53 protein-coding genes, 2 tRNA genes and 1 other RNA gene (1 of these 56 running past the window's edge) are annotated in these 57,671 nt (G+C 32.3%); 34 read left to right on the forward strand and 22 right to left on the reverse strand.

The window, feature by feature from the left end; all coding sequences use genetic code 11:
* Position 1: 1 nt before the first annotated feature.
* From Q4487_RS04805 to proS, 3 genes are all read right to left on the reverse strand, one after another.
* Positions 2 to 73 (reverse strand) — tRNA-Glu (locus Q4487_RS04805).
* Between the two features lie 80 nt (positions 74 to 153).
* Positions 154 to 225: transfer RNA gene (locus Q4487_RS04810), tRNA-Glu, on the reverse strand.
* Positions 226 to 305: 80 nt separating this feature from the next.
* Positions 306 to 1,784: a proline--tRNA ligase gene (proS, locus tag Q4487_RS04815; protein ID WP_303541275.1), complete on the reverse strand. Its 1,479-nt coding sequence runs from the start codon at positions 1,782 to 1,784 to the stop codon at positions 306 to 308.
* 98 nt (positions 1,785 to 1,882) lie between these two features.
* On the opposite strand from proS, the gene Q4487_RS04820 reads away from it, so the two are divergent.
* Positions 1,883 to 3,109, forward strand: coding sequence for a hypothetical protein (locus tag Q4487_RS04820; RefSeq protein WP_303541273.1), 1,227 nt, complete (start codon positions 1,883 to 1,885; stop codon positions 3,107 to 3,109).
* Positions 3,110 to 3,154: 45 nt separating this feature from the next.
* Positions 3,155 to 4,654, forward strand: a complete 1,500-nt coding sequence (locus Q4487_RS04825; protein ID WP_303541271.1) for an OmpP1/FadL family transporter — start codon at positions 3,155 to 3,157, stop codon at positions 4,652 to 4,654.
* Between the two features lie 66 nt (positions 4,655 to 4,720).
* Here the strand turns inward: Q4487_RS04825 and Q4487_RS04830 are convergent, their stop codons facing one another.
* Both Q4487_RS04830 and Q4487_RS04835 read right to left on the reverse strand, forming a co-directional pair.
* Positions 4,721 to 6,103, reverse strand: coding sequence for a T9SS type B sorting domain-containing protein (locus tag Q4487_RS04830; protein WP_100896580.1), 1,383 nt, complete (start codon positions 6,101 to 6,103; stop codon positions 4,721 to 4,723).
* A 126-nt stretch (positions 6,104 to 6,229) separates the two neighbouring features.
* Positions 6,230 to 8,029, reverse strand: coding sequence for a T9SS type B sorting domain-containing protein (locus Q4487_RS04835; RefSeq protein ID WP_303541268.1), 1,800 nt, complete (start codon positions 8,027 to 8,029; stop codon positions 6,230 to 6,232).
* 137 nt (positions 8,030 to 8,166) lie between these two features.
* Here Q4487_RS04835 and folE point away from each other — a divergent pair, with 137 nt between their 5' ends.
* From folE to Q4487_RS04870, 7 genes are all read left to right on the forward strand, one after another.
* A complete protein-coding gene (gene folE, locus Q4487_RS04840) occupies positions 8,167 to 8,847 on the forward strand; it encodes a GTP cyclohydrolase I FolE (protein WP_100896582.1) in 681 nt (226 codons plus the stop codon).
* 15 nt (positions 8,848 to 8,862) lie between these two features.
* A complete protein-coding gene (gene cysS / locus Q4487_RS04845) occupies positions 8,863 to 10,347 on the forward strand; it encodes a cysteine--tRNA ligase (RefSeq protein WP_303541264.1) in 1,485 nt (494 codons plus the stop codon).
* An 11-nt stretch (positions 10,348 to 10,358) separates the two neighbouring features.
* The gene (gene yidD / locus Q4487_RS04850; protein ID WP_100896584.1) at positions 10,359 to 10,583 is read left to right on the forward strand and encodes a membrane protein insertion efficiency factor YidD; all 225 of its coding nucleotides are present in this window, start codon (positions 10,359 to 10,361) and stop codon (positions 10,581 to 10,583) included.
* Between the two features lie 103 nt (positions 10,584 to 10,686).
* Positions 10,687 to 11,643: a prolipoprotein diacylglyceryl transferase gene (gene lgt / locus Q4487_RS04855; protein WP_303541261.1), complete on the forward strand. Its 957-nt coding sequence runs from the start codon at positions 10,687 to 10,689 to the stop codon at positions 11,641 to 11,643.
* Position 11,644: 1 nt separating this feature from the next.
* The gene (locus tag Q4487_RS04860; protein ID WP_303541259.1) at positions 11,645 to 12,136 is read left to right on the forward strand and encodes a DUF192 domain-containing protein; all 492 of its coding nucleotides are present in this window, start codon (positions 11,645 to 11,647) and stop codon (positions 12,134 to 12,136) included.
* Positions 12,137 to 12,141: 5 nt separating this feature from the next.
* A complete protein-coding gene (locus Q4487_RS04865; RefSeq protein ID WP_303541256.1) occupies positions 12,142 to 12,660 on the forward strand; it encodes a GNAT family N-acetyltransferase in 519 nt (172 codons plus the stop codon).
* 10 nt (positions 12,661 to 12,670) lie between these two features.
* Complete coding sequence (locus Q4487_RS04870) at positions 12,671 to 13,912, forward strand: ATP-binding cassette domain-containing protein (protein ID WP_303541254.1); 1,242 nt, start codon at positions 12,671 to 12,673, stop codon at positions 13,910 to 13,912.
* A gap of 52 nt (positions 13,913 to 13,964) precedes the next feature.
* Here Q4487_RS04870 and secDF read toward each other — a convergent pair whose 3' ends face one another.
* Positions 13,965 to 16,967, reverse strand: coding sequence for a protein translocase subunit SecDF (gene secDF, locus Q4487_RS04875; protein ID WP_303541251.1), 3,003 nt, complete (start codon positions 16,965 to 16,967; stop codon positions 13,965 to 13,967).
* Positions 16,968 to 17,112: 145 nt separating this feature from the next.
* A complete protein-coding gene (locus Q4487_RS04880; RefSeq protein ID WP_100896590.1) occupies positions 17,113 to 18,039 on the reverse strand; it encodes a malate dehydrogenase in 927 nt (308 codons plus the stop codon).
* 255 nt (positions 18,040 to 18,294) lie between these two features.
* Between Q4487_RS04880 and Q4487_RS04885 the strand changes: the two genes are divergently transcribed.
* Positions 18,295 to 18,696 (forward strand): hypothetical protein, encoded by a 402-nt coding sequence (locus Q4487_RS04885; RefSeq protein ID WP_198519452.1) that lies wholly within the window; start codon positions 18,295 to 18,297, stop codon positions 18,694 to 18,696.
* 80 nt (positions 18,697 to 18,776) lie between these two features.
* On the opposite strand, the gene Q4487_RS04890 is transcribed toward Q4487_RS04885, so the two are convergent.
* From Q4487_RS04890 to asnB, 3 genes are all read right to left on the reverse strand, one after another.
* The gene (locus Q4487_RS04890; protein ID WP_303541246.1) at positions 18,777 to 19,778 is read right to left on the reverse strand and encodes a DUF6588 family protein; all 1,002 of its coding nucleotides are present in this window, start codon (positions 19,776 to 19,778) and stop codon (positions 18,777 to 18,779) included.
* Positions 19,779 to 19,850: 72 nt separating this feature from the next.
* Positions 19,851 to 21,791 carry a DNA topoisomerase (ATP-hydrolyzing) subunit B gene (gene gyrB / locus Q4487_RS04895; RefSeq protein WP_100896592.1) on the reverse strand — a complete coding sequence of 647 codons (1,941 nt, stop codon included), beginning with the start codon at positions 21,789 to 21,791 and terminating at the stop codon, positions 19,851 to 19,853.
* A 327-nt stretch (positions 21,792 to 22,118) separates the two neighbouring features.
* The gene (gene asnB, locus Q4487_RS04900; protein ID WP_303541242.1) at positions 22,119 to 23,783 is read right to left on the reverse strand and encodes an asparagine synthase B; all 1,665 of its coding nucleotides are present in this window, start codon (positions 23,781 to 23,783) and stop codon (positions 22,119 to 22,121) included.
* A gap of 243 nt (positions 23,784 to 24,026) precedes the next feature.
* Between asnB and Q4487_RS04905 the strand changes: the two genes are divergently transcribed.
* Positions 24,027 to 24,554 carry a DUF2911 domain-containing protein gene (locus Q4487_RS04905; RefSeq protein WP_303541239.1) on the forward strand — a complete coding sequence of 176 codons (528 nt, stop codon included), beginning with the start codon at positions 24,027 to 24,029 and terminating at the stop codon, positions 24,552 to 24,554.
* A 79-nt stretch (positions 24,555 to 24,633) separates the two neighbouring features.
* Here Q4487_RS04905 and Q4487_RS04910 read toward each other — a convergent pair whose 3' ends face one another.
* From Q4487_RS04910 to Q4487_RS04930, 5 genes are all read right to left on the reverse strand, one after another.
* Complete coding sequence (locus tag Q4487_RS04910; protein WP_303541236.1) at positions 24,634 to 26,253, reverse strand: amidohydrolase; 1,620 nt, start codon at positions 26,251 to 26,253, stop codon at positions 24,634 to 24,636.
* Between the two features lie 80 nt (positions 26,254 to 26,333).
* Positions 26,334 to 26,972: a hypothetical protein gene (locus tag Q4487_RS04915; RefSeq protein WP_303541235.1), complete on the reverse strand. Its 639-nt coding sequence runs from the start codon at positions 26,970 to 26,972 to the stop codon at positions 26,334 to 26,336.
* Positions 26,973 to 26,976: 4 nt separating this feature from the next.
* Positions 26,977 to 27,249: a hypothetical protein gene (locus tag Q4487_RS04920; protein WP_303541233.1), complete on the reverse strand. Its 273-nt coding sequence runs from the start codon at positions 27,247 to 27,249 to the stop codon at positions 26,977 to 26,979.
* 83 nt (positions 27,250 to 27,332) lie between these two features.
* On the reverse strand, positions 27,333 to 29,102 hold the full coding sequence (locus Q4487_RS04925; protein WP_303541231.1) for a TonB-dependent receptor: 1,770 nt from the start codon (positions 29,100 to 29,102) through the stop codon (positions 27,333 to 27,335).
* Positions 29,103 to 29,132: 30 nt separating this feature from the next.
* On the reverse strand, positions 29,133 to 32,156 hold the full coding sequence (locus tag Q4487_RS04930) for a tetratricopeptide repeat protein (protein WP_303541229.1): 3,024 nt from the start codon (positions 32,154 to 32,156) through the stop codon (positions 29,133 to 29,135).
* A gap of 173 nt (positions 32,157 to 32,329) precedes the next feature.
* Between Q4487_RS04930 and Q4487_RS04935 the strand changes: the two genes are divergently transcribed.
* Genes Q4487_RS04935 through Q4487_RS04945 form a run of 3 tightly spaced genes read left to right on the forward strand, consistent with a single transcriptional unit; the run spans position 32,330 to position 34,115 of the window.
* On the forward strand, positions 32,330 to 33,013 hold the full coding sequence (locus tag Q4487_RS04935; protein ID WP_100896600.1) for a cell division ATP-binding protein FtsE: 684 nt from the start codon (positions 32,330 to 32,332) through the stop codon (positions 33,011 to 33,013).
* A gap of 25 nt (positions 33,014 to 33,038) precedes the next feature.
* The gene (locus Q4487_RS04940) at positions 33,039 to 33,914 is read left to right on the forward strand and encodes a cation diffusion facilitator family transporter (RefSeq protein WP_100896601.1); all 876 of its coding nucleotides are present in this window, start codon (positions 33,039 to 33,041) and stop codon (positions 33,912 to 33,914) included.
* Positions 33,915 to 33,929: 15 nt separating this feature from the next.
* Entirely contained in the window at positions 33,930 to 34,115 is a 186-nt protein-coding gene (locus Q4487_RS04945) for a hypothetical protein (protein WP_100896602.1), read from the forward strand.
* A gap of 78 nt (positions 34,116 to 34,193) precedes the next feature.
* Here Q4487_RS04945 and Q4487_RS04950 read toward each other — a convergent pair whose 3' ends face one another.
* Positions 34,194 to 34,622, reverse strand: a complete 429-nt coding sequence (locus Q4487_RS04950; RefSeq protein WP_100896603.1) for a peptidylprolyl isomerase — start codon at positions 34,620 to 34,622, stop codon at positions 34,194 to 34,196.
* A gap of 364 nt (positions 34,623 to 34,986) precedes the next feature.
* Here Q4487_RS04950 and Q4487_RS04955 point away from each other — a divergent pair, with 364 nt between their 5' ends.
* The 11 genes from Q4487_RS04955 (at position 34,987) to Q4487_RS05005 (ending at position 42,755) form a co-directional block, all read left to right on the forward strand.
* The gene (locus Q4487_RS04955) at positions 34,987 to 35,607 is read left to right on the forward strand and encodes a hypothetical protein (protein WP_303541223.1); all 621 of its coding nucleotides are present in this window, start codon (positions 34,987 to 34,989) and stop codon (positions 35,605 to 35,607) included.
* 81 nt (positions 35,608 to 35,688) lie between these two features.
* Positions 35,689 to 36,075 (forward strand): acyl-CoA thioesterase, encoded by a 387-nt coding sequence (locus Q4487_RS04960; RefSeq protein WP_303541221.1) that lies wholly within the window; start codon positions 35,689 to 35,691, stop codon positions 36,073 to 36,075.
* A 167-nt stretch (positions 36,076 to 36,242) separates the two neighbouring features.
* A complete protein-coding gene (locus Q4487_RS04965) occupies positions 36,243 to 36,806 on the forward strand; it encodes a Crp/Fnr family transcriptional regulator (protein WP_303541219.1) in 564 nt (187 codons plus the stop codon).
* Between the two features lie 68 nt (positions 36,807 to 36,874).
* Complete coding sequence (locus Q4487_RS04970; protein WP_303541217.1) at positions 36,875 to 37,201, forward strand: multidrug efflux SMR transporter; 327 nt, start codon at positions 36,875 to 36,877, stop codon at positions 37,199 to 37,201.
* Positions 37,202 to 37,216: 15 nt separating this feature from the next.
* Positions 37,217 to 37,615, forward strand: a complete 399-nt coding sequence (locus Q4487_RS04975; RefSeq protein ID WP_303541215.1) for an ACT domain-containing protein — start codon at positions 37,217 to 37,219, stop codon at positions 37,613 to 37,615.
* Positions 37,616 to 37,732: 117 nt separating this feature from the next.
* Complete coding sequence (locus Q4487_RS04980; protein ID WP_303541213.1) at positions 37,733 to 38,209, forward strand: hypothetical protein; 477 nt, start codon at positions 37,733 to 37,735, stop codon at positions 38,207 to 38,209.
* Positions 38,210 to 38,330: 121 nt separating this feature from the next.
* Entirely contained in the window at positions 38,331 to 38,798 is a 468-nt protein-coding gene (locus Q4487_RS04985; RefSeq protein WP_100896610.1) for a hypothetical protein, read from the forward strand.
* Between the two features lie 57 nt (positions 38,799 to 38,855).
* Positions 38,856 to 40,139 carry an APC family permease gene (locus Q4487_RS04990; RefSeq protein ID WP_303541210.1) on the forward strand — a complete coding sequence of 428 codons (1,284 nt, stop codon included), beginning with the start codon at positions 38,856 to 38,858 and terminating at the stop codon, positions 40,137 to 40,139.
* A 118-nt stretch (positions 40,140 to 40,257) separates the two neighbouring features.
* Positions 40,258 to 41,718, forward strand: a complete 1,461-nt coding sequence (locus Q4487_RS04995; RefSeq protein ID WP_303541208.1) for a potassium/proton antiporter — start codon at positions 40,258 to 40,260, stop codon at positions 41,716 to 41,718.
* 52 nt (positions 41,719 to 41,770) lie between these two features.
* Positions 41,771 to 42,151, forward strand: coding sequence for a hypothetical protein (locus tag Q4487_RS05000; RefSeq protein ID WP_100896613.1), 381 nt, complete (start codon positions 41,771 to 41,773; stop codon positions 42,149 to 42,151).
* A 109-nt stretch (positions 42,152 to 42,260) separates the two neighbouring features.
* Positions 42,261 to 42,755 carry a hypothetical protein gene (locus tag Q4487_RS05005; protein WP_303541204.1) on the forward strand — a complete coding sequence of 165 codons (495 nt, stop codon included), beginning with the start codon at positions 42,261 to 42,263 and terminating at the stop codon, positions 42,753 to 42,755.
* A gap of 55 nt (positions 42,756 to 42,810) precedes the next feature.
* On the opposite strand, the gene Q4487_RS05010 is transcribed toward Q4487_RS05005, so the two are convergent.
* Positions 42,811 to 43,737: a family 16 glycosylhydrolase gene (locus Q4487_RS05010; RefSeq protein WP_303541202.1), complete on the reverse strand. Its 927-nt coding sequence runs from the start codon at positions 43,735 to 43,737 to the stop codon at positions 42,811 to 42,813.
* Between the two features lie 262 nt (positions 43,738 to 43,999).
* On the opposite strand from Q4487_RS05010, the gene ppgK reads away from it, so the two are divergent.
* Entirely contained in the window at positions 44,000 to 44,737 is a 738-nt protein-coding gene (gene ppgK, locus Q4487_RS05015) for a polyphosphate--glucose phosphotransferase (protein WP_100896616.1), read from the forward strand.
* A gap of 62 nt (positions 44,738 to 44,799) precedes the next feature.
* Here ppgK and Q4487_RS05020 read toward each other — a convergent pair whose 3' ends face one another.
* Together Q4487_RS05020 and typA are read right to left on the reverse strand one after the other, a co-directional pair.
* Positions 44,800 to 45,705 carry a DUF6503 family protein gene (locus Q4487_RS05020; RefSeq protein WP_303541198.1) on the reverse strand — a complete coding sequence of 302 codons (906 nt, stop codon included), beginning with the start codon at positions 45,703 to 45,705 and terminating at the stop codon, positions 44,800 to 44,802.
* Between the two features lie 121 nt (positions 45,706 to 45,826).
* The gene (gene typA / locus Q4487_RS05025; RefSeq protein ID WP_100896618.1) at positions 45,827 to 47,626 is read right to left on the reverse strand and encodes a translational GTPase TypA; all 1,800 of its coding nucleotides are present in this window, start codon (positions 47,624 to 47,626) and stop codon (positions 45,827 to 45,829) included.
* 172 nt (positions 47,627 to 47,798) lie between these two features.
* Between typA and kdsA the strand changes: the two genes are divergently transcribed.
* From kdsA to Q4487_RS05040, 3 genes are all read left to right on the forward strand, one after another.
* Positions 47,799 to 48,620, forward strand: a complete 822-nt coding sequence (gene kdsA / locus Q4487_RS05030) for a 3-deoxy-8-phosphooctulonate synthase (protein WP_303541195.1) — start codon at positions 47,799 to 47,801, stop codon at positions 48,618 to 48,620.
* A gap of 45 nt (positions 48,621 to 48,665) precedes the next feature.
* Positions 48,666 to 50,636: a DUF3858 domain-containing protein gene (locus tag Q4487_RS05035; RefSeq protein WP_303541193.1), complete on the forward strand. Its 1,971-nt coding sequence runs from the start codon at positions 48,666 to 48,668 to the stop codon at positions 50,634 to 50,636.
* 104 nt (positions 50,637 to 50,740) lie between these two features.
* Positions 50,741 to 52,657, forward strand: a complete 1,917-nt coding sequence (locus tag Q4487_RS05040; protein WP_303541191.1) for a TlpA disulfide reductase family protein — start codon at positions 50,741 to 50,743, stop codon at positions 52,655 to 52,657.
* A gap of 74 nt (positions 52,658 to 52,731) precedes the next feature.
* On the opposite strand, the gene Q4487_RS05045 is transcribed toward Q4487_RS05040, so the two are convergent.
* Positions 52,732 to 53,085, reverse strand: a complete 354-nt coding sequence (locus Q4487_RS05045; protein ID WP_303541189.1) for a DUF1801 domain-containing protein — start codon at positions 53,083 to 53,085, stop codon at positions 52,732 to 52,734.
* 81 nt (positions 53,086 to 53,166) lie between these two features.
* Here Q4487_RS05045 and Q4487_RS05050 point away from each other — a divergent pair, with 81 nt between their 5' ends.
* The 4 genes from Q4487_RS05050 to Q4487_RS05065 are packed head-to-tail and all read left to right on the forward strand — an operon-like array spanning position 53,167 to position 55,246.
* A complete protein-coding gene (locus Q4487_RS05050; RefSeq protein ID WP_303541187.1) occupies positions 53,167 to 53,790 on the forward strand; it encodes a hypothetical protein in 624 nt (207 codons plus the stop codon).
* Positions 53,791 to 53,792: 2 nt separating this feature from the next.
* Complete coding sequence (locus Q4487_RS05055; protein ID WP_100896624.1) at positions 53,793 to 54,083, forward strand: transcriptional regulator; 291 nt, start codon at positions 53,793 to 53,795, stop codon at positions 54,081 to 54,083.
* A 57-nt stretch (positions 54,084 to 54,140) separates the two neighbouring features.
* On the forward strand, positions 54,141 to 54,596 hold the full coding sequence (locus tag Q4487_RS05060) for a hypothetical protein (RefSeq protein WP_303541183.1): 456 nt from the start codon (positions 54,141 to 54,143) through the stop codon (positions 54,594 to 54,596).
* Between the two features lie 2 nt (positions 54,597 to 54,598).
* Positions 54,599 to 55,246 carry a DUF1361 domain-containing protein gene (locus Q4487_RS05065; protein WP_303541181.1) on the forward strand — a complete coding sequence of 216 codons (648 nt, stop codon included), beginning with the start codon at positions 54,599 to 54,601 and terminating at the stop codon, positions 55,244 to 55,246.
* Between the two features lies 1 nt (position 55,247).
* Here the strand turns inward: Q4487_RS05065 and Q4487_RS05070 are convergent, their stop codons facing one another.
* Positions 55,248 to 56,453, reverse strand: a complete 1,206-nt coding sequence (locus Q4487_RS05070; protein WP_303541178.1) for an NAD(P)-dependent oxidoreductase — start codon at positions 56,451 to 56,453, stop codon at positions 55,248 to 55,250.
* A gap of 213 nt (positions 56,454 to 56,666) precedes the next feature.
* On the opposite strand from Q4487_RS05070, the gene ssrA reads away from it, so the two are divergent.
* Positions 56,667 to 57,062, forward strand: a transfer-messenger RNA (tmRNA) gene (gene ssrA, locus Q4487_RS05075).
* Between the two features lie 80 nt (positions 57,063 to 57,142).
* On the opposite strand, the gene Q4487_RS05080 is transcribed toward ssrA, so the two are convergent.
* Positions 57,143 to 57,671, reverse strand: the end of a protein-coding gene (locus tag Q4487_RS05080; protein WP_303541175.1) for a DNA/RNA non-specific endonuclease. Its footprint extends 887 nt past the window's final position; only the last 529 of its 1,416 coding nucleotides appear in the window; its start codon lies beyond the right edge, outside the window — the gene reads right to left on this strand; the stop codon is at positions 57,143 to 57,145.

Genomic DNA, 57,671 nt, shown 5'->3' on the forward strand with positions numbered 1-57,671 from the left:
GTAGTCCGTAGGGGAATCGAACCCCTGTTACCAGGATGAAAACCTGGCGTCCTAACCCCTAGACGAACGGACCATTATTACCATTTGTATAGTAGCGTACAAAATAAAGAAAACTTTATCTAATTACAAAACTATAACTGCTTTAAGAACTTGTAGTCCGTAGGGGAATCGAACCCCTGTTACCAGGATGAAAACCTGGCGTCCTAACCCCTAGACGAACGGACCATTAACTTTTTGCGTAATGCGGATGCAAAAATACAACTATTTTTAATTATTGCAATACCTAAGTCAATTTTTTTTGAAAATTAATATGCTTTAGCAAATAACACCCTGTGTTTAGAGGGTTTACCTGTTACCATACAACTACCATTTTCTTCTTTTGCATCCATAGGAATACATCTAATAGTGGCTTTTGTCTCATTTTTAACCTTCTCCTCTGTCTCTTCTGTGCCATCCCAATGCGCAGATATAAATCCGCCTTTGCTTTCTAAAACTTCTTTAAACTCATCATAAGAGTTTACTTCTGTTATATGGTTGGTTCTATAATCTGCTGCTTTTTTGTAAATGTTCTTTTGTATATCGTCTAATAAAAATTCAATTTTACCAACAATATCATCCGCATTTACAATTTGTTTTTCTAATGTATCTCTACGAGCTACCTCATAAGTACCATTTTCTAAATCTCTTTTACCTATTGCAATACGTACCGGAACACCTTTTAACTCGTACTCGTTAAATTTAAACCCTGGTTTATGTGTATCTCTATTATCAAACTTAACAGAGATTCCTTTAGCTCTAAGTTCTTTTACTAACGGATTTACTTTTTCCGAAATAGCATCTAATTGATCATCTCCTTTATAAATTGGTACAATAACAACTTGTATTGGTGCTAATTTAGGAGGTAAAACCAATCCGTTATCATCACTGTGCGTCATAACTAAAGCCCCCATTAAACGAGTTGAAACTCCCCAAGATGTAGCCCAAACGTGCTCTTGCTTTCCTTCTTTAGATGCAAACTTAACATCAAAAGCCTTAGCAAAATTTTGTCCTAAAAAGTGAGATGTTCCTGCTTGCAAAGCTTTACCATCTTGCATTAATGCCTCTATACAATATGTTTCTACTGCACCTGCAAAACGCTCACTAGGAGTTTTAAGTCCTTTAATAACTGGTACTGCCATAAAGTCTTCTGCAAAGTCTGCATAAACATTCATCATTTGCTCTGCTTCAGCAATTGCTTCACTTTCTGTAGCGTGTGCTGTATGTCCCTCTTGCCAAAGAAATTCTGCTGTACGTAAAAACAAACGTGTACGCATTTCCCAACGCACTACATTAGCCCATTGGTTAATTAATAAAGGTAAATCTCTGTAAGACTGTATCCAACCTTTATAGGTATTCCATATAATTGCTTCACTAGTTGGGCGTACAACCAACTCTTCCTCTAGCTTTGCATTAGGATCTACTCTTAATTTACCCTCGTTATCAGGATCGTTTTGAAGTCTATAGTGTGTAACTACAGCACACTCTTTAGCAAAGCCTTCTGCATTTTTCTCTTCAGCTTCAAACAAGCTTTTAGGTACAAATAAAGGAAAATAGGCATTCTCATGACCTGTTTCTTTAAACATCCTATCTAGCTCTGCTTGCATTTTTTCCCATATTGCATATCCATACGGCTTAATAACCATACATCCACGAACTGCTGAATTTTCAGCAAGATCTGCTTTTACAACTAGTTCATTATACCATTTGGAATAATCTTCGGCTCTTTTAGTTAACTTCTTGCTCATTATTAGTAGTTTGGCACAAATATTGTGTTTTTATCAATAAATAAATTATAGTTCGACAAAACTAACTATTTTTACATTGTACAACAATTAAATTTAATATGATGATATATTCCCAATCCATCCAAAAAATTAAAAAAGTTGCTTTTAGCCTTTTAGTTGGCTCATTAATTGTTTCTTGCGGTTCTTACCAAGATGCATCTTATTATGACAACGACGGCATATATTCTAGCAGCACTCCGCAAACTGTAGAAACAGCTCCTGTTGACAACACTAATGAATATCAGGACTTTTTTGGCCAGCAAGCTAATGAATATAGCGCTATTTTAGATGGTGAGGTATTTACTGATGTTGATGAATATTATAGTGATGTGCAAGATGAAGATGTTGCAAATAACTACAACGGAAATCCAGGATGGGGAGATAACCCTACGCAGGTAAGCATAAACATTCATGATAACGGATGGAATAATTACGGAGGTTTTTATGACCCTTGGGGTTATGGTTACGGTGGTATTGGCTACTACAATACTTGGGGACGTCCTTGGGGATGGAACAACTGGGGATACAGAGGTTATAACAGTTTTGGCTGGGGCGGATTTGGTTATGGCTACGGATGGGGCAATCCTTATTACGGAAGAAGATACTACAACCCTTACTACAATAACAGATATTACAACAATAGATTTTATAATGGCTACGGCAGAAACTCTTATGCTTACAACAATAGCAGAAGAGGCCGTTACGACAATGTTATATATGCCAATAATAGAAACACATACACACGCTCTAGCAGATCTAACCTAAACACGAGCATATCTAGATCTAATGTTAATTACAGATCTGGGAAGTCTGCAACATCATCTAGAAGTAATAATAGTTACAGATCATCTAACACATACAGTAATAGATCTGGTGTTAGTGCAGACGGTATAAACCGTAATAGAACCTACAGAACAAGTCGTAGTACTAGAACGCAACCTAGATACAGCACTAGCTCTAGAAGCAACACATACAACAGAGGCACTAATACAAGAAGTGGAAACACTTATAGCCGTAGCAGCAACAGCAGCGCTAGACCAACTACTACAAGAACTACTAGATCTAGTTCTACGTACACAAGACCATCTTCTACAACAAGAAGCTCTGGTACATACAGAAGTTCTGGTAACAGCTCTAGAAGCTCAGGAACAACTACAAGAAGCAGTAGTTCTTCTAGGTCTTCGTCCGCAAGAAGTTCTTCTTCAAGCAGCAGATCATCATCTAGCAGTAGATCTTCGTCAAGTGGAAGATCATCTAGCGGAAGATCTTCAGGTAGAGGCAGATAACATAGATACACTTTAAAACAAAAACTAATTATAAAAACTCAAAGGATGAAAAATTATATCGCCTTAGCGTTTGGCTTGGTATGTAGTATTGCCAGTGCACAAAACATAAATGATGCATTGCAATACAACCAACAAAACTTAACAGGTACAGCCCGTTACCAAGGAATGAGTGGTGCTTTTGGTGCTTTAGGTGGAGACTTATCTGCTTTAAACACAAACCCCGCTGGTGCTGCAGTCTTTAACAATCATTTGTTTTCTGCAACATTATCTAACTACAACAAAAAAAATGATGCAAATTATTTTAGAACACACAGACAGGCAACAAGAAACGATCTAGAGATTAACCAAGTTGGTGGTGTGCTTGTTTTTAAATCTAACAACTCCGACTGGAAAAAAATTGCAATTGCAGCCAATTATGATTTGGTTCAAAATTTTGATAACAATTTTGAAATATCAGGAAATAGCAACCAAGGTATAGATAAATATTTTTTAAGTTATGCTAACGGTGTTCCCTTTGGCCCTCTATTAAAAAGAGACGGTGAATATTTAGAAGAAGCTTATTTAGATATTGGAAAAAACCTAGGTTTTGTAGACCAACAAGCATTTTTAGGTTATTATGGAGGACTTATTAATCCGGTTGACGAAACTGATGACAACAATACCGCTTACACTAGTAATGCAAATTACAATACTGTAGATCAAAACTACATAGAAAACACCAATGGTTACAACAGCAAATTTATTTTAGATTTTGCTACACAATACCAAGACAATTTATACTTGGGAGCTTCTTTAAACTTCCATAGTATAATGTATGATAAATACACAGAATTTACTGAAACAGGATACGAGTCTGGTCCTATTACAAGAACTACGTTTGACAATTACTTACACACAGAAGGTAATGGTTTTTCTTTTGCTTTAGGGGCAATTGCTAAGTTAAATGAAGTTGTTAGGGTTGGTGCTAGTTATGAGTCCCCTATTTGGTACAGATTAACAGACGATACATCACAACGTATATCTTCAGATGAAGCAGACGAAGATATTAGTTTTATCAATTTTAATGTTATAAACTTATACGAAAGATACACTATTAAAACACCTAGTAAATTAACAGGTAGTTTAGCACTTGTTTTTGGAAAAGATGGTTTACTTAGTTTAGATTACGGGTACCAAGATATGAGCAATGCAGAAATTAAACCAACAAGTGATTCTGGTTTTGCAGCTGCTAATGATCAAATATCTAATGAGCTAGGAGCTGTTTCTACAGTTAGACTTGGTGGTGAATATAGAATTGAAGACATTAGCTTAAGAGCTGGTTATAGATATGAACAAAGTCCTTATGAAGATGAAAACACTATTGGAGATTTAAACGGGTTTTCATTAGGTTTTGGATATACATTTGGCCCTAACAGAATAGATATTGCTTACAACAGAACAGAACAAGATGTTAACAAGCAATTATTTAATGCCGGCTTAACTACTCCTGCACAAGTAAATATTGCAAATACAAATGTAACTTTAGGATATACTGTAAATTTTTAAAAAATTAACAGTTCTAAATAAAAAAAGCAGCCGTTGGGCTGCTTTTTTTTATTCTTTATACAATTATTATCTTTTTAAAGTAAAATGATTTTGTAACGTTTTTGCAACAATTACACCAGCTTCTGGTTCTGCATATTCCATACGAAACCAATAATCTGACTCGGGCATTTTTTTACCATTAAATGTACCATTCCAAGTTACTCCTGGCGCAAGTTGTTTTAACAATTTACCATACCTATCGTAAATATAAACTTTAGCATCTACTAATTCTTCAATACCAAGCACATTCCAACCATCGTGAACGCCATCTCCATTTGGAGTAAAGAATTTAGGATACCCAATTACCAAAAATGGAATTTCTTCAGATGTACCACAACCAAACTTATCGTTTACAATTAATGTGTTTTGACCTGGAGGAACATCATGAAAAAGTGTTTCATCTTGAAACTCACCGCCATTTATAGCATACTCATAACTACTTGTTCCGTTTACTACAATATCAATTACATTTCTATCTACTAAATAATCTACAACTGTAATTTCTATGTCTGCAGGATTTGGGGGAGCGTGAAAATTTATTAAAACATCATCTGTTACTAAAGGTGGCGTACCAGAAGCTGTAGTTATTTCTACAAAATACCTACCTGTATTAGGACTTGTAACTGTATACTCTGTACCTGTAGCTAAATTTGGATCATCTATAACACCGTCATCATCATAGTCTACAGACCAAACAACACTTGCTACATCTGGCCCTACTGGAGATCTAAAAGCATTTAAAACTATATCTGGATCACCTTCACAAGCATCTACATCTAAGCCCAAAAACTCATCTCTAAAAGTACAATCCAATGCATCTACATCTTCTGTAAAAGTTAAAGTAAAAGGCTCTGGATCACCATCAAAATTAGTATTATAATTATTTATCAAAATATAATAGATTTCACCTTCTGCTATATCTAATAACTCATCATAAGTGTTTTTACTACCTTTTACAAAAGCAAAACCATCTTGCCCAGATTCCGGATTTGTTCCTAAACCTGTAAAAGCAGTATTATTAGCTTCGTAATTACAACGAACCGGTTGTGCTGTACCATCGCTTATACTTGCACAATCTGTATCTGGTCCGTAAACAGCAAAATCCCACTCTGCCGTATCACTATCTGCAGAAATATCAAAACCTATTACACCGTCTTTTAAAGCTCTAAACACGTACCAAGACGTATTATTCTCAATGTTTGCAGAGCTATTACTACCCTTTTCTAAACAACCTGTTTGTCGTATTACATCGGGATCAAAATCATCTATATCCCCTCTTCCATCTGCAATTCCGCTTATTGGTGCATCTCCGCATACTGGTATTGACGATCTACAATCTGGGGTAAATTGCGCGTTACTAAGTAGTGTAAAAAAAAGAAATCCTACAACTAGTTTATATTGTGCTCGCATAAAGTATTTACTTGGTTGGAATGTTACATAACCATATTATAAGCGGCAAATAATAAAATTTATTGCATTACATCGAATATTTTTTTGCATAATCGACGAAATACCAATTTTACTTCTAGTTAAAATTTATCGTTTTAAGGTAAAATGACTACTGATATGTTTTGCAGTGACCATATCTCCTGTAGTATTTATATAATTTAGTTTAAACCAATAATCAGACTCAGGCAATAACTTACCTCCATAAGTCCCATTCCAAGAGTCGTTTCCTCGCAACTCTTTTAATAATTTACCATATCTATCAAAAATATGTACTACTGGCTGTTGCAAAGATTCCATTCCAACTATTTGCCAAGTATCGTTAACACCATCACCATTGGGAGTAAAATAATTATCAAAACCCACTACAACAATATCTTCTGTTACAAAACCACATCCGTTTTTATCTATAATAGACACCGTATGTGCACCCGCAGATACATTTGTAAAAACATTACTGTCTTGCACAAGAGAACCATCAATTTGATACTCAAAATCTCCATCAATATCAGTTTCTACAGTTACTTTATTATTCGCATTAAAATCTTCAATTATTATAGTAGAGATTGATGGTGTTTGACCTACAATAACATCTACAGTTACGCTATTAACACAAGTAATACCCATATTGGTATAACTAATATCTAAAACATAGGTTCCTGCTGAAGATACCTGAATAGTAGGTGTTGTTTCTCCACTTTGCCAATTGTAACTATAATTAGTATTTGGATTAGTTTCCCCTATTGTTTCCGAAGTTGCTCCTTCACACAAAAAAACTTCTGTATCTACTGTAGAAATAGGAGTCTCTACAATTGTAAAATTAAACTCCTCAGACACATCAAAACACTTAGAATTTTTTACTGATGTTGTTCTTACATAAACGGTAGTTGCACCAACCGCAGGACTGTATTGCATTGGCAAACTTAAAGCATTATTAAAAGCATCTGAGGGGGTTGCGTGGTAGCTTATAATAAAATCTGATGCAGACTGGCCACCCAGTGCTTCACTATTTTTAGACGTTAAATTAAATGGCAAATCCTCTTGACACAAAGTAACATCTGAAATAGAATTTGTTATTGGTGCTGTAGAAAAAGCAATTTGAACATCACTTATTAAAACATCTGCAGTATTAGAAATCACTTCTACCCTATACATTGCATCTGTAGTTACATCTAAAGTAGCATTTGTTTCACCTAAAATTTCTGTAAACCCTAAACCTACATCCCTGTACCAAGTATATGATGCTGTATTTGATGTAGTAGCATCTAACCTAACAATATCACCATCACAAGCTGCAATTGGCGGCCCCAATAAATTACTAATAATAGAGCAGTCTAATGCTGTATTTGGGTAGTCTATAAATATTTGTCCAGAAAACTGAATAGAAAAACCAGAGTTTAAATTGCTAAAATTGTTAATTAACAAGTAGTATTCTTCACCGGCTTCAACCGTTAACCAATCTTCATATTGCACATTAGTTGCTCCCGTTGGGTCCTCTCCTACTCCCGTAAAAGCATAACCGTCATCATTATCAAAAAAATTACAACGTACAGGATCTCCTAAACTACTACAATCACTTGCTTTATATAACGCAAAATCCCAATCTTCTGCAGTATCAAAACTAATATTAAAACCTAATTCACCAGCTTCTCCAGTTTTAAACCTATACCAAGCAGAGTTAGATTCTATTGCCCCAGACAAAGTACGCTCTAAACAACCAGTTTCTGCGGCGCCACCAAAATCGTCCACTCCATAACCATCTGTACCACCATTAGTTGGCGTATTATTACAAATAGGTATAGCATTGCTACAATCTGCAGATACTTGCGCACTAACAGACAGCAATCCTAAAGTAAAGAAAAAAAACGCTATTGCGTAAAACCTTTTCATAGATTGGCAAAAGTTTATAATATGTAAAACTAAACCTTAACAAACTTTAGCACTAATTAATGTTGTCAAACACCTTAAACTATAACATTAAGTGCCATAATATGTATATCTTTGCATTTCTAAAAAATTTTAGGCTGATGAAAATAGAAAGCACTATAGAAGGGTTTGATGAAGAAATGGATAACGACCATTTATCTGCAGCTGAAAACACCCCTTTAAGAGAAGACGCTTTTGATCTTAATGACGACCAAAAGATAGAAAAAATACAAGCCAGTGTTAGAGATATATTAACTACACTAGGAATGGATTTAACAGATGACAGTTTAAATGACACTCCTAAGCGTGTGGCAAAAATGTTTGTTAAAGATATTTTTGGAGGCTTAAATCCTGATAAAAAACCAAAATCTTCTTCATTTGATAACAAGTACAAATACGGAGAAATGTTGGTTGAAAAGAATATTACACTTTACTCTACTTGTGAACACCACTTACTACCTATAGTTGGTATTGCACACGTTGCATACATATCTAAAGGTACGGTTGTTGGTTTATCTAAAATGAACCGTATTGTAGATTACTACGCAAAAAGACCACAAGTACAAGAAAGACTAAACATACAAATTGTTAGAGAATTACAAGAGGTTTTAGGAACAGAAGATGTAGCTTGCGTTATAGATGCAAAACACCTTTGCGTAAACTCTAGAGGTATTAGAGACATACAAAGTAGCACTGTTACTGCAGAATATGGCGGTAAATTTAAAGAACAAGCTACCCGTAAAGAATTTTTAGACTATATAAAGCTAGACACCAACTTTTAAACCCCTTTAGCCATAATGCAACTTTACAAAAATCAGACAATAAAAGTTTACAATTCCCTTTCTGGAAAAAAAGAAGAGTTTAAACCTATAAACGACGGACACATTGGTATGTATGTGTGTGGGCCAACTGTTTACAGTAATGTACACTTAGGCAATTGCCGTACGTTTATGTCTTTTGATATGATTTTTAGGTATTTTAAGCATTTAGGGTATAAAGTACGCTATGTACGTAATATTACAGATGCTGGCCATTTGGTTGATGATGCTGATGAAGGTGAAGATAAAATTGCAAAAAAAGCGCGTTTAGAACAAATAGAACCTATGGAAGTAGTACAACGCTACACCGTAGATTTTCACAACACGCTACAAAAATTTAATTTTTTACCTCCAAGTATAGAGCCTACTGCCACAGGACATATTATAGAGCAAATAGAAATTATTAAGGATATTATTGAAAAAGGATTTGCTTACGAGGTTAACGGCTCTGTGTATTTTGATGTTGTTGAGTTTAACAAAACAAACAACTACGGTATTTTAAGCGGCAGAAAACTAGAGGATATGATTGCTAATACTAGAGAATTAGCAGCACAAAGCGACAAGAAAAATCCGCAAGATTTTGCACTTTGGAAAAAAGCAGAACCAGAACATATTATGCGTTGGCCTTCTCCTTGGGGAGATGGTTTTCCTGGTTGGCACTTAGAGTGTACTGCAATGAGTACTAAATATCTAGGTGAAACTTTTGACATTCACGGTGGCGGTATGGATTTAAAATTCCCGCATCATGAATGTGAAATTGCACAAGCACAAGCAAGCAATGGCGCCTCTCCAGTAAATTATTGGTTACACGCAAATATGCTTACATTAAACGGTAAAAAAATGTCTAAATCTACAGACAATAACATTTACCCTAATGAGATTTTTAACGGCGACAACAACATATTAAGCAAGGCATTTTCACCATCTGCCGTTAGGTTTTTTATGATGCAAGCACACTACACAAGTATTTTAGATCTTAGTAATGATGCTTTATTAGCATCTGAAAAAGGATACCTAAAACTAATGGAAGCTATTGCATCTTTAAAAGCAATAGAAACTGGTAATAAAACTGAATTTGACGTAGCAGCTTGGCAACAAAAATGTTATGATGCTATGAATGACGATTTTAATTCACCTATTCTAATTGCTCATTTATTTGAAGCCGTTAAGCACATTAACCTAATAAAAGATGGTAAAAAAACTATTACCAAAGAAGACAAAGAACTATTAGAGAATACTCTTAATGCCTTTGTATTTGATATTTTAGGACTTACTGGTGTTAATGAAGATTCTAACGGAAACTCAGAAAAACTAGAAGAGGTAGTAAACCTGCTAATACAATTACGTAATGATGCACGTAGCAATAAAGATTTTGCATTATCAGATCAAATACGTGACCAATTATTAGCAATGGGTATACAGCTTAAAGACGGTAAAGACGGTACTACTTTTAGTGTATCTTAAAATAAATTAAAATGATAAAAAAAATACTGATAGCACCACTTCTTCTATTAGTAAAAATATATCAAACAGTTATATCTCCTTTAACTCCGGCTAGTTGCAGATACTCTCCTACGTGCTCACAATACACGGTAGAGGCTTTAAAAAAGCATGGTTTATTTAAAGGCGGTTGGTTAGCCACAAAACGTATTTTTAGTTGCCACCCTTGGGGTGGCAGCGGCTACGACCCTGTTCCATAGAACAGCAATAAAATAATAGGATAAAATTAACTTATAATCACAGTTTCTTTTTTAGCCCCTTACTCAAAATACGTATATTAGCCATTCACAAAACGGAAAATAGATGCATTTTTTAAGTATATTATGGAACCCTAACGAAACTTTATTCAACATTGGGGAAATACAAATAAAATACTACAACCTATTATGGATTACCTCTTTTGCTTTAGGATGGGTAATCATAAAAAAGATTTTTACTAACGAGAAGAAACCAATAGAGCAGTTAGATTCTTTATTTCTATACACCGTTATTGCAACAATGTTAGGCGCACGTCTAGGACATGTTTTCTTTTATGACTGGGCTCACTACCAAAACCATTTAATAGAAATATTATTACCAATTAGAGAAAACCCTAGCGGAAGGCTTTTTGGAATAATAACAGGTTATGAGTTTACAGGTTTTGCAGGTCTTGCTAGTCACGGTGCAGCATTGGGTGTAATTATAGGTATGTATTTATACAACAGAAAATACCCTGATTATAAAATATTATGGTTGCTAGACAGACTAGTTGTTCCTGTTTCCTTAGGAGCATTTTTTGTTAGACTAGGCAACTTTTTCAATTCTGAAATTAACGGAAAAATCACAGAGAAAGCATTTATATTCGCCACAAAATTTATAAGAGACTCTGATGATATGCCAGCTTCTAGAGCTATGGCTTTAACAAAAGAAAGAACTGTAAGCGCAGCTTATAAAGCTATAGAAAACAATCCAAAATTTGCTTCAATTTTAGAAAGTATTCCTTTTAGACACCCTGCACAATTGTATGAAGGTGTTTGCTATATATTCGTTTTCATCATATTATCATACTTCTACTGGAAAACAGATAAAAAAGATAAAGCCGGATTTTTGTTTGGTTTATTTTTAATGCTATTATGGACCATCCGTTTCTTTGTAGAGTTTGTAAAGAAAAGTCAAGGTGGATTTGAAGAGTCTTTAGGCACATTATCTACAGGGCAATGGTTAAGTATTCCTTTTATACTAATAGGCGCATATTTTGTATTTAGACCTAAAAAAGCTTAAAATGAAAACATTAAAGAATTATTCTTTTTTATTAATTGCTATTATTTCTTTAGCATCAAGCTGTAAAGAAAACAAAACAGAAGTTATACAAACTCCTGAACCTGCTTTTACAAAAGAAGGTACTTTAACAATTACAAAGAGTACAGATAACACTAAAGCGTTAACTTTAGATATAGAAATTGCCGAAACAGATTACGAAACGCAAACTGGTTTAATGGAAAGAACTAGTATGAAAGAAAAACAAGGAATGTTATTTATTTTCCCTGATTCTAGAGTACATTCTTTTTATATGAAAAATACTAAAATAGCTTTAGATATTATTTATATTGATGAAAACTTACGTATTGCCAGTTTTCAAGAAAACGCAAAGCCATTAGACGAAACTGGCTTATCTAGTAAAGTACCTGTAATGTATGTTTTAGAAATTAATGCAGGATTATCTGAAAAATATCTGTTAGAAGTAGGCGACAAAATAGATTTTACTAAACTATAATTACAATGAAGTATCTTCTAAATGGCGAATCTTCTGAAAGATTATTATTTAGAAAATTAGTGCAATCTGACTTTAAAGATTGGTTGCCTTTTCATCAAGATCCAAGATCTTCAGAGTTTTGGGATGGCATTCCACAAGATGCCAATACAGCTTGCAAACAACAATTTAACAGAGCTTTTGAGCGCTACCAGTTTAATCTTGGTGGTATGAATGCGCTTATTTGTAAAAAAACAAATAAACTCATTGGCTTGTGTGGCTTACTGGTACAAACAGTAGACGATAAAGATGAATTAGAAATTGGCTACTCTATTCTTCCTAAATATTGGAAAAAAGGATACGCTACGGAAGCAGCTATAAAATGCAAAGAATATGCTTTCTCTAATAACTTTGCAGATTCTTTAATATCTATTATTCATATAGATAATATACCCTCACAAAAGGTTGCCATAGCAAACGGAATGCACTTAAGCAAAACTACCAGCTACAGCAACAACCCAGTAGACATATACAGAGTATATAAATAAATTACAACTAATGCCACAGCATTACACCATTTTTACAAGCAACACATCTAATACAAAAGTATTTATTACATCTTTATTTAAAGGAAGCCATAATGCTCAATTTAATTTTTTAAAAGAAAAAAAGGTTGCTTTATTCTCTAAATCAGAAATACATAAATTTATTAGAGAAGAAGAAATTCACGATATAAAAACAATAACAAACAACACCTCTCAACATTTAAAAACAATGTCTAGTGGTGAGCAAAAAAAAGCGTTACTTAACTACATTTTATCCAAAAAGCCCGATTATATTATTTTAAACAATCCTTATGATAATTTAGATGTAGCTTATCAAAAAACATTAAAAGATTTACTAATTAACATAGCTAAAGAAACCAGCTTAATTTTAACAATAAGCAGAATTGAAGATATGTTACCCATTGAGTCTAGCATATATAAATTACAAGAGAGTAATTTAAAAGCGTTTTCGTCATTAGAGACATATATAACATCATTAAGTAATGAGCACACATTAAAACAGCTTAAAATACCTAACAACACTAACGTTATTAACCACAAAAGCAAAGAACTTATTAGCTTTAAAAATGTTTCTGTTTCTTTTGAAAAGAAGCAAGTATTACAAAATATAAATTGGCAAATTAACAAAGGAGATTTTTGGCAGCTTATAGGTAAAAATGGAAGTGGAAAAACTACACTCCTATCTATGATAACCGGTGAGAACAGTAAAGGGTACGGACAAGAGTTGTATTTATTTGGACAAAAAAAAGGAACAGGAGAAAGTATTTGGGATATAAAAAAGAAGATTGGATACTTTACACCATCATTAGTAGACAGTTTTAAAGGAAACCACACAGTTAAAAATATGATTATTGGAGGTTTTACAGACGCTATTGGTCTTTACACAAAACCAACCGAAACTCAAATACAAATTGCTGAAGAATGGTTAAGCATAGCACAACTATTAGATTCAAAAAATAAATTATTTAATGAGATTACTGTGGGACAGCAACGCTTAGTAATGCTATTAAGAGCTATGGTAAAACAGCCATTAGTATTAATTTTAGACGAACCAACAGCTGGCTTAGACGATAAAAGCGCATCATTATTTGTGAATCTTGTAAACCATATTGCCTGTAAAAAACAAACAGCAGTAATATTTGTATCTCACAGAAAAGAAAAAAATCTAGAACCCAGAGGCATATTGGAGTTACAAATTACCCCAAAAGGATCTACAGGAGATATTTTAAAATAAAAAAGCTGCTTACAATTTGTAAGCAGCTTTTTTTATCTTTTACAGATTAAGATTATTCTTTGTCTTCTACAACAACATCTTCTTTACCTGATTGTATTCTTTTCTTTAAAGTATCAAACATAACTGGTGTTGCAATAAATAAAGATGAGTACGTACCTACAATAACACCTATTATCATAGCAAACATAAACCCTCTTAAAGATTCACCACCAAAAATAAAGATAGCAAGTAATACTACTAAAGTTGTTAAAGAAGTATTTAACGTTCTACTTAATGTACTGTTTAATGCTAAACCTACATTATCACCAGAACTCCATCCTCTTTCTCTTACTATTTCTCTAATACGGTCAAAAACAACAACGGTATCATTTAAAGAGTAACCAATTACTGTTAATATTGCCGCAATAAATGCTTGATCTATCTCCATATTAAATGGCATCACCTTACCTAATAAAGAGAATACACCTAATACTACTAATACATCATGGAATACCGCTACAACAGCTCCTAAAGAGAATTGCCATTTACGGAAACGGAATAAGATGTATAAGAAAACTACAAATAACGATCCTAAAATTGCCCAAACAGCATTTTTCTTAATATCATCTGCAATAGTTGGTCCTACTTTTTTAGATTTTAATATACCTATAGACACATCATCTGTACCACCATTATTAAACTCCTCTAGAGTTAAACCACTTGGCAATAAGTTTTGTAATGATGTAAATAATTTTTCTTGAATTTCTTCATCAACAGCTATATCCTCTGCGTCTACTTTGTATGAAGTAGTTATCATTATCTGATTATCTTCACCAAAAGTTTTTACGTTAGTACCACTACCAAATACTTCACTTAGGTTTGAAGAAATTTCAGCTGTATTCACATTCTGATCAAAACGAACCTGGTAAGTTCTACCTCCAACAAAATCTACACCTTGCTGCAAACCATTAGTTGTTAAAGAAAATAATGCTACAATAATTAATAATCCAGAAATGATATAAGCAATCTTTCTTTTCTTAAGGAAATCTATACTTAAGTTCTTGAAAAGGTTTCTTGTTAATCCTGTACAGAATTCTAAAACTTTTCCTTTACTACCTGTATAACCTTCAACAAATAATCTAGTTACAAATATTGCTGTAAATAAAGATGTTGCAATACCTATTAATAAAGTAGTAGCAAAACCTTTAATTGGTCCAGAACCAAATATAAATAAGATAATAGCCGTAAGACCAGTTGTAATGTTTGCATCTAAAATAGAAGACAAAGCATTACTAAAACCATCTGATATAGCTAAAGCCTGACCTTTACCTTTTGCTAACTCTTCTTTTATACGCTCAAAGATAAGTACGTTTGCATCAACAGACATACCTATTGTTAATACAATACCAGCAATACCAGGTAATGTTAATACAGCACCTAAACTTACAAGCACACCAAATATTAATAAGATGTTTAATAACAATGCAATATCTGCAGCTACACCGGCTTTACCGTAATAGAAAACCATCCAAACTAATACCAATGCCATTGCAATTAAGAAAGACATTAAACCACTATTAATAGACTCATGCCCTAATGATGGCCCAACAACTTCTGACTGAATAATATCTGCTCTAGCAGGTAACTTACCAGCTCTTAGAACATTTGCAATATCTTTTGTTTCTGTAATTGTAAAATCTCCAGAGATTTCTGTACTACCACCAGATATACCACCTACAACAGAACAACCTGGAGCAGTATAAACTCTATTATCTAAAACTACAGCAATACCAGTTTGGTTTAAGTTAACCTCACTTGTAAATTTTTGCCATTGTTTAGCCCCTTTAACGTTCATATCCATACCAACTGCTGGTCTGTTAAACTGGTCAAACTGAGCACGTGCAGCACTAACTACATCTCCACTCATTTTAGGAGCATTATCTCTATTACCTTTTAATGCATATAAGCCAACAACCTCAGAACCCTTAGAAGGACGTTCCCAAGCAAATTTAACGTGCTGTATAGCATTTGGTATTAATCTTTTAATTTCTGGCATACTAAGGTACTCATTAACCTTAGCCGTATCTTTTATGGCAAATTCTGCAATAACAAAACCTGCACTAGGAATTCCTTTTATTAAATCTCCTAAAGGATTTATTTGTGTAGCCACATCTAAAGAATCCTGAGTAACATCTGATAATAAAGAATCTATTTCAGATTCTGGTTTAGACTCAGTATCTTCTGCAGTAGCCGTTTTTGTATCTACTAAAGATCTTAACTTTTCATTAGCTGCATTTATAAATTGCATAACGTTAGGATCGTTTTTAGGATACGTTTCCCAAAACTCTAACTGTGCAGTACTAGAAAGTAACTCTTGTGCTCTTGCTTTATCTTTTGCTCCTGGTAATTCTACCAAAATACGACCAGATGTACCTTCTCTTTGTATGTTTGGTTGTGTAACACCAAAACCATCTATACGTTCTCTTAATACTTCAAAAGCAGATTCTACAGACTCATCAATTTTTTTACGAATGATAGATTTCACTTCTTCATCAGAAGCTTCCATAGATTTTATTTCTTCACTTAATGATTTTGTAAAGAAAATATCCGGAGAAGCATATTTTAAATCACCCTTATTAGCATCAAAAGCTTCAAAAAATAAATCTACATATGTTTTATCACTGCTTTTAGAAGCCTCATCAGCATCTTCTAAAGATTTAAGAAAAACAGGGTTTTTAGTATTATTTGCTAAACCAGATAAGATATCTTTTATCTTAATTTGAAGCGTTACATTAATACCACCTTTAAGGTCAAGTCCCTTGTTTAATTCTTTCTTTTTAGCTTCTTCATAGCTAGTATAACCAAATACAGATTCGCCTCCAATAGAGTCTAAATATCTAGTTTCCAATGCTTCTCTTTTGCTTGCAAAATCATTTTCTGATTCAGAAATTTTGCTAGCTGCATAAGTTGCTGCTTCATTTTCAATCTTACTACTTATAAAAGTATAGGATAATTGATAGATACTTACGATCCCAAATAAAAAAGCAAACAGCTTTATAAGTCCTTTATTATACATTAGTTTTTGTTTATTATTGGTAATTTTATATAGCGTGCAAATATATCATTTAAGATAAGAATTGCCAATATATTTACAATATTATATAGAATAAGGGTGTACAAATAAATTTGTCACCCTTATTCTAATCAATTTCTTATAAATATTATAATTCTAAAAGTGCGTTAGTTTTAGAAACTCCTGCTGCACTTTCTTGCATTTTTGCTTTTTCAGCATCACTAAGTTCAATCTCTACTATTTTCTCTATACCGTTTTTACCTAAAATAACTGGCACACCAATACAAAGATCATTTAAACCGTACTCACCCTCTAACAAAGTAGAACATGGGAACATTTTCTTTTGATCACAAGCAATAGCCTGTACCAAACCAGAAACTGCTGCACCTGGAGCATACCAAGCACTTGTTCCTAACAACTTAGTTAATGTAGCACCACCAACTTTAGTATCTGCAGCAACTTGCTCTAATCTTTCTTCAGATAAAAACTCAGAAACCTTTACACTGTTTCTAGTAGCGTGCGCTGTTAATGGAACCATTCCTGTATCACTATGACCACCAATAACCATACCGTCTACATCAGAAATAGGAGCTTCTAAAGCCTCTGCTAATCTGTATTTAAAACGTGCACTATCTAAAGCACCACCCATACCAATAATTCTGTTTTTAGGCAATCCTGTAGTTTTATGTACTAAATATGTCATTGTATCCATTGGGTTACTAACAACAATTATAATTACCTCTGGAGAGTGCTTAATTAAGTTTTCTGAAACTGTTTTTACAATACCAGCATTAATACCAATCAATTCTTCTCTCGTCATTCCTGGTTTACGAGGAATACCAGATGTTATAACAGCAATATTAGAACCTGCAGTTTTAGAGTAATCATTAGTAGAACCAACAATTTTAGTATCAAAACCATTTAAAGATGCTGTTTGCATTAAGTCCATTGCTTTACCTTCTGCATATCCTTCTTTAATATCTAACACAACAACTTCTGATGCAAAATTTTTAATTGCAATGTATTCTGCACAACTAGCGCCTACTGCACCTGCACCTACTACCGTTACTTTCATAAGTATATATTTATTTAATTTTTAATGATTTGTTTACTGACCGTAAAAATAAAGAATTTTAACATTATAAATAAGGTATACAGCAACTTTAATATTCTTTTATAGGTATTAAAATGATTAAAACTTAGTTTAATGTTAAAGAAAGATGTATTTAAACGAAAAACCACAAAAAAAGGTGCTATACATCGATAATAATGAAATACACAACAAAATACTGCGTTAGAACAATATCCAAATTAATAAAAATACCTACTTATGAAAAAACCCCTACATTTTTTCATAGCGACTTTTGTGTACATTACAATATTTAGTTGCTCTGAAATTCCCGAAAACAACGATCCTATTCTTGGAATATGGGCTAAAACAACAACATCAGAATCTGGCGTAGATTCTAAACAAGAATGGATTTTTAACGATGCATACAAAGGAAGGTTTCATAGTTACACTAATGACAACGTGGCTTTTTTAACTGATTTTAGATGGGTAATAGAGGGCGACACCTACACTATTACGTATCCAGAGACTGATATGCCTAGTGACCAAGTAAAGATTAAAACAACAGAAGCAGCCAATAGCACAGAAAGAACCTCTGAAAATGCTTCTGCTACCGTTATATTAGAAGAAACAAACGGAGAAACTTTGGCCTTTAGAGAATAAAGCATAATAAAGTTTTTCTACCCAAAAAAGCCCTAGAAACTAATCTAGGGCTTTTTTATTCTTTTTAATATTATTACTTACTATCTAAAACCAAAATTAACACCAAAAGACAAGTTGTTATACTTTGCCATAGAGTAATCTGCGTGTATTCTAAAAAATCCTAACTTTAGCTTTGCACCAATGTTACCTGTAACACCACTAGCATCTGATTTTATAGAAAAAGGATCTGTATAGGTATCTCCTATAAATGGACCAGACTGAACCCTGTAAGTACCTAACACATCTACAGTAGATTTACCCGTTAAGTATCCTAAACCACCATAAAAGTTAATTATTGGCATTTTAGTAGACACAACTGCCTGAAAAACCCAGGTATTCATTTTCATATCTAATCGTTGGTTTTCACCTGCAATTACACCTTGGTCTGTAAAATCATACATACCTGTTAAATGCGTATACCCAATAACACCAGATATTGCAACAGGTAATATTTTATTTGCTGGTAAGAGCTTAGTAAAATCGTGCTGCAGACCAACACCAAACATACCTACTTCTACATCATCAGTCTTTATTTTTGGTAAAAACCTAGCTTTTATTTCTGTTCCTTTTATTAAACCTACACTGGCTTGTATAAATGCAGACGGCACAAAGTTTATATTTTCTGATGCTAAACCAGATGGAAGTTCAAATTCTTCTCTAAATAATCCGTTTTCATCTTCAACAAAAACATTTATACCTTCTATATCTCCTAAACCTGAAGAAACTTCTTTGGAAATACTACCATCTACAAATTGTAAATTTTCATAATCCTCTGTATTTAATACAAATGATTTTTTATCACTTGGAGACTGCGCCATATTACCAATAATAGAAATCTCAAAACCTCCTAAAGGTTTTGCGTCTGCAGTATTATACCATCCTCCAGAGATACTATAAAGCATACCTTCGGACACAGGTGATAAATAATCATTAATAAACTTATTTGCATCATCTACACCTGCAGCAAAAACTTCATTTGCGCTAGATTGGGCAGATGTATAAGCACTTAACGCCAAGAAAATAACTAAACTAAACTTTTTCATAGAATTGTTTTTTTTATAAAACTAAAAAACTCGCACCAATGGTGCGAGTTTTTGTTGTATAAACTTACTTTATTATGCATCAATGTTTGCATAAACGGCATTTTTCTCTATAAACTCTCTTCTAGGAGGTACTTCATCTCCCATTAACATTGAGAATACACGGTCTGATTCTGAAGCACTTTCAATGGTAATTTGTCTTAATGTTCTAAAATCTGGATTCATTGTAGTATCCCACAATTGCTCCGCATTCATCTCCCCAAGACCTTTATACCTTTGTATACCTACGCTACCATTAAAGCTATCAGCAATTTCATCTCGTTCTTTGTCTGACCAAGCATACCTTTTCTTTGTTCCTTTTTTAACTAAGTATAATGGAGGTGTTGCTATATAAATATGCCCTGCCTCTATTAATTCTCTCATAAAACGGAAGAAAAAAGTAAGAATTAAAGTTTCAATGTGACTACCATCTACATCGGCATCACACATAATAACTACTTTATGGTATCTTAATTTTTCTAAGTTTAGTGCTTTACTATCTTCCTCTGTACCAATAGTTACACCTAGAGCTGTATATATATTTTTAATTTCTTCGTTTTCAAAAACCTTATGTTGCATTGCTTTTTCAACATTTAGGATTTTACCACGAAGCGGTAATATTGCCTGAAAATTTCTGTCTCTACCTTGCTTAGCAGTACCACCCGCCGAATCTCCCTCTACAAGGAACACTTCGCATTTTGTAGCATCTTGCTCAGAACAATCTGATAATTTTCCAGGTAAGCCACCTATACTCATTACCGTTTTACGCTGTACCATTTCACGAGCCTTAGTAGCTGCATGACGTGCTTGCGCTGCCAAAATAACTTTCTGCACAATTACTTTAGCATCATCCGGATTTTCTTCTAAATAATTAGTCAACATTTCTGATACCGCCTGACTTACTGCAGAAGATACTTCTCTGTTTCCTAATTTAGTTTTTGTTTGCCCTTCAAACTGTGGTTCTGCTACCTTTACAGATACAATTGCAGTTAAACCCTCTCTAAAATCATCACCTTGAATTTCAAACTTTAACTTCTCTAACATTCCTGAAGCATCTGCATACTTCTTTAAGGTAGATGTTAAACCTCTTCTAAAACCAGAAAGGTGTGTACCACCTTCATGTGTATTAATGTTATTTACGTAAGAGTGAAGATTTTCTGAATACGATGTGTTATACACCATAGCAACCTCTACAGGAATACCATTTTTTTCACCTTCCATAGAAACAACTTCACGAATAAGTTGCTCTCTGTTACCATCTAAGAATTTTATAAATTCTTTAAGACCTTCTTCAGAAAAGAAAACTTCTGATAAAAACTCTCCTTTTTCATCGGTAACTCTTTTATCTGTAATTGTTATAGTTACACCTTTGTTAAGGTAAGCTAACTCTCGCATTCTACTAGAAAGCGTTTCATAGCTATACTCAGTAGTTTGCGTAAAAATAGTATCATCAGGATAAAAAGTAACTATTGTACCAGTTTCATCTGTATCACCTATACTTTTTACAGGGTATAAAGCTTTACCTTTAGAATACTCTTGTTCCCATATTTTACCTTCTCTAAAAACAGTTGCTTTTAGATGGTTAGATAATGCGTTAACACAAGATACACCTACCCCGTGCAAACCACCAGATACTTTATATGAATCTTTATCAAACTTACCACCTGCACCAATTTTAGTCATTACAACCTGTAATGCAGAAACACCTTCTTTTTTATGAAGACCTACTGGTATACCCCTACCATTATCTTTGGTAGTGATAGAACCATCTTCATTTATTGTTACACTAATAGTATCACAATGACCACCCATTGCCTCATCAATAGAGTTATCTACTACCTCGTAAACTAAGTGGTGCAAACCTCTAACACCAACGTCACCAATATACATTGAAGGACGCATACGTACGTGCTCCATACCCTCTAGGGCCTGAATACTGTCAGCTGAATAATTATTCTTTTTTGCTTCTTCGCTCATTATATATATATTATTGTGCTTAATTTCATCATAAAAAATACAACCTAACAAATATAAAATATTGAGTTCTTAATTTTAAACGGTTTTAAGACTGTTTTAAAATAGTTATTAACATTTTCTTTGCAACAGAGAACACTGCTTAAACACGCTTAAATTGATTTTTAAGATGTATTTGATATAAAACTCAGATTTTACAAATTATAAAATAAAATAAAATGCTCTTAAAAGGCTTTAAACGAAAAGGAGCACCAATACATTGGTGCTCCAAAAAGACTAATTATAATTAAAACCCTAGAATAGGCTATAATTCAAGTTATATTTTACTTTTTAATATGCTTCATCATGTACGTTAGCTATTGCTCTACCAGAAGGGTCGTTCATATTTTTAAACGCTTCATCCCATTCTAAAGCTGTTGCTGTACTACAAGCTACACTTGCCTCTTGCGGTACACTTAATGCTGCTGCATCACTAGGAAAATGTCCTTCAAAAATAGTTCTATAATAATACTCTTCTTTGTTTAATGGTGTATTAATAGGAAAACGAAATGCTGCATTTTCAATTTGCTCATCTGTTATTTCTTTCTCAACCAATTCTTTTAAAGTATCAATCCAGCTATATCCTACACCATCAGAAAACTGTTCTTTTTGTCTCCACGCTACGCTTTCTGGTATCATATCTTCAAACGCCTTACGAACTACCCATTTCTCCATACGTTCCCCGTTAATCATTTTATCTTTAGGGTTAATACGCATAGCAACATCCATAAATTCTTTATCTAAAAATGGTACACGACCTTCAATTCCCCAAGCTGCTAAACTTTTATTAGCCCTTAAACAATCGTACATATGTAACTTATCTAATTTACGTACAGTCTCTTCATGAAACTCTTGTGCATTTGGCGCCTTATGAAAATACAAATAACCACCAAATAGCTCATCTGCGCCTTCACCAGACAATACCATTTTTATACCCATAGACTTAATAACACGTGCCATTAAGTACATTGGTGTAGAAGAACGAATGGTAGTAATATCATACGTTTCTATGTTATAAATAACATCTTTAATAGCATCTAAACCTTCTTGAATTGTAAACTTAATTTCATGGTGTACAGTACCAATATGATCTGCTACTTTTTTTGCAGCAGCCAAATCTGGTGATCCTTCTAATCCAACAGAAAAAGAGTGCAGTTGTGGATACCAAGCATCTGCTGTATCACCACTTTCTATACGTTTTTGTGCATATTTTTTTGCAACAGCAGAAGTTACAGAAGAATCTAAACCACCAGACAATAATACTCCGTATGGTACATCAGACATTAACTGTCTGTGAACCGCTGCTTCTAAAGCTTCTTTTACTTCTTGTATGCTAGTTTCGTTTTCTTTAACAGCATCATACTCCATCCAATCACGAGAGTACCATTTTTTTAACTCACCATCTTTACTATGTAAATAATGACCAGGAGGAAATAATTCTATTTTTGTACAAGTACCTTCTAATGCTTTTAATTCTGATGCAACATAGAACGTACCGTTTTTATCCCAACCCATATACAAAGGAATAATTCCCATATGGTCACGAGCAACAAAATATTCATCTTTATCGGCATCATAAATAGTGAAACCAAAAATACCATTTAACTCATCTAAAAAATCGACTCCCTTTTCTTGATACAAAGCCAAAATAACCTCGCAATCAGATTCTGTCTGAAAATCATATGTATCTTTAAACTGCTTACGTAATTCTCTGTGATTATATATTTCTCCATTGGCAGCTAATATTAATTTACCATTAGGACTTAATAATGGTTGTTTACCAGAAGCCGGATCTACAATTGCCAAACGCTCGTGTGCTAAAATAGCTTTATCGTCTGCGTATATACCACTCCAGTCTGGACCTCTATGTCTAATTTTTTTAGACATCTCTAACAACTGAGGTCTTAAAGCCTCAGTGCTTTCCTTTACATCAAATGCACAAACTATTCCACACATATTATTAATCTTTATATCAATTTGATTACAAAGATGAATTAAAGGTTTCAATTTAAAAACACATACGCTTATATTGATTTCAATTTGAAACATTTTAAACCGTATTACAAGTTATTTAATAGGCATAAAGAGTATTGCAATAAAAAAAACAATCATTTTGTAAGTTGGCATAATTTTAGCGACCATATAATTCATTACTGCGAAAATGTCGCTAAATTTGAAAAACACAAAAAACAAACATTTATGAAAAGATTAATTGCATTATCAGCACTTGTATTAACTATGGTATTTACTACTAACGCAACTGCTCAAAAATTTCCTGGCTTAGATAAAAGTCCGGCCGACATTGCCTCTCAACCATCTAGCTACAAAATTTCAAAAAAGAACATACGTGTTGTTTATAGTCGCCCTCAATTAAAAGGAAGATTAGTAAAAGATTTGGCTCCTGCAGGAAAAGTATGGAGAACTGGCGCCAATGAGGCTGCAGAAGTTACTTTTTACGCAGATACAAAATTTGGAGGTAAAACAGTAAAAGCTGGTACTTACTCTTTATTCTCTGTACCTGGAGAAAAAGAATGGACTGTAATTTTAAACAAAAACTTAAACCAATGGGGTGCTTACTCTTATGAGAAAGATGCTGACGTTATTAGAGTTACAGGTAATGTATCTAAAAGCAAAGACGCTATAGAAGCTTTTTCTATTACTTTTACAGATACTGATATGGTAATGGGTTGGGGAACTACTATAGTTTCTGTACCTTTTTCTATTTAATTAGCAGTACGCTTTAAATATAAAACCCGAAGCTACATATAGCTTCGGGTTTATTTTTGGCTTTTAAGTTTTTCTATAACTATTTTACTTTCTTACCTCCTATAAAAACTTGTTCTGCTGTTATGGTTGGAATATTAGAAGCTTCAACCTCCATAATATTATCACTTAAAATTACAAAATCTGCTTTTTTACCTGGCTCAATACTTCCTTTTTCATTTTCTTCAAAATTAGAATAAGCAGCCCAAATTGTCATCCCTTTTAATGTCTCTTCTCTAGACAAAGCGTTTTCCATTTGAAAACCACCTTCTGGATAATTTTTAGTGTCTTTTCTGGCAACAGCTGCATAAAACGTTAAAAACGGACTTACACGTTCTACCGGGAAATCTGTTCCTAAAGCAACAACACCAGCTATATCTAATAATTTTTTAAATGCATAAGCACCTTTTACACGCTCTTCTCCCAGCCTGTCTTTTGCCCAGTACATATCACTAGTTGCATGTGTTGGCTGCACAGATGGTATAATTCCTAGTTTAAAATAATCAAAATCTTTTGGCGCAATAACCTGTGCGTGTTCTACTTTCCAACGTCTGTCTTTTGTATTTTTTAATGCCGATTTATAAGCTCGTAAAACCGCTACATTAGCAGAATCTCCAATAGCATGCGTATTCATTTGATAGTCGGTTTTTGCAATTCTTTTAGCAAGACTATTTATTTTTTCTACAGGAGTAACCATAGCACCATAATGATTGTGCTTGTCCGAGTACTCTTCTTTTAAAGCCGCGCCTCTAGAACCTAGTGCACCGTCTCCATACACTTTTACAGAACGAACATTTAATCCGTCTGTTTTTACAATCCCTTTAGTTAAGTAATAATCTAAATTTTCTTTGTTTGCACTTATCATAGCATAAACACGGATATCCATTTCTCCGTTTTGCTGCAAGCTGTCTATAATTTCTATAGTTTGCTTATCTAAACCTGCATCATTAACCGTTGTTAACCCATAATCTACACATATTTTTTCTGCATCTTTTAATGCTTGTGCTTGAGTTGCTATACTTGGTTTGGGCAAAACATCATCTATTAAAACCATTGGATTATCTACCAAAACACCTGTAAGTTCATTATTAACCTTTACAATTTCACCACCACTAATTTTAGTGTCTTTTGTAATTTTAGCAAGGTCTAATGCATATTGATTTACAATGTATGCGTGGCCATCTACACGTTCCAATACAACAGGAATTGAAGGAAAAAGAGAATCTAAAGCCTCTTTTGTTGGAAATTCTTTTACTTCCCAATCATTTTGGTCCCAACCTCTACCTCTTATAAATGTTTTGGTATTAGTTTTTTGAAAAGCAGAAACACGCTCTACAACCTCATCAAAACTTTTGGTATCAATTAAATCTACCACTTGCTGGTTCATCCCTAATCCAAAAAAATGACAATGCGCGTCTATTAAACCCGGAGTAATTGTTTTACCACCGGCGTCTATTGTTTTGTCTGATGCATACTTTTCTGCAATTTCTTCTGCAGTACCAACAGCTACAAATAAATCATCTTTTACAGCAAAAGCTTGTGCTTTTGCAAACGTAGAATCTACCGTATAAACATTTGCATTGGTAACAATATAGTCTACCTTTTCTTTTTTAGGATTACAAGCCGCAATTACCAGCAGTAATACAAGTGTTAATTTTTTCATTAGTTTTTGAGTTTTTTCAAAAATAACGAAATAATAAGATTTAAAATAAATTAATAAAAACGAACACCATAAGTATGGCATTATTTGCTTAACATACCAAGAATATATGTAGTACCAGAATCATAACCTGTACCAAAGAAAAGTTCATCTCTTGTTATAATTGATTCTACAAACAAGTATTTCCTTATTTTACACGTAAGCAAATCATCTTTTAACTCTTGCATTGCTTTTAGAGCAAGTAGATTTAACAGTCCGTTAAACACCAAAAATTTATACTTTTCACTTAATTTGTGCTTTTCTATAAACACATCTAATTCCTCAAAATTGCTTAGTAACAAGTAGCGCCTTTTTGGTAGATATTTTGTATCAGAATTCCAATCTAAATCTTCATCTGGTTTATTTTTAGAACCTGCTATGTAAATTGTAGTTTTAATTTTTCCATTATCAAATTGTGGAAATGATAAATCAGCAAGTCCAAAATAGATTGACTTAATGTCTTTAGGTATAGGTTCTCTTTTTAAAACCTCTACCAACCAATCTTTAAACTCTAAATATAGCTTGTGTTCATCTATATTTAAAATTGGGAAATTACGCCGCAATAAAACTTTTTTAATTTGATTGTAACCAAATTGAATATCTAAGGACTGCTCTATTTGCTTTTCAAATAGAGCATCTATAAGTTTCCAGTTTAATGCTTTGCTTAAATTATTATACAACATTTAATTAATCTCTACTAAATCTCCATATAATTTTAATTACTATTAAAACTACACCTAAAACCCACCACATACTTTCTTTAGAATCCTCTTTTACATATGTAGATACCTTATCTTTTGCTGCTATTTTTTCAGCTTCATTGGCATCTAACACAAAAGTATTACAATTGTCTTCAAAAGTTGGTTTTCTACCAGTTAAAGAACAATTTATTCCTGTATTGGGATCAAATTTTCTTTTTTCACATTTTTTACACAGTACTAATTGTTCTGATAAATTCATTATAAAGTTTTAAATGGTTCATTAATTATTTATGAATCATTTACATAAAGTGAAACTTAATAACGTTTAAATATGTGTTTTTATTACCAGTTAAATTTATAAGTTGCCCCTGCAAGTACTTGGAAGCCCTGAACTGGATAATTTGCCCAACGTTGGTAGTTGTTATTTGCTATGTTTGCTGTTTTTATAAAAAGTGATAATTTCTCATCTAAACGGTAACCCACGTGCGCATTAGCATCAAAATAACTATCTAAAGTTACTACTGTAGACACAAAATCTTGTGGTTGTGTACCAGTTGCCGCAACAGAACCTAAATCTTCTCTTTCACCTACAAAGAATAAGTTAGCTCCCATAAACCATTTTTCATTAATTTGATAATCCAAAAATAAAGACCCCTTTACTTTTGGCAAGTTCCAAGCAGGATTGTCTGTTTCTGTTGTGTAGCTAAAAACCTCAGCATTTATACCTAAAGCAAAGTTTCTGTTTACATCTACATTTAATTCTCCAAAGAATGAAAATGTTTTTATATCATCATAAAAAATATCAAATGTATTCCCTAAATGATAATCTTTATCTTCATCTGCTCTAAAAGCATTTTCTGGATTTAACTTATATAAAGCTCTATTATTTTCTGCCGTATAAGATGCCTTTACATTGTAACCTAAATTAGTTAATAATTGCCCTTTTAAACCTGCATAGGCATTGTACTGACTATCGGTTGGTAAAATTGTAAGTGTTGGTGATACAAATGGATTCTCATCTACAAAATCGTGATAAGAATTTTGATGTAAATCTCCCTCTATACCGCCATATGCAATTGCTGTTTCTCCAGACAATCTATACGATGCTGTTACTGCAGGGTAAATATACAAGTTACTATCGCTAGCCTCTGTATCTAAACCATATACTACATTAGCTCCTAAATTTAAAGTAAGGTCATCTCTTAATATAACCAAGCTAGGGTTTACACCAAACTGTACCTGACCAAATTTAATTTCGCCAGTATTATCTGTGTTATTTAAACTAGCATTTTTAAATTTACCACCAAGGTAATCTAGCTTTACATTAAAGTTAATTAACTCATTAGAAATTGGCACTTCTACAGCTGCATTAATAACCGCTCTATTTTCTCCGGATTCTGTTGCATCCCAAAAACGTCTTAACAATACATCACCACCTTTAATTAGGTAATCTTCCATCTTAAGCTCTCCTCCAAGTTCTGCATCAAAATAATGTTGTTTTTCATCTATAAGACTTTCTGGTATTGTACCCAAAGCATCTTCTGTAACACCATACCAACTGTATAACTTATGTTGTAAAGCTAAATTGGCATTCCATTCTAAATCTCTTTCTCTTCTTGTATAAATACCTTTTACTTTAGTATCGTAAAAAACATTATCTACAGGAGCTTCTTCTATATCTCCACGAGAAGAATGATGGTTTAACCCTATATCTAAAGTTTCGTTTCTGTTAATAGGTCTACTTGTATAAAAATCTACCAAAGCATTGTTGTAATTTCCCAAACCTAAAGAAGCATAAGAATTAAATAACTCCTCTGGTTTTTTCTTTTTTACAGCAGTGGCTTTACCCTTTGCTGGTGTAAATGTAGAAGCTACAGGCACAGAAAAAATACTATAATTAATTGGCTTTTTCTTTAATTCTACCGCCCCATTAATAACAGGTGTAGATTTTAGTTTAAAAGCATCTGCAATAGTTGGCTTGTATGCTTTTACTACCGTTACAGTCTCTGTTCCTAAATCTTTCTCTTCTTTATCCTTGTCTTTATCTTGTGCAAAGGCAATTGGTGCCAATCCTAAAAATAAAGTTATAGTTATATAGATATACTTTTGCATAGTGTGTTCTTAATATTAGTTGCCTTTTTTTTAGTTTCCATCTGGACTTATAGAAGAGTTGCTACGTGCTTCCTTGGTTTTAATAAGTCGCTGTTCTGTTTGTGCCTCTGCAACTATGTCTGGGTAACTGCTAAAGTTTTTTATAATATTTTCTAAAATATAATTTGCTTGGTACGCATCTCCCAATGCATCGTAATTTTTAGCCATAACTAACAAGCCTTTTCCTGCCCATTCTTTATATCCCGAAAAATCTTTAACCAATGTTTGCACTGATGCAGAAGAAGCTTCATAGTCTTGCTCCTTGTTTTTAAAGTACGCATTGTAATACCAAGCCTCTGCACCTCTTTCTCCTGTTGCTATTTTTTGTACCGTAGCATATGCTTCTTTTGCTTTAACCTCATCGTTGGTTTTAATAGCAGAACGCGCTATCATAATATGAGCATCACTTTTAATACGGTTATCTATACTCTCTGTAGCTAACACTTTTTCTGCATAAGCAATAGTTTTGCTATAGTTCTTTTGGTTGTAATAACCTTTCATTAAGTTAGACTGTGCAAAGGTTACATTTTGTTTAATATTTGCTGTTTGCTCTAGTTTCTCTAAGTAAGGAAAAGCATCTGTGTATTTATTATCTCCTATATAAATTTCACATACACGCGCTATTGCCTGCTCTGTAAATTCTGCAGCTCCTTGGTCTGCAACGTATTTATAATGTGGTAATGCATTTGCTTTTTGCCCTTTGCCAAAATACAATTGCGCTAGTTTAAAGTTTGCGTCTAAAATATGAGAACCGTTAGGAAATTCTTTAATGTAATTCTCATAGCCTCTAATAGCCGCATCTGTTTTATTTTCTATAAATTGTTTTTCAGCAGAATCATAGGTAGCATTATCTAATTCGGAATCTGTAACTTCTACAAAATCTAAATCTCTAACCCAGTTTGCATATTCATCTACCCTACCAAGATCTACATAAACTAGTTTTGCTGTTGCTACAGCTTGTATTGCCTCTTGTGTTTTGGCGTGGTCACGCACAACTGTTTTAAATTTAGCTAAGGCTTTTTCATTTCTACTTGCGTTATAGTGCACTAAACCTTGGCGTAGTAATGCTCTTGGCACTAAACTACTTCCTTTATAGTCGCTAATTAATTTATTATATGCTTGTAAACCTAAATCTTCCTTACCTAATTTAATGTATGTGTTTCCTAACTCATACAAAGCATCATCCTTTAAAGTAGATTTGTTATACTTTGTTACAAAGCTTTTTAGTTCACTAATTTTAGTATCACTCTTACCAACAAAACCATAACTTAGAGCTCTTTGGTAAGCGGCATAATCTTTTTGTCCGCCTCTGTTTTTTAAAGCGATATTATACGTTTCAATAGCCGGCCAATACTTGCTAGTTACAAAGTAGCAATCTCCCAAACGTAAATAAGCATCGTTTAACTTAGCCTCGTCTTCTGGTTTGCTATCTGTATATTTTTTATAATATGATGTTGCATTTACGTAATCATTCAGTTTAAAATAAGTATATGCTAAATTGTAATCTAACTCCTTATTTTCTTCTGTAGAAACAGACATTGGATTCTGTTGAAAAGCTACAAACGATACCAAGGCATCATCAAACTTGTTTAGTAAATAAAGTGATTCTGCTTTCCAGAAATTTGCTCTGGCTTTAAATTTTGGTTCTTCGGCATTATCTAAAGACAAATTAAACGCATCTAAAGCAGTATTGTAATCTTGCTCTAAAAACAATTCTACGCCTCTGTAAAAAGCAACCTTTTGGTACGTTTCTTTACTAGCGTAATTTTTATTCTTCTCTAGCAACTCCAAAGCACCTTTGTAATTTTTAGATGTAATGTAAGAATCTACTAAAAGCTCTTGAATTTCTTTAGCGTGCTCACTATCTGGGTAGTTTTCTAAATATTTAGTTAGTACTGCTGGCACAGGCTCGTATGCATTACCAATTTCATAACTAAGTCTGGCATAGTTTAAATAAGCATCTTTTTTAATTTGCTCAGAATAATCCATCTGAGATGCATTTTTAAATGCATTTAAAGCTTCTTGTTTTTTATCTAGTTTTAAATAACATTCTGCTAAATGGTAATATGCGTTTTGAGACACACTGTTATCTCCATCTATAATATTATTAAACTGGTCTATACCATTTGCGTAATCTCCTTGCTTATAGTAACTGTAACCAAGCAAATAATAATCTGTATTACTCCACTTACCACGTTTACCTTTGTACTCTGTTAAATAAGGTATAGCATTATTGTATTGTTTTAGGTTAAAGTAACTTTCACCTATTATTTTATTTAATTCTGATACCTCATTCCTATCTGCTTTTGGCAACTGTTCTTTGGCAAGTGCTATAGCTTTTTCAAAATTACCAAGTTTAAAATTCATATCTGCTTGGTAGTATGATAGTTTTTCTTTTAACTCGTCCTGATCTGTAATCTGGTCAAAACGCTCATTTGCCTCTTGGTAATTATCTTGCTCATAAGCAATATAACCTAAGTAATATTTTGCTTGAGAACCGTAGGTTGCCGAGTTGGTAACACGATTTAAATAACGTTCTGCGTCTTTGTATTTTTTAGATGAAAAAAGAGCGTATCCGTTGTTAAACTCAAATCGTTCTTTGTCTTTCCTAGACATAGAAGATTGGTCTACTTTAGCATACCATTTTAAAGCGTGCGGATACTTACCCGTTTCAAAATAATAATCTGCCACATCTAAATAAGCTGTATTTCTTTTGGTAGACGTTGGGTAGTCTGCCACAAACTTCTCCATAAGTTTATCTGCACCAAGCTGATTAAGACGTATTGCAGCCGTAGCAATGTAGTAATGACTATTGGCTTTTGTCTCGTAATCATTGGTGCTTTTTGCCACTTCTTTAAAAACGGCTTGTGACGCTTGGTACTGCTTGTCGTTGTACAAAGACAGTGCTTTTACGTAATCTTTATTCTTGTGTGTGTAAATTTCTGTTTTTTGCGAATATCCATAGATAGACATCCCCATAAAACATAGGAGTATTGCAATTTTTTTCATTTTCATATAGACAAGGTCTTATAGTGATATACCTTTGTTAAATTATATAACGTTTAAAATGGCTAAAAGTATATTAAAACTAAGAAAAATATTTTTTACCAAAGCGCATTACTTTTACCCTTAAACTTATTACTTTTATATCAACAATAATACCAGTAAATTTATTTACCTCAAAATTTATGCAAGACACTATTTTAGAACTTAAAGACGTTTCCGTTTTTCAAAAAGACAGCCTTGTGCTTAATAACATCTCTTTAGAGATAAAAAAGGGCGAGTTTGTTTACCTTATAGGAAAAACAGGAAGTGGAAAAAGTAGTTTTATGAAAACCCTTTATGGTGACTTAGCATTAAAAGAAGGTAGCGGTACTATTGTAGATATAGATTTAAAAACAATGCAAGAAAAAGACATTCCGTTTTTACGCCGTAAACTTGGTATTGTTTTTCAGGATTTTAAATTATTACCAGACCGTACTATAAATAACAATTTACTTTTTGTTTTAAAAGCTACAGGTTGGAAAGACCGCACCAAAATGGATACTAAAATTGAAGAAGTTTTAGACAAGGTTGGTATGAAAACAAAAGGATTTAAATTTCCGCATGAGCTTTCTGGAGGAGAGCAACAGCGTATTGCAATTGCACGTGCTTTACTTAACGACCCTGAACTTATTTTAGCCGATGAACCTACAGGAAACTTAGACCCACAAACTAGTGTAGAGGTTATGAAAGTGTTGCAAGATATAAACAAAACCGGACGCACAATTTTAATGGCAACACACGACTATGCACTTATATTAAAATACCCATCTAAAACTTTAAAGTGCGATGACAATAAGGTGTTTGAAGTAGTACAACGCGCCGTATAAAAACAACTTACAAAGGCCTACAACTATGAATGTTGAAGACACCGCCATTAAAACAACCTATTTTAGTATAATAGGCAACCTTTGCTTGGCTATTATTAAAGGGCTTGCTGGCTTTTTTGGTAATTCTTACGCTCTTATTGCAGACGCAATAGAATCTACTACAGATGTTTTTTCTTCTTTACTTGTTCTAGTTGGTTTTAAATACGCAAAACGCCCTGCAGATAAAAATCACCCATACGGACACGGAAAAATAGAACCCCTAATTACCTTTTTGGTTGTTGCTTTTTTAGTTACATCTGCCACAATAATTGCTTATGAAAGCATACAAAACATACAAACACCGCACAAAATACCCAAAGCCTGGACGCTTATAGTTTTAGGAGTTATTATTATCTGGAAAGAAACCCTATACCGTATAGTTTTAAAAAAAAGTAAGGAAATACATAGCTCCTCTTTAAAAGCAGATGCTTGGCACCACAGAAGCGATGCAATAACATCTGTAATGGCCTTTATTGGTATCTCTATTGCACTTGTTTGTGGTAAAGGATATGAAACCGCAGATGATTGGGCTGCTCTACTTGCCTCCGGTTTTATATTATATAATAGCTATTTAATTTTAAGACCTGCACTTGGCGAGGTTATGGACGAGCAATTGTATGATGATTTAATTGATGAAATAAGAAACAAATCTATACAGGTTGATGGTGTTTTAGATACCGAAAAATGTTTTATACGTAAAGCAGGTATGAAGTTTCATATAGATTTACACGCCATTGTAGACGGAAAAATTACAGTAAAAGAAGGCCATGATATATCTCACAAACTAAAAGATTATCTTATGACTGAGATTCCAAATCTAGAATATGTTTTAATACATATAGAACCAGATACATACGAGTAGCACAAATACATAAAAATGAACAACAAACAACATCATAAGGGCAAACAACTAGCAACATTTGGTATTTGCGGCGTAATAGGTGGTATTGCATTACTTACGCTACAGCAAAAAATACTTGGTATTATTTGTATTGCTAATGGTGCATTGCTTGCTTACACAGGTTACAAAAAGATGAAGACTGCTTCTGAAAACAAAGAATAACCTAAAACTATTTTTTAATAAAAAACCCGATAAACTTTAATAGTGTTTATCGGGTTTTTATTTTATAAAGAGAGATGCTTATTTAATCTCTAAAACTTCTAGATCAAAAATAAGGTCTTTACCTGCTAAAGGATGGTTACCATCTATAACAATAGACTCTTCTTTAACTTCTACTACCATTAAGTTCATTTCTCTACCATCTGGAGCTTTAGAAACTAATCCCATACCTACTTTAGGCTCCATATCTTGTGGTAATTCAGATTTTTTTACTTCTTGTATTAAAGCTTCATTAACCTCACCATATGCTTCTTCTTTAGCAATAGTAATAGTCTTTTTTTCGTTTAGCTTCATATCTATAACACCTTTTTCAAAACCAGGTATTAATTGTCCTTGTCCTAAAGTAAACTCTAGCGGCTCTCTACCTTCAGAAGTATCAAAAACTTGTCCGTCTGCCAACTTCCCTGTGTAATTTACTTTAACCGTGTTGTTTTCCTTAACTATACTCATATTGTATTTTTCAATTTTTAAAATATCCTTTGCATAATTTTTACGCAGCCTATATTTTATTTTAAACTTAGGGTTATAAAAGCACTAAAACCAAGCCAAAGGAATAAAAACCTGACATAAAAGGGTATAAACACTATTTTTATCAAACTAAAAAAAAGAAAAAAACGCTACAGCCCTTTATAAGTAGTACTATAGGGAGTTAGGTAAATGCTAAAAAAATATAAATTTAAAAAAATGAAATCAGCAACTATGTCAGGTTTTGCTATAAAAACGGATATAAATTAATTGTAAACGATTACAAAATCAATAAAAATTAGCCCTTAAAAACAATTACATTAGCTAAAATGTTATTAGTAATTGAAGTATGAAGAATAGTCTTGAAGAATTTTCTAACACCTTAAAAGATTTTCAAAGTATATTACGTACCACTAAATTTGGGAGTAAAAACGACTTTTTAACTAGAGAGAACCAAACACCAATAACTCACGTAAAAGAGAAAGTACTTTCTGCAGAACTAAGTTTTTTATACACCAATTATAGTACACTTTTAATTTTACCACACATACATATAAACACCTTTTTTAGCTTACACCCAAAGTTGCATATTTTTGGAAAAGGAGCAGCTATGACTAAAAAACACAATCCTTGGAAAGATGGCAAGGTTGTAATAGGACATTCTTTTAATGCATCATCTAAAAAAATATGGGCAGATACTACACAAGAACACACTCCCATTTACGTTACAGATATAGAAGGCAATTTTATACAACTAACACCTACTATAAACCTATTTTTTAAATTATTAATTGAGTTGTGCATAAGCTATAATGACAATAGAGACAAAGAACCAAAATGTGGTAGCCATACAAATTTATGGGATTTACACAGAGAAGAAGTAGTTTCTCCTTACTTTGCTAATCGTATAAAAGACTTAGTATCACCATACGAGGCATTTTTAATAACTGCCGTTTTTACACAAGCGTAAACTCTTGCTTTCATTTCTATTTTCAATCAATTTTAAGTAGTATTTTTACCACATATTTTACACCTAAATAAATCTACTCTTATGACTTTAGAAGAAAGAATTGAAAAATCTGTAACTACAATTTTTAAAGCCGTTTTCCCTAATACTACTAACCATTATGACACTCTTTTTGGTGGTACTGCAATGCAACTTATGGACGAGACTGCTTTTATTTGCGCTACAAGATTTAGCAGGCAACAAATGGTAACTGTTAGTAGTGATAAAATAGATTTTAAAATGCCAATTCCGGCTGGTACCATTGCAGAATTATCTGGTTACGTTACTCACGTTGGTAATACAAGTTTAAAAGTTAGGGTAGATATTTATATAGAAGAAATGTACTCTAACTACAGAGAAAAAGCTGTGTCTGGCGAATTTACTTTTGTTGCTATTGATGAGAATAAAAAACCTGTTAAAATACTAAAATAGAAAGACTGCTATAGGTTGACTGCTAAAGATTGGCGCACTACACTTATCGCTATTTTTAAGTTTAGTACTTGTTTTTCTGTTTTAAAAAATTAATAGTGCTTATATTGTTTTGGGAAGATCTATTTTAGGTTACCTTTTAACTTATATTTAAAAGCATACTTTTTAAAATGACAATAGATACAATACTTAACAATGTTTATACACTACCACAAGCCTCTTTAGCTAAAATTAAAGACAATACAGTAGAGGTGTCATACCCAAAAACACATTTAATTATAAAAGACAATATTGTAGAGCGCAATATATATATTATTAAAAAAGGAATTGTTAGAGCATATTCTGATTTTGACACAACAGAAGTTACCTTTTGGTTTGGTAAAGAATCTGAAACCATAATATCTATGCGTAGCTATATTGAAAACAAAAAAGGCTATGAGAAAATTGAATTGCTTGAAGATTGTGATTTATATAAGCTTGAAACCAGTAAATTAAAACAACTTTTTTTTGATGATATACACATTGCCAATTGGGGTCGTAAATTTGCAGAACAAGAACTAATTAAAACTGAAGAACGCTTAATATCTAGACAATTTAGAACCGCTACAGAACGCTATCAAGATTTATTAAAAAATAATAGCGACTTAATTAAAAGAGTTCAGTTAGGACATATAGCATCATACTTAGGTATTACACAAGTTAGTTTAAGCAGAATTAGAGCTAGCATAAAATAGTTTCATTTTTTATCATTTGTAAAATTTTATCTAATTACGTTGTTAGACCTTTATAAAAAAGAAAAACTATGAATTGGGTAATTTTACTAATTGCAGGTCTGTTTGAAGTTGCTTTTGCCTTCTGCTTAAGCAAAGCTAAAGAGGCAACAGGAACTGATATGTACTTATGGTACACAGGCTTTTTTATATGTTCTGCAGTTAGTTTTATTTTATTAATAAAAGCAATGCAAACCATACCTATTGGCACTGGTTATGCTGTATGGACTGGCATTGGAGCTGTAGGCACAGTACTTGTAGGTATTTTTGTTTTTAAAGATCCTGCCAATTTCTGGAGAATATTTTTTATAACTACACTTGTTGGGTCTATTATTGGACTAAAAGCCGTGACACATTAATTAAAAAAGAAAAAAATGTCTGGAAAAACTAATTTATCAGAATTACTAAAAGGTATGACTCCTAAACTTAACAAAGGAGAATACGTTTTTTGCACTATAAAAGACAGTAGCTCGCTAAATCGTAAAAACATAATTTGCGAATTTAAAGAAGCAGAAGGTATTACTATTGTTACTACAAAAAGCTATGCTGACGAACAAGGGTTTACTTATAGTTTTATTGCAAGTTGGATTACACTTACCATACACTCATCATTAGAAGCCGTAGGGCTAACAGCAGCTTTTTCTACAGAACTTACTAAACACAATATAAGCTGTAATGTAATTGCTGCATATTATCATGATCACATATTTGTAGATAAAAACGATGCTAAAAAAGCTATTTCTATACTTAAAGAATTAGCAGAAAAACAATAATAATTAATTTTAAAAAACTGTAAAACAGTCATTTCACGGAAAACAGGGAGTATTTATTTTTATTAGTCTATTAGTTTTGGAGTATTAAAATAAAAAAACAACTAAACCTTTTTTACCATGAATACAGATACTATTAAACAAAGATTAAATTCACAAGGAATTTATCATTCTGATGATAATATACTAGACAAAAGAAGTGTTATTGGCTACGAGAAAAAATTTAAACTGAGTTGGATGGCAACACAACTTAATACGTTTATTGTGGTTACAGATTTTAAAGATGAAAAAATCACCTCTACAATAGTAGACCAACACTTAACAGAATCATTTAATTTTACAAAGAAAAATTATACTGGCTGGCCAAGAGGTTTGCAGTCTGCAATTGGTGTTGTATCAATATTAATTTCTAATAATATTGACGAAGATGCAAAAGAATATTGCAAAAAATTAAAGAATGGTAAAAAATGGGCAGGATTCACAATTCCAGTAATTTTTAATCCAGATACCAAAGAAGTACATCAATTTGATAAAAACCCAATGTGGGGACGCATCTATTATCCTCACTTTAAAAAAATGATTAATAGCCTAAAATAAATTACAAAGAGTTAACCTTTAAACTGTAAAAAGTTAATTAAACATTAAGTTATCAATGCTTTAAAAATAAACAACTTATATCATTAAAAAAGGATGTAAATTTTGCTCTTAAAAAACCCAAATGAAGGAATTGGACGAGAAAATTTACATGCAAATTTTACAATTATCTAAGACAGCAGATTTGCTTATAGAAAAAGAAGAATACACCAATGCATTACAAAAATATTGGCTTGCTTATGATCTAATACCAGAGCCTAAAACAAAATGGGAAACAAGCACTTGGGTTTTGGCTTCTATTGGCGATATTAACTTTGTTAATAAAGATTATAAAGCTGGCGTAAAAAACTTATCTGACGCTATGCACTGTCCTGATGCTATTGGCAACCCTTTTATACATTTAAGATTGGGACAATGCCAATTAGAAATTGGAAACAAATACAGAGCAGAATGCGAACTTAATAGAGCCTATGCCATAAAAGGTAAACCTATTTTTATGCAGGAAGACAAGAAATATTTTGACTTTTTAAACACCAGAGTAGATTTAACTCCACAAAAGAAAAAGTGGTGGAAGCTTTTAAAAAGCGAATAAAACAATCAGCTAAAATGGTTTTTTTATCTTTATGCGAGTAAAACTAAACTTGTATAAATGACAAACCAAAATTCTAAAATAAAATTACGAGATGCCATATCTATTGGTATAGGTGGTATGGTTGGCGGTGGTATTTTTGCAGTGTTAGGACTTGCAGTTTCCCTTGCAAAAGGTGGTACACCAATAGCATTTTTATTTGCAGGTATGTTAGCTCTTATAACATCTTATAGTTACGTTAAACTTTCTAAAACCTACCCAGACAGAGGTGGCACTGTAAAGTTTATAAACAAAGGCTTTGGAGTTTCTATATTTAGTGGTGCCATAAATAATTTACTTTGGGTTAGCTATATTATTATGCTATCCTTATACGCTAGTGCTTTTGGCTCTTATGCCCCTAACTTACTAGAAATTACAACACATAAAACATTAGATTTTCATATTTATGCTAGTGGTATTATTATTTTAGCTACCGTTATAAATTACTACAGCATTACGGTTGTGGGTAAAATAGAATCTTACGCAGTAATTATAAAACTGGTAATATTAATCTCTTTTATTTTTGTTGGCGCTTATGGTTTATTTGGCAATCCTAACCTATCACAACTAGCAATATCCCAATGGGAAAATCCTGTTAAACTATTTGCTGGTGGTATGGTTATTTTTGTTGCTTACGAAGGTTTTGAACTTATAGCAAATGCCGCACCTGACATTATAAATCCAGAAAAAAACATTCCTAAGGCCTATTACTACTCTGTAATTTTTGTAATAATCCTTTATATAATTATTGCTTTTGTTACTGTTGGCTCCCTACCCTTTTCTAAAATTGCAATTGCAAAAGATTATGTTTTGGCTGAAGCTGCAGAGCCAATGCTTGGTAAAATTGGATTTTCAATTATTACAATAGCTGCTTTAATTTCTACTTTTTCAGCTATTAATGCTTCATTGTATGGTGGCAGTCGTGTTAATTTTGAAATTGCTCAGGATGATGAGCTTCCTCATAATTTTTTATCTAAATTATGGAATCAACCTATAGGACTATTAATTACAGCTTTAGCAACATTAGTTTTAGTAAATGTATTAGACTTAGAGAGTATTTCTACAGCTGGCAGTGTTGGTTTTTTAGTAATATTTGGCATTGTTAATTTAGCTGGTTACAGAAGAGCAAAAGAAACAGGTTCTAAGAAAAGTATTCCATTAATTGGTTTTGCACTTTGTATAATAGCTACTTTTACTTTATTACAACAACAGTATACCTCTAATATTTTAGGAGTAATTGTGTCTTTAAGTATAATAGCTTTATGCTTTGTTTTAGAATGGATTTATAAAAAAACAGAGAAATAGAAAGCATAAAAAAGGCCAACACAAAATTCTAAACTTCCTTGTAATACATTAACATAAATACATATTTTAATAAAATATTTACCATTATTTTTGTAGGCTTATAAAAATTAACTCCTATATGAATTTAACTATAGAAAATATTGTTTTAGTTGGCTCTATTTTACTTTTTATTAGTATAATAGTAGGTAAAACATCTTATAAATTTGGAGTACCAACATTACTTTTATTTTTGGTAATTGGAATGCTAGCTGGTTCTGATGGTATTGGAGGCATTAAGTTTGATGATCCTAAACTTGCACAATTTATAGGTATAGTATCTTTAAATTTTATTCTTTTTTCTGGTGGATTAGATACAAACTGGAACACTGTAAAACCAATACTCAAAGAAGGTATTGTACTCTCTACCATAGGTGTACTATTAACCGCGGTTACAATAGGGACTTTTGTATTTTACATTACAGATTTTACCATTTATGAAAGTATGCTACTTGGCTCTATTGTATCTTCTACAGATGCTGCAGCAGTATTTTCTATATTAAGATCTAAAAACTTAGCATTAAAAAATAATTTAAGGCCAACTTTAGAGTTAGAAAGCGGTAGTAATGACCCTATGGCATATGTACTAACACTTGCCTTTTTAACACTAGTAATAAATCAGGACCAAAGTATATTCTCTATCATACCAATGTTTATACAACAAATGGCATTTGGTGCAATAGCAGGTTTTGGTTTTGGTAAACTTAGCAAGTACATTATAAATAAAATTAAACTAGATTTTGAAGGCCTTTACCCAGTGCTGGTAATTGCATTAATGTTTATTACATTTTCTGCAACAGACTTTGTTGGTGGTAATGGTTTTTTAGCAATTTATATTTGTGCTGTTTATTTAGGCAATCAAGATTTAATTCATAAAAAAACCATTTTAAAAATGTACGATGGTTTAGCTTGGTTAATGCAAATTGTATTATTCTTAACGCTTGGCTTGCTCGTTTTCCCTTCTAAAATTGTTCCTGTTTTTGGTATTGGAATACTTATATCTTTATTCTTAATTTTAGTAGCACGCCCTGTAAGTGTATTTCTAAGTCTACTCTTTTTTAAAATGAAATTTAGACGTCGTTTTTATATTTCTTGGGTTGGTTTACGTGGTGCAGTACCAATTGTATTTGCTACATATCCTTTATTAGCTGGTATAGATAAAGCAGATATGATGTTTAACATCGTATTTTTCATTTCAGTTTCTTCTGTATTAATACAAGGTACAACACTGTCTGTAATGGCTAAATGGTTAAACGTAGCATTACCTAATGAAGAAAAAAAACTAAGTGCTACAGATCTTCTAATGGAAGACAACCCAAAAGCATTAATTAAAGAAATTTCTGTCACTGCTAATTGCTATGCTGTAAATAAAAAAATTGTAGATCTAGGTTTTCCTAAGCACGCAATTATAGCAATGATACGTAGAGATAACAAATATGTAACACCAAACGGATCTACTGTTATTGAAGATAAAGACATTTTAGTGGTACTTGCAGATAAACAAGAAGCTATAGAAAATGTAAAAAACTGCCTTAACAAGTAACTTTAATATAAATTAACATTTACTTATTTATAGATTAAAGTACATTTGCGGCGTGAAAAAAACAGTAAAATTTATAGGCGCACTTTTACTTACTACATTGTATTGCTTAGCAATAGGTGTTGTAACACAATCTCTTGCGTCTTATAATGTAGAAGAAATTTCTACAGCAAAAGAAGTTCAGTTTTCATACAATGCATCTAACAACTTCTTTACGCAGACTTCACAAACCGAAAACATTGTTGACATTCCTAGTAATAACAGCAATTTTCCTTCTACATTAAAAGATATATTTAAGAATTTTATAGCCTCAAATACCTCTGCTAGTCAGCACAGTATATTATCGCTAAATTCTAATTATTACAGTACTTATATTAACTTTTTAGTACAATTTAAAAAGTTAAAACTCATATTTCCTTTTCATTATTTCTTGTAATTAAGTTGATACATTTTTTATTGCAACCGCAGTAAAACCAATTTAACAAAAGGCTCTGTATATACACATAGCCACACTTTTATTTACATCAACTTTAAAAAATTACATAATGGATTTAGGAACAGATATAATAGCAATTATAATAGTAATAGTATGCATATTACCTTTTATATTAATAGCTAAAGCACGAAAAAAGAAAGAGAAAAAAATGCTAGCAGCACTACAAGAAGTAGCAAATAGAGACAACTGTACAATTAATGATTATGAAATAAGCGCCAACTTTATTATTGGTATTGACCATAAACAAAATAGGGTTTTCTATTACAAAAATGAAGAAGGAGTAATAAACGAGGGAATAGTAAACTTAGAAGGTATTAAAACCTGCAAAATAGGCACAAAAAGTAAAACCATAAATACTAATAAGGATAGAAAAGAGTATATAATACAAGGTTTATATTTAAAATTTATTCCTCGTTTTAATAACAACCCAGAAGCTTTATTTCATGTGTATGATTCCGACTTAAAAATGCAACTAACAGGGGAACTACAGTTAGCAAAAAAATGGGAAACATTAATTAATAAAAAGTTACTACAGTTTAACTAACTTAAAAAGCCCTTTACAACAGTAAAGGGCTTTTTAAATTTCAATTATTTAAAGGTTAATTATCTTTTAATTCCCAAGATCTAACCCAATCATAATACGTTGTTCTATCAGATTTACTTGCTGTCATTCCTCCATCTTCAGGAACAGGATTCCAGTCATAAGTTTCTACTACCAATCTTAAGTACATTTGCAAACTAAACTCAGCTTTAGGAGTTACAGTATAAACTTTTTTACCATCAAGATAAAACTCTATTTCTGTAGGACTCTTCCACCAAGCACCATAAATATGGTAATCTTCCCAAACCTTTTCACCTGTAGTTATATTATTTCCTTCAGATCCAACTGGAGTTTCTTCACAGTTAGTATTTCTACTGTGCGTATTTGAATGCATTGTTTCATCAAAAGTTTTAGCAAAATTTGCTGTTCCTGTAATTTGCCCAACACATTCTTGTATATCCAATTCTGTTACCCTCTTGTCACATCCTTCTCCCTCTCCAACAACATTAATTAACCAAAATGTAGAAGACATAAAAGTTTTATTTGCTTTCATACTACACTCTACATAAGTACCAACCTGCACTGCATTTTTAGAGTAGATATTAGAACCTGCATGAGTAAAAGTATCTCCATTAACCACTTCTGGCTCATTTAACTCATATGGCGTAAGCATTAAATTACCCTCAGCTTGTGATACAGTATTTGCTTTAAAAATTCCTGGAGCTCTTCCTATCCAGCGCGTACTGGTATTTACCCATTTAACTTCATCAAAGTTATTATTATTAAACTCATCTGAAACGTTTTCTATTTTAGTCCATTTTTTTCCAGAAGGAACAGGATTATTATCATCTACAAAAAATGGAGCCTCTAAAACAATGGCTTTTCCTACAGCACTATTAACAGTATCATCATCACTAGAACTACTACATGATAAACCACTAAAAACCATTAATACAGCTAAATACTTTAAATTTAATCTAAACATTTGTGAATATTTTTCTTACAAATATACAGAAACAACTGGTATAGATCTAAAATAGACTTAAAACCTGTATCTAATAATTAATTGTAGACTTTTGAGTATTTTAAAAGTATTAATATTTAAATCACTCACTAATAGCAATTTATAAGAATCTACTATTATTTTAATGATATGTAAAAACCTATTAAATAATACATAGATTTATTTAATAGATACTCTTTAAAGTTTTTTTGTTACTTTGTTAATCTAACTATAAAGCTACTAAATGGAAGTTCTAGGTATAGATATTGGTGGTTCTGGAATTAAAGGAGCGCTTGTAAATGTTAAGACAGGAGAAAAAATTACAGACCGTTTTAGAGTTCCTACTCCGCCTACAAAAAAGCCAAAAGAAATGGCTAAAGTTGTACATAAAATTATAAAGCATTTTAATTATGATGGTCCTGTTGGCTGTGGTTTTCCTACTTTAATTAAAGGTGGTGTTTGCAAAACACCTGGAAATTTACATAGTAAATGGGTTAATAAAGATGTTACTGCTTTGTTTACAGAAACTACAGGCTTGCCGTTTACAGTAATTAATGATGCAGATGCGGCTTGCCACGCAGAAATGAATTATGGTGTAGGTAAAGATCTTAAAGGTTTTGTTGTAATGATTACCATTGGAACCGGTTTAGGTAGTAGCGCTTATTTAGATGGCCAACTTATTCCTAATTTTGAGTTAGGTCAAATACCTTACAAAAAGCATAAAAAAATAGAACTTTGGGCTGCTGATTCTGCTAGACAACGAGAAGATCTTTCATTTAAAAAATGGGGAAAACGTGTAAATACTTTTTTAGAGTATGTAGAGTTATTAGTTGCACCAGACACCATTGTTATAGGTGGTGGCATATCTAAAGAATTTGAAAAATTTAGTAAGTACATAAAAATTAACACTCCAGTAATACCTGCCGTATTAGAAAACCACGCCGGAATTATAGGCGCAGCATCTGCCACATTAAAAAAATAAAAAAAGCCTTCATCTTATTATAGATGAAGGCTTTTTCTTGTATTACAACTTCAATTTATATACTATTTTAAAATTTTTGCTCCTTCTGGTTTAGAAAAATAATTTTCTTCTACTTCATCAGAAAAACTAATATCACTAACATCTATATTAGTAATATATTCTCCTAACCCGTTTTCCTTTTCTTCATCAGACCAGTAGGTTTTAAATCCTTTAGCAAACACAATACCATTTACAGTTGTTGTTCCTTGCGTTACTGTAATTTTTTCAGGAGCGTGTCCGCCGTTAGGAAAATACTCTGGATAAGAAACAATATATTTAAAAGCATCTAATAAATTAGTTTCTGCGTTTATATACATAATATAATAATCATCTGGAGCAGAACCAACGCCACCGTCATAAGTAACTTTAACTACATTTTCTGTTTTCCCTTTAAAAGTTACTTGTGGCAACAACTCTAGGTTTACACCTTTACCATCAAAAACAAATGGCTGACCAGAAAAGTATATTGGAGTTAGCGCCCAAAACTTAGTATCATACTTAAAAGAAGTACTGTCTTTTGCTTTAATCCAAGACTCTTTACCGTCCCAACCAAAAATATCGTTTTTGTCTGTTATACTATTGTGTCTTGCTTTATTGTTCCAAGTATCTATTGTTTGGTAAGAATCTCTTATGCCTTTACCGTTTAATGGTTGGTAATTAAACCTAAAAGATAAATATCCATTAGAATACCATTTTTTTAATCCGCCGTGTGCCTCAATTGCACTCCATAAAACTTTACCCGCCTCTGTAGCATTTAGCCTTTTATTGGCAGCAGTAACTCTTTTTTCTATCCAAGAATTTGGGATTTGATACCCTAACTCTTTTGTTTGTTCTACTGTATTTTTATCGGCTTGTTTTTTATCTGTTTCCTTACAGGCAACAAAACTTACTATTGCAAATAAACTTACAAGTTTTACTATTATTTTCATTCTCATCTATATTTATGTGTTAATATCTAGTAGTCGTTTTAACTTACAGAACATTTCAAAATTAAATAAAAAAAATCCCAAGACTTACGCCTTGGGATTTTTATAGTATAAACTTAATTAATTAAGCTATTTTATTACGCTTACGTTCATTTTCTGTTAAGTAAATTTTACGTAATCTTAAGTGCGCAGGAGTTACCTCTACGTACTCATCTTTTTGTATATATTCTAAAGCTTCTTCTAAAGAGAATTTAATAGCTGGTACAATTTTAGCTTTATCATCTGCTCCTGAAGAACGTACATTAGATAACTTTTTAGTTTTAGTAATGTTAACTGTCATATCATCACCTCTAGAGTTTTCTCCAATTACTTGACCCTCGTAAATATCTTCACCTGGATCTACAAAGAACTTACCTCTGTCTTGTAATTTATCTATAGAATAAGGAATTGCTTTTCCTGTTTCCATAGAAACTAGAGAACCATTTTGACGTTGAGGAATATCTCCACGCATTGGTTGGTACTCTAAGAAACGGTGTGCCATAATAGCCTCACCAGCAGTAGCAGTTAATAATTGGTTTCTAAGACCAATAATACCACGAGAAGGAATTAAGAACTCGCATACCATACGCTCTCCTTTTGCTTCCATACTAGTCATTTCACCTTTACGCATAGAAACCATTTCTACAGCCTTACCAGATACAGCCTCTGGTAAATCTATAGTTAAACTTTCTACAGGCTCACATTTAACACCATCAATTTCTTTAATAATAACTTGTGGCTGTCCAATTTGTAGCTCATAACCTTCTCTACGCATTGTTTCTATAAGTACAGACAAGTGTAATACACCACGTCCAAATACTAAAAATTTATCAGCACTATCAGTTTCGTTTACACGTAATGCTAAGTTTTTTTCTAGCTCGCGCTCTAAACGGTCTTTAATATGACGAGAAGTAACAAACTTACCATCTTTACCAAAGAAAGGAGAATCGTTAATTGTAAACAACATACTCATTGTTGGCTCATCAATAGCAATACTCTCTAATTTTTCAGGGTTTTCAATATCGGCAACAGTATCACCAATTTCAAATCCTTCTAAACCTACAATAGCACAAATGTCTCCTGTATTAACTTCCTCTACTCTTAATCTTCCAAGACCTTCAAAAGTATAAAGTTCTTTAATTTTAGATTTAGTAATAGTACCATCTCTTTTTACTAAAGAAATTTGCTGACCTTCTTTTAAGCCACCACGTTGTAATCTTCCAATAGCAATTCTACCTGTAAATGAAGAATAATCTAAAGAAGTAATAAGCATTTGAGTATTTCCTTCTTTTGGTTCAAAAGTTGGAATATGCTCTATAACCATATCTAATAATGGCTCTATGTTTTCTGTTTCGTTTTTCCAGTCGTCACTCATCCAGTTATTTTTAGCTGAACCGTATACTGTTGGAAAATCTAACTGCCACTCCTCTGCTCCTAACTCAAACATTAAGTCAAAAACTTTTTCGTGTACCTCTTCTGGCGTACAGTTTTCTTTATCAACCTTATTAACAACAACACAAGGTTTTAAACCAAGGTCAATTGCTTTTTGCAATACAAAACGAGTTTGTGGCATAGGTCCTTCAAAAGCATCTACTAAAAGTAAAACTCCATCTGCCATATTTAATACTCGCTCTACCTCTCCACCAAAATCGGCGTGACCAGGAGTATCTATAATGTTAATTTTTGTGTCTTTATAGACTACAGAAACGTTTTTAGATACGATTGTTATTCCGCGTTCGCGTTCTAAATCGTTGTTATCTAATATAAGATCACCTGTGTTTTGGTTTTCTCTAAATAACTGACAGTGGTACATAATTTTATCTACCAAGGTCGTTTTCCCGTGATCTACGTGGGCAATAATTGCAATGTTCTTTGTTGTTGACATAACTGATTTTTAAATGCATTTACCTTCCTAAATGCGCGCGCAAAGATACTCTATTTTTTTTACTCAAAAGCAAAAGATTACAATTTCTTATTATACTGATTTAGAGCTTGTTTACAAAATGTAAAATACTGGTAAAAACTACTATCTTTGCAATTACAAATTTAGAACACAGATGAACTTAGATCTTATACCTCAAATAAAACACACAAAAAGCGACAATTTTTTCTTACTATCAGGCCCTTGCGCTATAGAAGGAGAAGATATGGCTTTGCGCATTGCAGAAAAAATAATTACAATTACAGATAAGTTAGAAATTCCTTATGTTTTTAAGGGAAGTTTTAAAAAAGCAAACCGTAGTAGAGTAGATTCTTTTACAGGTATTGGCGATGACAAAGCACTTAAAATTCTTAGAAAAGTTTCTGAAACCTTTAATGTTCCTACTGTTACAGATATTCATGAAGTATCTGATGCTGAAAAAGCTGCAGAATATGTAGATATCTTACAAATACCTGCTTTTTTAGTTAGACAAACAGATTTAGTTGTAGCTGCTGCAAATACAGGTAAAGTTGTGAATCTTAAAAAAGGACAATTTATGAGTCCAGAAAGTATGCAACACGCCGTTACTAAGGTTACAGATAGCAACAACCAGCAAGTTATGGTTACAGACCGTGGTACTATGTTTGGCTACCAAGATATGATTGTAGATTTTAGAGGCATACCAACTATGAAGCAATATGCACCTGTTGTATTAGATGTAACACACTCTTTACAACAGCCAAACCAATCTTCTGGTGTTACAGGTGGTAGACCAGATATGATAGAGACCATTGCTAGAGCTGGTATTGTAACTGGTGCAGATGGTATTTTTATGGAAACACATTTTGACCCAGCTAATGCTAAAAGTGATGGCGCAAATATGTTACACCTAGACCATTTAGAGCGCGTACTAACAAACCTTGTTGCTATTAGAAAAACTGTAAATAGTTTAAAATAGAACATCAATTCATCAATCAAAAAACCAATCAAACTTACCAAACCAATGTTTAAAAACATCGTATTATTTTGTATTGCTTTAATAAGCACTACACAACTTGTTGCGCAAGAAAGTTACACATTTGGACAATTATCTGATTTTGATAAAAACTTTACTGTTTACGAAAAAGATAGTACAGCTAATGCTGTTGTACTTTATGAAAAAGGGAATAATCAATTCTTAGTAATTGATAACAAAATTTTAATCGAAAAAAAATATTATGTAAAAATTAAAATTTTAAAAAAAGAAGGTCTTGGTAATGCTAATATTATTATACCATTTAAATCTACTGAAAAAATTTCTGAAATAGTTTTTGATATAAACGCAATTACTCACAATAAAGATTCTCAAAATAATCTATCTCAAAGTGATATCTACCGAGTTGGTATCGGACTAAATTTAGGTGCGGTAAAATTTGCTTTCCCTAATGTAAAAGTTGGTAGTATTATAGAGTATGAATATACTTTATTGTCTCCATTTATTTATAATTTTAAAGGATGGGAGTTTCAGAGTAATATTCCAAAAATATATAGTGAATTTAATGCTAAAATACCCGGAAACTATAAATATAACAGAAGTTTAATAGGTTTTTTAAAGTTAGATATTAACGAATCTAAAAAAGAAAAGAATTGTTTTAATGTTGGATTTGCTTATGCTGCAGAATGTGAAGTTTTAAAATATGCTATAAATGATATCCCAGCCTTTGATCTAGATGAAGAATTCACTCTATCACCTCTTAATTATCTTTCTAGAATAGATTTTGAATTAGCTTCTACCGTGAGTTTTAACATAGGTAAAGTTCATAATTACACAGCAAGTTGGGAAGATGTAGACAAAGAATTTAAAAAAGATAAAAACATAGGTAGGCAATTAACTAAAAAAGGTTTTTTTGAAAAAAATGTACCAGAATCACTATTAACAGAGGGTGACTCTTTAACCAGAGCTAAAAACATTTTTAATTTTGTTAAAGATAGGTTTACTTGGAATAACAAGTATGGTATTTACAGAGACATTAGAGTAAAAAGTGCTTTTGATAATAAAACGGGAAATATAGGTGAAATAAATATATCTCTAATAAACTTACTTAACAGTGCTGGTTTAAAAACAGATTTAGTGCTACTATCTACCAGAAGTAATGGATTACCAAAAAAATCGCACCCCGTAATATCTGATTTTAATTATGTTATAGCCAAAACAGTAATTGGAGGTAAAACTTATTTACTAGATGCATCTGACAAGTTAATGCCATTTGGTATGCTACCTTACAGAGCATTAAACTACCAAGGTAGAGTAATGGATTTTAAAAACGATAGTTACTGGGAAACTATTACGCCAGAAGAAGATAATCAACTTTATGTTTTAGCTAACTTAGCATTAGATCCAGAAAGTCATAAAATTACAGGTTCCTACAATGAAATGAATAGTGGTTATTTAGCTATTGAAAGAAAAAAAGTTTTAAATAGTACTACAGAAGATGATTATTTAAACGATAAGGAAAAAGAGATTGGAGCTAGTGCGGAAATTGACGAATATAATTTAGTTGAAGAACAAAGCAATGAAAAACGTACTGTTGAAAATTTCTCATACACTAATAACACCATACTAGACCAAAATACATTATACATAAACCCGTTTTTAGTTAAGTCTTTTGACTCTACTAACCCTTTTACTGCCGAAGAGCGTAAATATCCAGTAGATTTTGGATTTAAACGTACTTATACATATGCGGCCAAAATAACTATTCCAACAGAATATACCATTGAAGAAATACCAAAAAATATTAACTTATCTCTACCTAACAAAGGAGGCAGATTGCAAATGTTGGTCAACTCAAAATCTAACTTAATTACAGTATCTTTTAAATTAATAATAAATAAAGAACAGTACAGTCCCAATGAATATTTTTCATTAAAAGAATTATTTAAACAAGTAACTAATGCTCAAAACAATTCTTTAATCGTTTTAAAAAAAGCATAACTTAATGTTAATTCGATAAAAAAAATCATAAATATTTCAGATTTAACTAGTTATTTTCTTACAAATCCAATACTTTTATCTTTCAATCAAAAATTAGATAAAGGATGAAAATCATAAAATGTTTATTTGCATTAGCACTTGTTGTGCTTAGTTTCTCTTGTAAAGAAAAATCTAAAGAAAATGGAGTTACTATTGGCTCTTTATACATTTCTAAAGCTACGCTAAAACCTGGTGACTCACTAGATCTTAAATACACAACAGATGCTAATGAAGAAGATATTAGTGCTTTTTATTATTACACTGTAGGCTCTAAAACCTACCCTGTAGATATTACGCTAAATAAAGCAGATAGTCTATACAAATCTACCATAGTTATACCAGACTCTGCTACTGCCGTAGCTCTAAACTTTAAGAATAAAAAAGAATTTGACACTAACAATGATAAGGGATATCTTTTTCCACTTACTACTTCTACCGGAGATACAATTCCAGGTGCAATAGCTGGTTTGGCTAATTACCAGTTAAGGATGGGTAATAATCTTGGTTTAAAGGTTGATGAAAAGATTGCTTTTGAAAAGATAAAGTCAGACCTGCTTTCTAATAAAGATTTACAAAAAGACTGGGATATGGTTTTTCCTAGAACTTATATAGCTAAAGATAAAGCTGGTGCAAAAGACTACATTAATTCTAGAGTAGCTTATTACAACAGTAAAACAGATTTATCTGAATTAGAATATAAAAATCTAGTGTCTTTATACCAGACCATTGAGAAAAAAGAAAAAATAGATTCTCTACAAATTGTAATGGAAGAAAAGTTTCCTACAGGGACTATGGCGCAACAAAAAGCTTGGTCTACTTTTTATAATGAACAAGACTACGATAAAAAAAAGGAATTGTTTGAAGAGTTTAAAACTAAGTTTGAAGCAAAAAGCAGGTTAAAAGATGTTGTAGCTACAAGACTTGCATCAGCTGCTATAGAAAACGGAAAAAAAGAAGAGTATGCAGAAATTATGGATCAAGTATCTGATAAAAGTATGTTGCCAAGCGCATATAATACTCTTGCTTGGAACTATGCAGAGAAAGGTGAAAATTTAGAATTTGCGTCAGAAATATCTAAAAAATCTTTAGACATAACAAAGCATGCAATTAATAATCCGGTTGATAAGCCTGTTTACATTACAAAATCTCAGTACATAGATAATATGACAAGTACTTACAATATGTATGCAGACACTTATGCTTTAATTAAGTATAAACAAGGCGAAATTGCAGAAGCAATTGCATACCAAAAAGAAGCTGTTGCAGATGGAAAAGACCCACAATTAAATGAGCGTTATGTTATGTTTTTAAATTCTGATAAAAAACACGATGCTATTTTAAAAGAAGCTGCATTATTTATTAAAGAAGGAAACACTACTGCTAAAATTAATGACTATTACAAACAAGCATATGTAGCAAAAAATGGTTCTGAAGATGGTTTTACAGAAAATTTTGAGTCTCTAGAAAAAGTTGGTTATGACAAGTTGGTTGCTAAAACCAAAGAAGAAATGATTGATAAAAAGCCTAAAAACTTTAAATTAAAAAATACAAAAGGAGAAACCGTAGAACTTGCTGCTTTAAAAGGTAAAACAGTAATATTAGATTTTTGGGCTACATGGTGTGGACCTTGTAAAGCTTCTTTCCCAGGAATGCAACAGGCTGTAAATAAGTATAAAGATAATGACAAGGTTGTTTTCTTATTTGTAGACACTATGGAAAGTGGAGATTTTGATACAAGAACCAAACTAGCAGGCGACTTTGTAAAAAATAACAACTACAGTTTTAATGTTGTAATAGACAATCCTGTAAAAGAAGGTAGTAGAGCTTACGAAGTAGCATCTAATTTTGAGGTTAATGGTATACCAACTAAGGTAATTATTGGCCCTGACGGAAATATAAAATTTGTATCTGTAGGCTATAGTGGTAGTACAGATAAATTAGTAAAAGAATTATCATTAAAGATTGACTTACTAAACTCGTAACCATTTACATTTAGTTATCAATAAGGCAACTCTAACCAGTTGCCTTTTCTTTTGCTTAGTTTTTAAAAGTAGATTTAGAACTTCTCGTTTCTAACAGTATAAGCATCACTTAAAACTGTTTCTAATACAGTGTTATTTACCTCATCTAAAGAAGTGTAGCGTAAAGATTTCATTTTTTTACGTCCATCAACAACCAGTAGCTCTGTATATTTTGTTAAATGTTGCCCGTTTTTAAAAACTAAGTCTACGTAGTTTTTATTACAGTTTAAATGACAAAACGGTTTGTCATCAATATAAAAATAAGGTAAACTATACTTAAATTTTAAGTCTACACTAGGCAGTGTACGAACTATAACTGCCTGTAAATGCATTAAAATAACTCTGTAATTTTCTGGTGCATTGTATATATACTCTTCTGCTGGTTTCATATTTTAAATATATAAATTTAAAAAAGGCTATTGCAAAATTGATTTATTTTAGTTTACTTTGTTTTTCAAAGTACTTTAAATATGGATTCTAAAAAATACTTAGACGACATTTCTGAGATTAAAAATATGATGAGCAAGTCGTCTCGTTTTATGTCTTTAAGCGGACTATCTGGAATATTAGCAGGTGTATATGCCTTAATTGGGGCATATTTGGCTCATAATATTATACACCCCATTAAAACAGAACCTAGCGAATTAAAACGTTTTTTTATGACGTTTGGAGCATTAGATAGTTTACTTATTATTGCCTTGATTGTTATGGTTTTAGCCTTAATTACAGGAACTATATTAACTTATTTTAAAGCCAAAAGAAGTGGTGAAAAAATGTGGGACGTATCTAGCAAACGTTTGCTACTAAACTTTTTATTACCGCTTGTAGTAGGCGGACTTTTCTGTTTGGTATTAATACAATACGAATACATAAAAATTGTAGCTCCTGCTACCCTTATTTTTTACGGGTTAGCCTGTGTTAATGCTAGTAAATATACCTTAGGCGGTGTACGTTATTTAGGTATTACAATAATTGCTATTGGTTTAATATCTACCCAATTTGTTGGTTATGGTTTGTATTTTTGGGCTTTGGGTTTTGGAGTTTGCCATATTTTATATGGATCTTTAATGTACTTTAAACACGACCGTAAGTAAATATGAGTATTATAAATAATATTAACAAAGCATTTGATCACCGTATTAGGCTAGGCATTATGTCTATTTTAATGGTGAATGATTATGCCGATTTTAATATGCTTAAAGAATTGCTAGGCGCTACAGATGGTAATATTGCAAGCCACACAAAAGCGTTAGAAAAAGTAGCATATATTAAAGTAGAAAAACAGTTTATAGGAAGAAAACCAAACACTAGATATTCTGCAACAAACTTAGGCAAGCTAGAGTTTAAAAAACATATTAACGCACTAGAAAAATTAATAGGAAAATAACGATTCTATTTTTTTGCATTTTTACTTTGAAATACAAAGTACTTTAAACAAACAACTATGAGAGCATTACTGTTAGAAAAATTATATGATTGGAGTAAAATACCCTACCAAAAGTTTTTAAAGAAAAACAATGCTTGGAACATAAAAATTAGCACATTACTAAACTATCCTAAAGACACTTTAGGTAATGGTTTGGGACTTTTTATAACCAAACATAATTTTGAATTACAAGACAAATTAGAAAGTCATGATGTGTTTCATGTACTAACAAATACAGGTATTACAGTGCCAGAAGAAGTAAGTATGCAGTTTTATCTTATGGGTAATGGCAAACGCAGTTTGTATTTATACTCTGTTGTTTTTTTAGGACTACTACTCTACCCAGATTATTTTAAAACATTTAAAAAAGCATACTATAAAGGCAGCAAGGCATTACAATTTCATCAACTAGATTTTTTAAAAATGCTGCATTTACCAATACAAAAAATTAAAACAACCTTTTTAATATCATAAATATGAAACAGAAATTAATTTTATTTATAAAATCAAATTTTAGCTTATTAGCCGCAATAAGTTTTGCCTTTTTAATTTTAGCGGTACGTATAAAAATTACAGGTTCTTTATTTTTTACTTTTTTAGTGTGGAACTTATTTTTGGCTGGTTTACCCTATTTATTTTCTCAGCTATTAAAGTACCTAAACAATAGTAATGGTAATAAAATACTGCAATTAGGATTTTTTGCAATGTGGATGCTATTTTTACCTAATAGCCCATATATTATTACAGATTTAGTGCACTTGCAAAATGAAAACTCTATAATGGTATGGTTAGATTTGCTTCTAGTTTTTGTGTACGCAATTATTGGTCTATTACTTGGGTTATTTTCTATGATAGATGTTTACCATGTACTTAAAAGCAAATACAACACTAAAAACGCCAATTTTTTTATGATATACTTATGCCTACTTTGTGGTTACGGCATATACCTAGGTAGGTTTTTGCGTTTTAACTCTTGGGATTTATTTACCAAACCACAGGTACTATTGTACAATATTGCACACAGTTTAACCAATTACAACGTATGGGCAATGACTTTTGCTTTTGGTGGCTTGCTATATATTTTATTTTGGACGTTACAGTCTAAACTAATTATAAAAAAATAAGTTAATCTGTACCATCTACATAGTCTTGTAGATAAGAAAACCTATCGGTTAACTTGCCATCTTTTGTCATTCTAGCACGTTCTAACACTCCGTCTTTATCGTTATTAAAAAAGGCGGGGATAACGTGTTTTATAAAAGATTCTCCAAAACCTACGCTTGCATCTCTTGGCAACTCGCACGGTAAATTATCTACTGCCATTACTGCAATAGCGTTAGGATCTTTATAATCTGTTTCTTGCTCTGTGTTGGGGTTATACCCATATACAGGATCTGCAATAGTAGATGCTTTTATTGTAGATGCTACAGGACCATTAATATCACAACTAACGTCTGCAACTACTTTAATTTTAAAATCTGGTTGCTTGGCATCTTCTCTTGTAAACAAATATGGTGCTCCGTCTCCATAAAAATGGCCAGCTATGTAAAAATCTGTTACTTTGGCAAACCTAAAAAAGTTAGATTTATATTCTGATGGATCTGCAAAAAACTCTTGTTTATTACTACGTTCACCATCTTTACGTGTGTTATAATCTAAAACGTCTATTTGGCAATATACAGGTATATTAAAATCATTTTTTAAGTATTCTTTTAAGCTTACTTGTTCTAAGCCCATACCGTCTAACATTTCTTTAGCTCCGTTACCTACACGACCTTTACCTGTTAGTAGTATTTTTATATTGGGAAGTTTAATTTTTTTTAATTCTGATATTAATTCTGCTTGATCTTTTAAGGTTTCGGCTTTTGGCAATGCAAATGTACCGTACTTTAGACCATAGGCTCTAAAACCGTTGTAAGCGCCAACAATACCTGCGTACCTACCAAATGCAACTAAACGTGTTTTTTTATTGCTTACAATAACCTCATGATCATAAAACTCTATGTTTTTGTCTAAAATTGCTTTTAGTAAGTTTCTGTTGTAAGGCTGCTTTTTGATGGTGTGCGAAAAGAAAAAATATTTTTTATTTGGTATTAATGCGTCTATTGGTACTTCTTTTACACCAATTAACACATCACAATTTTCCATTTCTTGCGTTACGGTTACATTATTATCTGTGTATTCTGAATCTTTATAAACCCTAATGTCTGACGGTTCTACCAATACTTGGGCTTGTGGGTAAGTAGTATTTACTTTTTTACAGGCTTGTGGTGATAGCACTACTCGACGGTCTGGCGGGTTTTTGCGTTCTTTAATAATTCCGAATTTCATAGAAAATTGTTTTGTAACTTAAACTTTAAGTATAGTTGTAAATGTAACATATGACAAGATGACAAGCAAAACTTTTTTTGGAATACTTTTTGAACTACCTTTGCCGACCGCGTTAGGGATAGTAGCGACATCTTTTTTAAGTTCTTCATTTTTTAGAACTTAAAAAAATATAGCGAATAGCCCGTTAAAACGCCATAATAATTACTTAAAATTGGGGCCGACTGGTTTTGACAGCGAGACTAATTGAACGGTAAGCACGTCGTGTAATGGCATTGAAACACGTTAAAGGCTAGACCAAATTTTTAAACGGCGAGAATAACTACGCTTTAGCTGCATAATCTGAATTATAGTAAGATTGGCCTAGGTACACAAGGTGTACAAGCTTTATGTCTCCGGAAAGCCTTTGTTGACGGCGTTCCATTTTGAGGCATCGTAAATGTCAATATAGATTAGGTAGCGCTTTGATGCCTTTTTGAAACTAAAGAAGATAAGTTATAAGTGGGTTGTCTTTAACCAGCTTATAAACGAAAACCCAAGAAAAGAATAAGCGTGTAGAAAGCTCTTTAATTACTTGTTTGGACGAGGGTTCGAATCCCTCCGGCTCCACAACAACAATTAGGTTGTAAAAACTTAAAAACCTGCTCGTTTAATTGAGCAGGTTTTTTTATTTTAATAACTGTATTTTACTATTAACTAATAGGTTCGTTGTCTACTGTTGCTTCTAATACATTTTCTATTGCGTCTGGAATGTTCTCTAGAATATCATACCCTGTTAGCTGCTCTATATTGTCTACTGTAGTTAAAAACTGTGTCCAGTCTGTACTAATATATTGGTTGTTAGGTACATTAATGGCTATTACTCTGGTTGATGTTGTTACACGGTTTATGTCATTGGTGCCGTTTGGCAATATTAATGCTACTTTCCAAAAAGAATCTGGAACTGTTATTTCTCCGTTAGAAATTGTAGTAAAATAACCATTACTACCTATACCTCCAGTGCCTGTAACTCCTGCTATAATGTGTATCTCGTTTCCGTTTTGTATTAAGGTTCTTAAATAATTCTCGAAATTAGCCCATGACTTTCTGTTATTGTCTGGTGCTTGCGGTGCTATGTTTGTCATGTAATAAGTACTTTCATTAGAATCTGGATCTCCGTTTCTATCTGCTGACGGACAAATATGACCACGGTCAAAACCAGAATTTGTATAGTCGCTACTG

Origin of the sequence: Cellulophaga sp. 3_MG-2023 (assembly GCF_030546975.1) — a bacterium.
Taxonomy (GTDB): domain Bacteria; phylum Bacteroidota; class Bacteroidia; order Flavobacteriales; family Flavobacteriaceae; genus Cellulophaga.

Coding starts and splice junctions, on each gene's coding strand:
- proS (WP_303541275.1), bottom strand. CDS start 1,784: ATGAGCAAGAAGTTAACTAAAAGAGCCGAAGATTATTCCAAATGGTAT.
- Q4487_RS04820 (WP_303541273.1), top strand. CDS start 1,883: ATGATGATATATTCCCAATCCATCCAAAAAATTAAAAAAGTTGCTTTT.
- Q4487_RS04825 (WP_303541271.1), top strand. CDS start 3,155: ATGAAAAATTATATCGCCTTAGCGTTTGGCTTGGTATGTAGTATTGCC.
- Q4487_RS04830 (WP_100896580.1), bottom strand. CDS start 6,103: ATGCGAGCACAATATAAACTAGTTGTAGGATTTCTTTTTTTTACACTA.
- Q4487_RS04835 (WP_303541268.1), bottom strand. CDS start 8,029: ATGAAAAGGTTTTACGCAATAGCGTTTTTTTTCTTTACTTTAGGATTG.
- folE (WP_100896582.1), top strand. CDS start 8,167: ATGAAAATAGAAAGCACTATAGAAGGGTTTGATGAAGAAATGGATAAC.
- cysS (WP_303541264.1), top strand. CDS start 8,863: ATGCAACTTTACAAAAATCAGACAATAAAAGTTTACAATTCCCTTTCT.
- yidD (WP_100896584.1), top strand. CDS start 10,359: ATGATAAAAAAAATACTGATAGCACCACTTCTTCTATTAGTAAAAATA.
- lgt (WP_303541261.1), top strand. CDS start 10,687: ATGCATTTTTTAAGTATATTATGGAACCCTAACGAAACTTTATTCAAC.
- Q4487_RS04860 (WP_303541259.1), top strand. CDS start 11,645: ATGAAAACATTAAAGAATTATTCTTTTTTATTAATTGCTATTATTTCT.
- Q4487_RS04865 (WP_303541256.1), top strand. CDS start 12,142: ATGAAGTATCTTCTAAATGGCGAATCTTCTGAAAGATTATTATTTAGA.
- Q4487_RS04870 (WP_303541254.1), top strand. CDS start 12,671: ATGCCACAGCATTACACCATTTTTACAAGCAACACATCTAATACAAAA.
- secDF (WP_303541251.1), bottom strand. CDS start 16,967: ATGTATAATAAAGGACTTATAAAGCTGTTTGCTTTTTTATTTGGGATC.
- Q4487_RS04880 (WP_100896590.1), bottom strand. CDS start 18,039: ATGAAAGTAACGGTAGTAGGTGCAGGTGCAGTAGGCGCTAGTTGTGCA.
- Q4487_RS04885 (WP_198519452.1), top strand. CDS start 18,295: ATGAAAAAACCCCTACATTTTTTCATAGCGACTTTTGTGTACATTACA.
- Q4487_RS04890 (WP_303541246.1), bottom strand. CDS start 19,778: ATGAAAAAGTTTAGTTTAGTTATTTTCTTGGCGTTAAGTGCTTATACA.
- gyrB (WP_100896592.1), bottom strand. CDS start 21,791: ATGAGCGAAGAAGCAAAAAAGAATAATTATTCAGCTGACAGTATTCAG.
- asnB (WP_303541242.1), bottom strand. CDS start 23,783: ATGTGTGGAATAGTTTGTGCATTTGATGTAAAGGAAAGCACTGAGGCT.
- Q4487_RS04905 (WP_303541239.1), top strand. CDS start 24,027: ATGAAAAGATTAATTGCATTATCAGCACTTGTATTAACTATGGTATTT.
- Q4487_RS04910 (WP_303541236.1), bottom strand. CDS start 26,253: ATGAAAAAATTAACACTTGTATTACTGCTGGTAATTGCGGCTTGTAAT.
- Q4487_RS04915 (WP_303541235.1), bottom strand. CDS start 26,972: ATGTTGTATAATAATTTAAGCAAAGCATTAAACTGGAAACTTATAGAT.
- Q4487_RS04920 (WP_303541233.1), bottom strand. CDS start 27,249: ATGAATTTATCAGAACAATTAGTACTGTGTAAAAAATGTGAAAAAAGA.
- Q4487_RS04925 (WP_303541231.1), bottom strand. CDS start 29,102: ATGCAAAAGTATATCTATATAACTATAACTTTATTTTTAGGATTGGCA.
- Q4487_RS04930 (WP_303541229.1), bottom strand. CDS start 32,156: ATGAAAATGAAAAAAATTGCAATACTCCTATGTTTTATGGGGATGTCT.
- Q4487_RS04935 (WP_100896600.1), top strand. CDS start 32,330: ATGCAAGACACTATTTTAGAACTTAAAGACGTTTCCGTTTTTCAAAAA.
- Q4487_RS04940 (WP_100896601.1), top strand. CDS start 33,039: ATGAATGTTGAAGACACCGCCATTAAAACAACCTATTTTAGTATAATA.
- Q4487_RS04945 (WP_100896602.1), top strand. CDS start 33,930: ATGAACAACAAACAACATCATAAGGGCAAACAACTAGCAACATTTGGT.
- Q4487_RS04950 (WP_100896603.1), bottom strand. CDS start 34,622: ATGAGTATAGTTAAGGAAAACAACACGGTTAAAGTAAATTACACAGGG.
- Q4487_RS04955 (WP_303541223.1), top strand. CDS start 34,987: ATGAAGAATAGTCTTGAAGAATTTTCTAACACCTTAAAAGATTTTCAA.
- Q4487_RS04960 (WP_303541221.1), top strand. CDS start 35,689: ATGACTTTAGAAGAAAGAATTGAAAAATCTGTAACTACAATTTTTAAA.
- Q4487_RS04965 (WP_303541219.1), top strand. CDS start 36,243: ATGACAATAGATACAATACTTAACAATGTTTATACACTACCACAAGCC.
- Q4487_RS04970 (WP_303541217.1), top strand. CDS start 36,875: ATGAATTGGGTAATTTTACTAATTGCAGGTCTGTTTGAAGTTGCTTTT.
- Q4487_RS04975 (WP_303541215.1), top strand. CDS start 37,217: ATGTCTGGAAAAACTAATTTATCAGAATTACTAAAAGGTATGACTCCT.
- Q4487_RS04980 (WP_303541213.1), top strand. CDS start 37,733: ATGAATACAGATACTATTAAACAAAGATTAAATTCACAAGGAATTTAT.
- Q4487_RS04985 (WP_100896610.1), top strand. CDS start 38,331: ATGAAGGAATTGGACGAGAAAATTTACATGCAAATTTTACAATTATCT.
- Q4487_RS04990 (WP_303541210.1), top strand. CDS start 38,856: ATGACAAACCAAAATTCTAAAATAAAATTACGAGATGCCATATCTATT.
- Q4487_RS04995 (WP_303541208.1), top strand. CDS start 40,258: ATGAATTTAACTATAGAAAATATTGTTTTAGTTGGCTCTATTTTACTT.
- Q4487_RS05005 (WP_303541204.1), top strand. CDS start 42,261: ATGGATTTAGGAACAGATATAATAGCAATTATAATAGTAATAGTATGC.
- Q4487_RS05010 (WP_303541202.1), bottom strand. CDS start 43,737: ATGTTTAGATTAAATTTAAAGTATTTAGCTGTATTAATGGTTTTTAGT.
- ppgK (WP_100896616.1), top strand. CDS start 44,000: ATGGAAGTTCTAGGTATAGATATTGGTGGTTCTGGAATTAAAGGAGCG.
- Q4487_RS05020 (WP_303541198.1), bottom strand. CDS start 45,705: ATGAAAATAATAGTAAAACTTGTAAGTTTATTTGCAATAGTAAGTTTT.
- typA (WP_100896618.1), bottom strand. CDS start 47,626: ATGTCAACAACAAAGAACATTGCAATTATTGCCCACGTAGATCACGGG.
- kdsA (WP_303541195.1), top strand. CDS start 47,799: ATGAACTTAGATCTTATACCTCAAATAAAACACACAAAAAGCGACAAT.
- Q4487_RS05035 (WP_303541193.1), top strand. CDS start 48,666: ATGTTTAAAAACATCGTATTATTTTGTATTGCTTTAATAAGCACTACA.
- Q4487_RS05040 (WP_303541191.1), top strand. CDS start 50,741: ATGAAAATCATAAAATGTTTATTTGCATTAGCACTTGTTGTGCTTAGT.
- Q4487_RS05045 (WP_303541189.1), bottom strand. CDS start 53,085: ATGAAACCAGCAGAAGAGTATATATACAATGCACCAGAAAATTACAGA.
- Q4487_RS05050 (WP_303541187.1), top strand. CDS start 53,167: ATGGATTCTAAAAAATACTTAGACGACATTTCTGAGATTAAAAATATG.
- Q4487_RS05055 (WP_100896624.1), top strand. CDS start 53,793: ATGAGTATTATAAATAATATTAACAAAGCATTTGATCACCGTATTAGG.
- Q4487_RS05060 (WP_303541183.1), top strand. CDS start 54,141: ATGAGAGCATTACTGTTAGAAAAATTATATGATTGGAGTAAAATACCC.
- Q4487_RS05065 (WP_303541181.1), top strand. CDS start 54,599: ATGAAACAGAAATTAATTTTATTTATAAAATCAAATTTTAGCTTATTA.
- Q4487_RS05070 (WP_303541178.1), bottom strand. CDS start 56,453: ATGAAATTCGGAATTATTAAAGAACGCAAAAACCCGCCAGACCGTCGA.